The organism is Pontibacter chitinilyticus (genome assembly GCF_039748935.1).
In the GTDB taxonomy this organism is placed as follows: Bacteria; Bacteroidota; Bacteroidia; order Cytophagales; family Hymenobacteraceae; genus Pontibacter; species Pontibacter chitinilyticus.
Genome location: NZ_JBDIZJ010000007.1, coordinates 114,666 through 172,336 on the forward strand (window position 1 = coordinate 114,666; position 57,671 = coordinate 172,336).

The 57,671-nt window shown below is 53.1% G+C and carries 48 protein-coding genes (2 of these 48 cut by a window edge); 17 read left to right on the forward strand and 31 right to left on the reverse strand.

Translation table 11 applies throughout. The features are described 5' to 3' along the window. Positions 1-5,799, forward strand: partial view of an Ig-like domain-containing protein gene (locus ABDW72_RS12400; RefSeq protein ID WP_347158886.1) — the 3' portion only. It extends 1,443 nt beyond the left edge of the window; only the last 5,799 of its 7,242 coding nucleotides appear in the window; the start codon falls outside the window, past its left edge; it ends in the stop codon at positions 5,797-5,799. An 8-nt stretch (positions 5,800-5,807) separates the two neighbouring features. Beyond that, positions 5,808-6,827, forward strand: coding sequence for a PorP/SprF family type IX secretion system membrane protein (locus ABDW72_RS12405; protein ID WP_347158887.1), 1,020 nt, complete (start codon positions 5,808-5,810; stop codon positions 6,825-6,827). Positions 6,828-6,984: 157 nt separating this feature from the next. Here ABDW72_RS12405 and ABDW72_RS12410 read toward each other — a convergent pair whose 3' ends face one another. Both ABDW72_RS12410 and ABDW72_RS12415 read right to left on the reverse strand, forming a co-directional pair. Continuing rightward, on the reverse strand, positions 6,985-7,197 hold the full coding sequence (locus ABDW72_RS12410) for a heavy-metal-associated domain-containing protein (RefSeq protein ID WP_347158888.1): 213 nt from the start codon (positions 7,195-7,197) through the stop codon (positions 6,985-6,987). 42 nt (positions 7,198-7,239) lie between these two features. Next, entirely contained in the window at positions 7,240-9,474 is a 2,235-nt protein-coding gene (locus ABDW72_RS12415) for a heavy metal translocating P-type ATPase (protein ID WP_347158889.1), read from the reverse strand. Between the two features lie 414 nt (positions 9,475-9,888). Here ABDW72_RS12415 and ABDW72_RS12420 point away from each other — a divergent pair, with 414 nt between their 5' ends. Together ABDW72_RS12420 and ABDW72_RS12425 are read left to right on the forward strand one after the other, a co-directional pair. Then, the gene (locus ABDW72_RS12420) at positions 9,889-13,179 is read left to right on the forward strand and encodes a PAS domain S-box protein (RefSeq protein ID WP_347158890.1); all 3,291 of its coding nucleotides are present in this window, start codon (positions 9,889-9,891) and stop codon (positions 13,177-13,179) included. An 8-nt stretch (positions 13,180-13,187) separates the two neighbouring features. Then, on the forward strand, positions 13,188-13,592 hold the full coding sequence (locus ABDW72_RS12425) for a response regulator (protein ID WP_347158891.1): 405 nt from the start codon (positions 13,188-13,190) through the stop codon (positions 13,590-13,592). Positions 13,593-13,647: 55 nt separating this feature from the next. On the opposite strand, the gene ABDW72_RS12430 is transcribed toward ABDW72_RS12425, so the two are convergent. Then, on the reverse strand, positions 13,648-14,223 hold the full coding sequence (locus ABDW72_RS12430; protein WP_347158892.1) for an AraC family transcriptional regulator: 576 nt from the start codon (positions 14,221-14,223) through the stop codon (positions 13,648-13,650). A gap of 437 nt (positions 14,224-14,660) precedes the next feature. Here ABDW72_RS12430 and ABDW72_RS12435 point away from each other — a divergent pair, with 437 nt between their 5' ends. Continuing rightward, a complete protein-coding gene (locus ABDW72_RS12435) occupies positions 14,661-15,053 on the forward strand; it encodes a hypothetical protein (RefSeq protein ID WP_347158893.1) in 393 nt (130 codons plus the stop codon). A gap of 119 nt (positions 15,054-15,172) precedes the next feature. On the opposite strand, the gene ABDW72_RS12440 is transcribed toward ABDW72_RS12435, so the two are convergent. Further along, positions 15,173-15,544 carry a hypothetical protein gene (locus tag ABDW72_RS12440; protein WP_347158894.1) on the reverse strand — a complete coding sequence of 124 codons (372 nt, stop codon included), beginning with the start codon at positions 15,542-15,544 and terminating at the stop codon, positions 15,173-15,175. 319 nt (positions 15,545-15,863) lie between these two features. Between ABDW72_RS12440 and ABDW72_RS12445 the strand changes: the two genes are divergently transcribed. Further along, a complete protein-coding gene (locus ABDW72_RS12445) occupies positions 15,864-16,085 on the forward strand; it encodes a hypothetical protein (RefSeq protein WP_347158895.1) in 222 nt (73 codons plus the stop codon). Positions 16,086-16,106: 21 nt separating this feature from the next. On the opposite strand, the gene ABDW72_RS12450 is transcribed toward ABDW72_RS12445, so the two are convergent. Then, positions 16,107-17,114, reverse strand: coding sequence for an alpha/beta fold hydrolase (locus ABDW72_RS12450; protein WP_347158896.1), 1,008 nt, complete (start codon positions 17,112-17,114; stop codon positions 16,107-16,109). A gap of 262 nt (positions 17,115-17,376) precedes the next feature. Here ABDW72_RS12450 and ABDW72_RS12455 point away from each other — a divergent pair, with 262 nt between their 5' ends. Then, positions 17,377-18,012, forward strand: coding sequence for a hypothetical protein (locus ABDW72_RS12455; RefSeq protein WP_347158897.1), 636 nt, complete (start codon positions 17,377-17,379; stop codon positions 18,010-18,012). A gap of 172 nt (positions 18,013-18,184) precedes the next feature. On the opposite strand, the gene ABDW72_RS12460 is transcribed toward ABDW72_RS12455, so the two are convergent. Further along, complete coding sequence (locus ABDW72_RS12460) at positions 18,185-18,922, reverse strand: porin family protein (protein WP_347158898.1); 738 nt, start codon at positions 18,920-18,922, stop codon at positions 18,185-18,187. Positions 18,923-19,161: 239 nt separating this feature from the next. On the opposite strand from ABDW72_RS12460, the gene ABDW72_RS12465 reads away from it, so the two are divergent. The 3 genes from ABDW72_RS12465 to ABDW72_RS12475 all read left to right on the forward strand — a co-directional run bounded on the left by ABDW72_RS12465 (position 19,162) and on the right by ABDW72_RS12475 (position 21,122). Then, entirely contained in the window at positions 19,162-20,211 is a 1,050-nt protein-coding gene (locus ABDW72_RS12465; protein WP_347158899.1) for a nucleoid-associated protein, read from the forward strand. Positions 20,212-20,321: 110 nt separating this feature from the next. Beyond that, entirely contained in the window at positions 20,322-20,765 is a 444-nt protein-coding gene (locus ABDW72_RS12470; RefSeq protein WP_347158900.1) for a DUF4890 domain-containing protein, read from the forward strand. A gap of 165 nt (positions 20,766-20,930) precedes the next feature. Beyond that, the gene (locus ABDW72_RS12475; protein ID WP_347158901.1) at positions 20,931-21,122 is read left to right on the forward strand and encodes a hypothetical protein; all 192 of its coding nucleotides are present in this window, start codon (positions 20,931-20,933) and stop codon (positions 21,120-21,122) included. Between the two features lie 70 nt (positions 21,123-21,192). Here ABDW72_RS12475 and ABDW72_RS12480 read toward each other — a convergent pair whose 3' ends face one another. The 5 genes from ABDW72_RS12480 to ABDW72_RS12500 all read right to left on the reverse strand — a co-directional run bounded on the left by ABDW72_RS12480 (position 21,193) and on the right by ABDW72_RS12500 (position 28,052). After that, the gene (locus ABDW72_RS12480; RefSeq protein WP_347158902.1) at positions 21,193-21,756 is read right to left on the reverse strand and encodes an HD domain-containing protein; all 564 of its coding nucleotides are present in this window, start codon (positions 21,754-21,756) and stop codon (positions 21,193-21,195) included. A gap of 54 nt (positions 21,757-21,810) precedes the next feature. After that, on the reverse strand, positions 21,811-22,659 hold the full coding sequence (locus ABDW72_RS12485) for a potassium channel family protein (protein ID WP_347158903.1): 849 nt from the start codon (positions 22,657-22,659) through the stop codon (positions 21,811-21,813). A gap of 104 nt (positions 22,660-22,763) precedes the next feature. Then, a complete protein-coding gene (locus ABDW72_RS12490) occupies positions 22,764-23,264 on the reverse strand; it encodes an RlpA-like double-psi beta-barrel domain-containing protein (RefSeq protein WP_347158904.1) in 501 nt (166 codons plus the stop codon). Positions 23,265-23,673: 409 nt separating this feature from the next. Next, positions 23,674-26,850 carry a S41 family peptidase gene (locus ABDW72_RS12495; RefSeq protein ID WP_347158905.1) on the reverse strand — a complete coding sequence of 1,059 codons (3,177 nt, stop codon included), beginning with the start codon at positions 26,848-26,850 and terminating at the stop codon, positions 23,674-23,676. Between the two features lie 377 nt (positions 26,851-27,227). After that, positions 27,228-28,052 carry a rhomboid family intramembrane serine protease gene (locus tag ABDW72_RS12500; protein WP_347158906.1) on the reverse strand — a complete coding sequence of 275 codons (825 nt, stop codon included), beginning with the start codon at positions 28,050-28,052 and terminating at the stop codon, positions 27,228-27,230. Between the two features lie 344 nt (positions 28,053-28,396). On the opposite strand from ABDW72_RS12500, the gene ABDW72_RS12505 reads away from it, so the two are divergent. Then, on the forward strand, positions 28,397-30,238 hold the full coding sequence (locus ABDW72_RS12505) for a glycoside hydrolase family 3 protein (protein WP_347158907.1): 1,842 nt from the start codon (positions 28,397-28,399) through the stop codon (positions 30,236-30,238). 48 nt (positions 30,239-30,286) lie between these two features. Then, a complete protein-coding gene (locus tag ABDW72_RS12510; protein WP_347158908.1) occupies positions 30,287-31,012 on the forward strand; it encodes a DUF6565 domain-containing protein in 726 nt (241 codons plus the stop codon). Positions 31,013-31,093: 81 nt separating this feature from the next. Here the strand turns inward: ABDW72_RS12510 and ABDW72_RS12515 are convergent, their stop codons facing one another. The 8 genes from ABDW72_RS12515 to ABDW72_RS12550 form a co-directional block, all read right to left on the reverse strand. Further along, entirely contained in the window at positions 31,094-31,609 is a 516-nt protein-coding gene (locus tag ABDW72_RS12515; RefSeq protein WP_347158909.1) for an NUDIX domain-containing protein, read from the reverse strand. A gap of 66 nt (positions 31,610-31,675) precedes the next feature. Continuing rightward, positions 31,676-32,695, reverse strand: a complete 1,020-nt coding sequence (locus tag ABDW72_RS12520; protein ID WP_347158910.1) for an SDR family NAD(P)-dependent oxidoreductase — start codon at positions 32,693-32,695, stop codon at positions 31,676-31,678. Positions 32,696-32,784: 89 nt separating this feature from the next. Further along, positions 32,785-33,549 (reverse strand): thrombospondin type 3 repeat-containing protein, encoded by a 765-nt coding sequence (locus tag ABDW72_RS12525; RefSeq protein WP_347158911.1) that lies wholly within the window; start codon positions 33,547-33,549, stop codon positions 32,785-32,787. 173 nt (positions 33,550-33,722) lie between these two features. Beyond that, entirely contained in the window at positions 33,723-34,628 is a 906-nt protein-coding gene (locus tag ABDW72_RS12530) for a M28 family peptidase (RefSeq protein ID WP_347158912.1), read from the reverse strand. A gap of 60 nt (positions 34,629-34,688) precedes the next feature. Then, positions 34,689-34,907 (reverse strand): hypothetical protein, encoded by a 219-nt coding sequence (locus ABDW72_RS12535; protein WP_347158913.1) that lies wholly within the window; start codon positions 34,905-34,907, stop codon positions 34,689-34,691. Between the two features lie 190 nt (positions 34,908-35,097). Then, on the reverse strand, positions 35,098-35,679 hold the full coding sequence (locus ABDW72_RS12540) for a hypothetical protein (RefSeq protein ID WP_347158914.1): 582 nt from the start codon (positions 35,677-35,679) through the stop codon (positions 35,098-35,100). A gap of 8 nt (positions 35,680-35,687) precedes the next feature. Next, positions 35,688-36,401 (reverse strand): head GIN domain-containing protein, encoded by a 714-nt coding sequence (locus tag ABDW72_RS12545; protein WP_347158915.1) that lies wholly within the window; start codon positions 36,399-36,401, stop codon positions 35,688-35,690. A gap of 130 nt (positions 36,402-36,531) precedes the next feature. Further along, positions 36,532-37,431: a M48 family metalloprotease gene (locus tag ABDW72_RS12550; protein ID WP_347158916.1), complete on the reverse strand. Its 900-nt coding sequence runs from the start codon at positions 37,429-37,431 to the stop codon at positions 36,532-36,534. Between the two features lie 390 nt (positions 37,432-37,821). Here ABDW72_RS12550 and ABDW72_RS12555 point away from each other — a divergent pair, with 390 nt between their 5' ends. Then, positions 37,822-39,261 (forward strand): high affinity choline transporter 1, encoded by a 1,440-nt coding sequence (locus ABDW72_RS12555; RefSeq protein WP_347158917.1) that lies wholly within the window; start codon positions 37,822-37,824, stop codon positions 39,259-39,261. Between the two features lies 1 nt (position 39,262). On the opposite strand, the gene ABDW72_RS12560 is transcribed toward ABDW72_RS12555, so the two are convergent. Beyond that, complete coding sequence (locus ABDW72_RS12560) at positions 39,263-39,853, reverse strand: hypothetical protein (protein ID WP_347158918.1); 591 nt, start codon at positions 39,851-39,853, stop codon at positions 39,263-39,265. 459 nt (positions 39,854-40,312) lie between these two features. On the opposite strand from ABDW72_RS12560, the gene ABDW72_RS12565 reads away from it, so the two are divergent. From ABDW72_RS12565 to ABDW72_RS12575, 3 genes are read left to right on the forward strand one after another with little or no spacing between them, the layout of a single operon-like run. Beyond that, the gene (locus ABDW72_RS12565) at positions 40,313-42,103 is read left to right on the forward strand and encodes a thiamine pyrophosphate-requiring protein (protein WP_347158919.1); all 1,791 of its coding nucleotides are present in this window, start codon (positions 40,313-40,315) and stop codon (positions 42,101-42,103) included. After that, positions 42,096-43,232, forward strand: coding sequence for an enolase C-terminal domain-like protein (locus ABDW72_RS12570; protein WP_347158920.1), 1,137 nt, complete (start codon positions 42,096-42,098; stop codon positions 43,230-43,232). Before ABDW72_RS12565 ends, ABDW72_RS12570 begins: the two co-directional genes overlap by 8 nt. Before the next feature lie 17 nt (positions 43,233-43,249). Beyond that, positions 43,250-46,369 carry an FAD-binding and (Fe-S)-binding domain-containing protein gene (locus ABDW72_RS12575; RefSeq protein WP_347158921.1) on the forward strand — a complete coding sequence of 1,040 codons (3,120 nt, stop codon included), beginning with the start codon at positions 43,250-43,252 and terminating at the stop codon, positions 46,367-46,369. Positions 46,370-46,446: 77 nt separating this feature from the next. Here the strand turns inward: ABDW72_RS12575 and ABDW72_RS12580 are convergent, their stop codons facing one another. From ABDW72_RS12580 to ABDW72_RS12620, 9 genes are all read right to left on the reverse strand, one after another. After that, a complete protein-coding gene (locus ABDW72_RS12580; protein WP_347158922.1) occupies positions 46,447-47,187 on the reverse strand; it encodes an SDR family oxidoreductase in 741 nt (246 codons plus the stop codon). An 89-nt stretch (positions 47,188-47,276) separates the two neighbouring features. After that, positions 47,277-48,668: a cytochrome b N-terminal domain-containing protein gene (locus ABDW72_RS12585; RefSeq protein WP_347158923.1), complete on the reverse strand. Its 1,392-nt coding sequence runs from the start codon at positions 48,666-48,668 to the stop codon at positions 47,277-47,279. Between the two features lie 6 nt (positions 48,669-48,674). Continuing rightward, complete coding sequence (locus ABDW72_RS12590) at positions 48,675-49,187, reverse strand: QcrA and Rieske domain-containing protein (protein ID WP_347158924.1); 513 nt, start codon at positions 49,185-49,187, stop codon at positions 48,675-48,677. Next, positions 49,162-49,389 (reverse strand): hypothetical protein, encoded by a 228-nt coding sequence (locus tag ABDW72_RS12595; RefSeq protein WP_347158925.1) that lies wholly within the window; start codon positions 49,387-49,389, stop codon positions 49,162-49,164. Before ABDW72_RS12595 ends, ABDW72_RS12590 begins: the two co-directional genes overlap by 26 nt. Then, positions 49,386-50,285, reverse strand: a complete 900-nt coding sequence (locus tag ABDW72_RS12600) for a cytochrome c oxidase assembly protein (RefSeq protein WP_347158926.1) — start codon at positions 50,283-50,285, stop codon at positions 49,386-49,388. The genes ABDW72_RS12595 and ABDW72_RS12600 overlap by 4 nt, the downstream gene beginning before the upstream one ends. After that, complete coding sequence (locus tag ABDW72_RS12605) at positions 50,282-50,836, reverse strand: cytochrome c oxidase subunit 3 (protein ID WP_347158927.1); 555 nt, start codon at positions 50,834-50,836, stop codon at positions 50,282-50,284. The genes ABDW72_RS12600 and ABDW72_RS12605 overlap by 4 nt, the downstream gene beginning before the upstream one ends. Further along, positions 50,821-52,497 carry a cytochrome c oxidase subunit I gene (ctaD, locus tag ABDW72_RS12610; RefSeq protein WP_347158928.1) on the reverse strand — a complete coding sequence of 559 codons (1,677 nt, stop codon included), beginning with the start codon at positions 52,495-52,497 and terminating at the stop codon, positions 50,821-50,823. Before ctaD ends, ABDW72_RS12605 begins: the two co-directional genes overlap by 16 nt. A gap of 2 nt (positions 52,498-52,499) precedes the next feature. Continuing rightward, positions 52,500-53,465, reverse strand: coding sequence for a cytochrome c oxidase subunit II (gene coxB, locus ABDW72_RS12615; protein ID WP_347158929.1), 966 nt, complete (start codon positions 53,463-53,465; stop codon positions 52,500-52,502). Positions 53,466-54,084: 619 nt separating this feature from the next. Then, positions 54,085-54,297 carry a hypothetical protein gene (locus tag ABDW72_RS12620; RefSeq protein WP_347158930.1) on the reverse strand — a complete coding sequence of 71 codons (213 nt, stop codon included), beginning with the start codon at positions 54,295-54,297 and terminating at the stop codon, positions 54,085-54,087. Positions 54,298-54,698: 401 nt separating this feature from the next. Here ABDW72_RS12620 and ABDW72_RS12625 point away from each other — a divergent pair, with 401 nt between their 5' ends. Continuing rightward, on the forward strand, positions 54,699-55,547 hold the full coding sequence (locus ABDW72_RS12625; protein ID WP_347158931.1) for a phosphatase PAP2 family protein: 849 nt from the start codon (positions 54,699-54,701) through the stop codon (positions 55,545-55,547). Between the two features lie 57 nt (positions 55,548-55,604). Here ABDW72_RS12625 and ABDW72_RS12630 read toward each other — a convergent pair whose 3' ends face one another. Together ABDW72_RS12630 and ABDW72_RS12635 are read right to left on the reverse strand one after the other, a co-directional pair. After that, positions 55,605-56,738, reverse strand: coding sequence for a PQQ-dependent sugar dehydrogenase (locus ABDW72_RS12630; protein ID WP_347158932.1), 1,134 nt, complete (start codon positions 56,736-56,738; stop codon positions 55,605-55,607). A gap of 323 nt (positions 56,739-57,061) precedes the next feature. After that, positions 57,062-57,671: the 3' end of a Tex family protein gene (locus ABDW72_RS12635; RefSeq protein ID WP_347158933.1), read on the reverse strand. 1,652 nt of this gene lie beyond the right edge of the window; only the last 610 of its 2,262 coding nucleotides appear in the window; the start codon falls outside the window, past its right edge; the stop codon is at positions 57,062-57,064.

The following is a 57,671-nucleotide window of genomic DNA, read 5'->3' on the forward strand; positions in this document are numbered from 1 at the left end:
ACCACTGTTGTTATTCAGGAAGCGCCTGTGGCCACTCTTCCGGCGGCAGCTGTTTACTGCGGCCCGCAAACCATTGCTTTCGCAGCAAACAATGCCGCGCATGCGCCGACCTATGATGCGAAGATGGGCACCATCAGCGGCTACCGCTGGCAGGTAACCGGCCCGGCCAACGCGGCGTTTAGAGCTGGCACAGACGCTATCTCCGCCTACCCCACTATTGAGTTTACAGAACCGGGCATGTATACCGTGGCAGTAGTTGCCACCAACGACTGCGGTGATTCAGCACCTGCCACACAGACTATTACCATCAATCCGCTGCCCGAGCTGACCGTCAACTCCCCCTTACCGGCCATCTGTCTGGGCGAGAGCACCACGCTGCAGGCCTCCGGCGCGGATACCTACACTTGGGCACCGGCCACAGGCCTAAGCGCCACCACGGGAGCAACGGTAACAGCCAATCCGACTAAAACTACCACGTATACCATCACAGGAACCAACAGCGCCACCGGCTGCAGCAGTACCACTACGTTCACGGTGGTGGTCAACGCCCCCCCTGTGGTAAAGGCCACGGCCGATGTGGCGGCGATTTGCCTGGGCCAGGGAACGGCCACCCTCACCGCCAGCGGCGCAGACAGCTATACCTGGGCACCGGCAGCGGGTCTGAGCAGCACCAGCGGCGCAAGTATAACCGCCACGCCAACCGAGACCACCACCTATACTGTAACGGGCACCAGCGCAGTCACCGGCTGCACCAGCACTGCCACCGTAACGGTTACCGTAAATCCGCTGCCGGAGGTGAACGCGGGCGAAGACCTCACCGTCTGCAACAAGCCCGTACCCACCCCGCTGGCAGCTAGCCCGGCGGGCGGCATTTGGAGCGGCCCGCACGTAAGCGATAAAGGCATTTTTACGCCTCCCGCTGAAACCGGCACCTACGAACTCACCTATACTTACACGAACGAGAACGGCTGTAACAACTCCGATCAGTTGCTGGTAACGGTAGAGGAAGCGCCGGTGGCCGAGGCTGGCCCAGACCAGGTGGTGTGCCTCAATAGCGGCATTTTTCAGCTGAAGGGCTTACCGGCTGGCGGCACCTGGACGGGGGCGCATGTGGCCGCCGACGGCACCTTTACCCCCTCTGCCGCCGGCACCTTCACGCTCACCTATACCTTTGGCACGGGCAGCTGCGAAACCAGCGACCAGGTGCAGGTAACGGTGAATGCGCTGCCGGAGGCACCTACTGTAGCAGCCACGGACGTCCTTTGCCCCGGCTTTGGCACCTCGCTGCTGGTGAGCAACACGCAGGGCCACATCGCCTGGTATGATGTGCCGTCCGGCGGCAGCCCCATCCATGAGGGCGACACCTTTGACACGCCCGCACTGGACAAAACCACTACATACTATGTAGAGACCACCATTGATGGCGGCTGCACCAGCACCCGCCGCGCCGTTACCGTTACCGTGCATCCGCCCACCCCGGCACCAATTGTGGACCCGGTGCAACTCTGCGGCCCCGGCAGCACCGCCACACTGGTCGCCAACGGCAACGCCACTAAGTATGAGTGGTATGATGTGCCTTCCGGTGGAGAGCCGATCTCCAGCGAAAGAACCTTTACGACCAAGCCGCTGAATGAGAGCAAGACATACTATGTGCAGGCGATTATCAACGGCTGTATCAGTCCACGCACGGAGGCCACAGTAAGCGTGTACCCGGTGCTGACGCAGGGGCCGGTGCAGGAAGTGCCGGTGATTTGCGCCGGACAGCAGCCGGAAACGCTTGTTGGCTCCTCCCCCGACGGCGGCGACGGCACCTATACGTATCAGTGGGAAAGCAGCATCACCAGCGCCACCACCGGCTTCTCGAACATTGTGGGCGCCACAGACGCCAACTATACTTCCGGCGCGCTGAACCGCAACACCTGGTTCCGGCGAACGGTGCGCTCCGCCAGCTGCGTCAGCACCACCGATGCGCTGCTGGTGCAGGTAACGCCTGTTATTTCCAACAACACCATTCAACTGACAGACGAGAACGACATTTGCCAGGGCAGCGAAGGAGGAGAAATTAGCGGCAGCGAACCGAAGGGCGGCAGCGGCACCTATACCTTCCGCTGGGAAATCAGCACGACAGGCGCGGAAGGCGTGTACAGCAACGCGACCGGCAGCAACAGCGGCCAGAGTTACAGCCCCGGCACCCTCACCCAAACCACCTGGTTCCGCCGCGTGGTGGATTCCGGCGTTTGCCAGCAGCACTTCAGCCAGCCTGTACGCATCTTTGTGTACAAGCCCATCGCGCATAACAGCATCAGCGGAGACCAAACCATTTGCTCCGGCTCCTCGCCGCTTGTGCTGGAGGGAACGCAGCCGGAGGAGGGCAACGGCGATTATACGTATGCCTGGGAGATGAGCACCGACCAGGGCGCCACCTATACCTCGGCCACCGGCCAGAACAACGCCATCAGCTACGATCCCGGCCCCCTCACCACCACCACCTGGTTCCGACGCGTGGTGCGCGGCGGCCCCTGCGGCTCCAACACCAGCAATACCGTCATCATCACTGTTAATCCAGTTATCCAAAACAACACCATCACCCGTGTCAGCCCAATTTGCAGCGGCCAGGAGGCACCCACACTAGCAGGTGCGGCGCTGGAGGGCGGCGATGGCACTTATACTTACCAGTGGCTCTACAGCACCGGCGGCGCCAACGGCACCTTCACCGAAGCGCCCGGCACCGCCACAGATGCGACCTATGCGCCGGGCGTGCTCACCCAAACCACCTGGTACAAGCGCGTGGTGCGCTCCGGTGAATGCACCAGCACCTCGCCGGTGGTAGAGGTAACAGTCAACCAGCTGCCGCAGGCCCCGACGGTGCAGCCGGTCACCATCTGCGAGAACACCGCCGCCACGCTGGCCGTGCAGGAGCAAACCGGCACCTACCAGTGGTATACTTCCGCCAATGCCGCCACGCCTGTTTTCACAGGCCGCACCTTCACCACGCCAAACCCGCTTACCCAAACCACCATTTTTTACGTGGAGGCGGTGAACAGCAGCGGCTGCGGCAGCGCCGTGCGCGTGCCGGTGGTAGTAACGGTAAACAAAAACATCAGCCAAAACATACTTACCGCTCCCACGCCGCAGCCGATTTGCGCCGGTCAGACGCCAGGAGCCATCACAGGCTCTCAGCCGCAGAATGGCAACGGCAGCTATACCTATCGCTGGGAGTTCAGCGAAAACGGCGCGGAAGGTGAGTATAAGACCATAGCCGGTGCCACTGACGTAAACTATCAGCCGGGCGCGCTGCGCACCACCACCTGGTTCCGCCGCGTAGTCACCTCTGCCCCTTGCTTCGAGAATTACAGCGAGCCGGTGGCAATTGAGGTAGTGCCTGTTATCAGCGGCAACACCATCAAAACGGCGCAGACACTTTGCTACGGCGACATTCCCGCCACCATTACCGGAGATGCGCCTACTGGCGGCGACGGTAAGTATACGTACCTGTGGGAAAGCAGCACCAATGGCAGCACCTATGCTTCCGCCGCGGGCGACAACACAAGTATAAATTATACAGCCCTTGCCCCACTCACGCAGACCGTATGGTACCGCCGCATCGTTTTCTCCGGCCCCTGCTCCCGCGACGAGAGCGCGCCGGTGAAGGTAACGGTGCAGCCAGAGCTGGTGAACAACACGCTGACGACGCCGGAGCAAACGATTTGCGCCGGGGATGCGCCTGCCCTTATCACGGGCCTGAAGCCGATGGGCGGCGACAATAACCCGCTATACTTGTGGGAGAGCAGCGTCGACGGCAGCACCTATGGCCAGGCCGCAGGCACGCGCACTAACCAGAATTATCAGCCGCAGCCCCTGGAGCATACCACCTGGTTCCGCCGCAAAGTTACCGCCGGGGCCTGCTATACTTACTCCGAGCCAGTAAAAGTGATTGTCAATCCGGTGCTCGAGGCTAACAGCATCACCGAGAGCCAGGAAATCTGCACCGATAACGCCCCTGCTCCGCTGGCGGGCTCCCAACCTAAGGGCGGCGACGGCAGCTATACCTATGTATGGCAATACTCTCAGTCTGGCGCACCCGGCTCTTATAAACCAGTGGCCAGCAACGGCAATGAGCAAAACTATGCACCCGGCATACTAACGAATACCACCTGGTTCCGCCGCGTGGTTACTTCCGGCGCCTGCTCCAGCACCTCCAACGTGGTGAAGATCGAGGTGTCGCCGGCAATTGCGAAGAATACGATTGTGCTGTCGCAAACCATTTATGCCGGTGAAGTTCCCGCACCGCTTACCGGTTCCACGCCCATCGGCGGCAACGGCAACTATACTTATGTATGGGAGATGAGCGAAGATGGCAGCAGCTACACGACTTCCCCTGCGCCTAATACCGGTAAAAACTACGCGCCGCCAGCCCTGAAGAAGGACACCTGGTTCCGCCGCGTGGTCTACTCGGGCGGCTGCAGCAATGCCTCGGCACCTGTTAAAATTACTGTTACCCCGGCCATCGGCACTAACAACATACAGGCCGACCAGGTTATCTGCTACGGCAACCAACCCGCCACCCTCACCGGCACCAAACCGATGGGCGGCGAGGGCGACTATAAATTCTTGTGGCAGTCGAGCACCCAAGGGCCGGAAGCAGGATGGCTAACGGCTACTGGCAGCAGCACCGGGCAGGATTATAGTCCGCGTGCACTGACACAGACCACCTGGTTCCGCCGCATTGCTATCTCCGGCACCAACACGAACACCAGTGTGCCTGTCATGATCACTGTGAAGCCAGCCATGCGCAACAACAAGATCAGCACCAGCCAAACCATCTGCTACAACTCGGCCCCGGCAACGCTGGCAGGATCGGTGCCGACAGGTGGCAGCGGCAGCTATACTTACCTGTGGGAGATGAGTACGGATGGCCCATCGGCTAATTTCAAGACAGCTACGGGTGCCAACAACAGGCAGGATTATACGCCTCCTCCCCTCACCCGCACCAGCTGGTTCAGGCGTGTGGTTTCGTCTGAGTCGTGCGAGGTGCTGGTGAGCGAGCCGGTGCAGGTAACCATCCTGCCGCTGCCTGCCGCACCGGTGGCAACGGACGTTAGCATCTGCTCCGGCAGCACGGCCACCCTCACCGCCACCGGCAAAGGCGGACGCCTGGAGTGGTACGCCAGTGCCGCAGGAGGCACGCCGCTGCAGGTGGGCAGCTCCTATACGACGCCCGTGCTCACCAACTCCACCAGCTACTATGTACAGGAGGTATCGCAGACGTGCGCCGGCGAGCGCACCGAAGTGACTGTTCAGGTATCGGACGCGACAGCCAATGCAGGCGAAGATGTGGCGGTGGTGAAAGGCCGCAGCGTGGAGCTACACGCCAGTGGCGGCGTGTCCTATAGCTGGTCGCCGGCTACAGGGCTGAGCGACCCCAATATAGCCGCCCCGGTGGCAACGCCGGAAGCCACCACTACCTATAAAGTATCGGTGGTGACGGCAGGTGGCTGCACCTTTACGGACGAAGTAATTATTACAGTGCTGCCGTTTGTGGATGTGCCGAACACCTTCACCCCCAACCGCGACGGCATCAATGACACGTGGGAGATTGCCAACATAGACAAGTACCCGCACTGCAAAGTGCAGGTATTTAACCAATGGGGTAATATGGTGTTCAGTTCTGATGGGTATGGCGAGAAATGGGACGGACGCTACCAAGGCAAAGAGCTGCCCATCGCCACTTATTACTATGTCATTCACCTGGATAAAAACGAAAAGCCGCTGGCCGGCAGCATCACCATTGTTCGATAATGAAGCTTATGTATAAACTTTTAGCTTTCGCTTTTGCTCTTCTGCTGGCTATGCAGGCGCTGGCCCAGCAGAAGCCCCAGTACTCGCAGTACACGCTCAACAACTACCTCCTGAACCCCGCCCTCAGCGGCATAGAAGACTATGCTGACCTGCGGCTAGGTACCCGGCAGCAATGGTCGGGCCTGGAGGGGGCGCCGGAATCTTACTACCTGACCTTGCAAATGCCGATACACAAGGACATAGTGCCCTCTTACCGTGGCCGGAGGACGGGCGAAGTAGCCAAGGAAGCTTCTACCAAGCATGCAAACGTATACCGCCGTGTGCGCCCGCACCATGGCATTGGGTTAACGGCCATGTCCACACAGACGGGGCCGCTGAAACGGGGCAGCTTCAGTGGCAGCTATGCCTACCACCTGCCTGTTACGCGCACCACACGCATTGCGGCAGGTGTAGCGCCGGGCTTGGTGCAGTATAGCCTGGATCCGTCGTATGTAAAAACCGCCAACAGCAACGACCCGGCTATTATGGACGGGCGCATTAATGAGGTAAAGTTTGACCTGACGATGGGACTCTGGCTCTACTCGCAAAGCTATTACATTGGTTTTTCGGGCGCGCAGCTGGTGCCCAGCAAACGCCAGTACCTGGACACCGGCACACTGGAAGATAACGAGGGCAAGCTGCAGAAACACTACTTTGCCACTGCCGGCTACCGCGTCGATCTGACACCTGAATTTTCTGTCATTCCATCGGTAATGGTAAAGCTGGCGCAGCCCAGCCCCACCTCCATCGATGCTAACGTAAAAGCCATTTATGCCAACCGCGTCTGGGCAGGGGTATCCTACCGCCACAAAGAATCTGTTTCGGCAATGGCCGGCATTAACATCAGCCCTTTACTGGACGTTTCTTATTCTTATGATGCCACCAGCACCTCGCCTCTGGGCGTTGCCAATGCCGGCAGCCACGAGGTGGTTATAGGATTCAAGCTGCGCAACACCCAGAAAGTGATCTGCCCGGTGTGGGCCTGGTAGCGGATTATTGTTGAAGACGACCAAATTAGTAAATAAAAAAGGGAGATGCTGCAACAGCATCTCCCTTTTTTATTTACTGGCTAAACAACCGCTAGTAACACGTACAGGCAAACAACCCTTCTGATATTCCATTAGCTAGCTGTGCGGCTTGAATCGCTTAGCTGATCTTTTCAGCTTTAAAACCGGCTTTCTCAACAGTGTTTTTGATCGTATTCGCGTCCAGCGAATCAGTTGTTACCTCCAGCACTTTGTCAGGGTTATTGGTATCTACCTGCCAGTTTTCTACACCTTCCAGCTTGTTGAGGTGTGGTGTTACGGCTTTCACGCAGCCGCCGCAATTAATAGTGGTTTTAAATTTATACGTTTTCATACTTTACATTTTTACTTCATTAAACATCTGTTTTCATCTTACTTATATGTTCCTACCCCGCAAGCGCAGGCTGTTGGCCACAACAGACACAGAACTGAAAGCCATGGCAGCACCGGCAATCATAGGGCTTAACAAGAAACCGGTGAACGGGTATAGCACACCGGCTGCTACCGGTATACAAATCAGGTTATAGAAAAAGGCCCAGAACAGGTTTTGCCGGATCGTTTGCACGGTGGCACGCGACAGGCGCACCGCAGCGGCTACCTGTGTCAGGTCCGACCGCATCAGCGTAATGCCAGCCACCTCCATAGCCACATCTGTTCCCTGCCCCATCGCAATGCTGATGTCGGCACTAGCCAGCGCCTGCGCATCGTTTATACCGTCGCCGACCATGGCAACGGTTTTGCCTTCTGCCTGCAGTTGCTTTACGATGCTAGCTTTATCCTGGGGCAGCAGCCCTGCCTCGTAATGCGCTACGCCTACCTGCCGGGCCACAGCGGCAGCCGTTTGCGTATTGTCGCCGGTGAGCATATAAACCTCCAGGCCAGCTTCCTGCATCACTTTGATGCCTTCAGCTGCCGTTGGTTTAATCGGATCGCTGACGGCGAAAACTGCCAGCGCCTGCGTTGCATCGGCAAAGAAGATCACGGTTTTGGCGTCTTCCTGCAACTTTGTAGCGGCCTTTTGCAATGTGTCTGGTACCCGTACCTGCTGTTCCTGCAACAGCTTTTCATTTCCGGAAAAATACTGTTTGTCGTTATACTTAGCTTCAACGCCAAGGCCGGTCAGGCTGCTAAAATAGTCTGGTTGCACGGCTTGCCTGCCTGCTTCTTTGTAGTAAGTATAAACGGCCTGTGCAACCGGGTGCTCTGACTGTGCTTCCATTGAAAAGAAAAGCGTTTCCAGGTGCTCTTTCGCTGTGACATCCTCCGCCCAAACCACATCCGTAACAGAGGGTTTACCTAACGTAATCGTCCCTGTTTTATCCAGAATAACGGTGTTCACGTGCTGCGCGCGCTCCAGACTCTCGGCATCTTTGATCAGAATCCCTTGTTCGGCACCACGGCCTACGCCCACCATAATTGCAGTTGGCGTTGCCAAGCCCAGGGCACAGGGGCAGGCGATTACCAGCACCGAGATCATGGACAGCAGCGCCTCGGTCAGGTGAGCCTGCCCGCCAAGTATAAGCCAGGCAGCGAACGTGAGCAGCGCAATACCCAGCACAACGGGCACAAAGATGCTGGCGATCTTATCTACTAATTTCTGCACAGGCGCTTTGCTGCCCTGCGCCTCCTGCACCAGTTTGATGATGTGGGCCAGCATGGTTTCGCCGCCGGTTTTCTCCGCCAGCAATTGCAGGCTGCCCTTCTGGTTGATGGTACCGGCATAGAGTTTATCGCCCGGCTGTTTCTGCACAGGCAGCGGCTCGCCGCTCAGCATGCTTTCATCCACATAGGTACTGCCGGTCACCACCTCGCCATCTACCGGCACGCGCTCACCTGGCAACAGCACCACCCGGTCGCCCACCTGTACTTCTTCTACCTTTATTTCCAGCTCGTTGCCGCCCCGCAAAATGCGCACGGTTTTCGGTTGCAGGCCCATGAGCTTTTTAATGGCGGCAGAGCTCCGGTCCTTCGCGCCCTCCTCCAGGTACTTGCCAAGCAGTATAAACGCGATCACCACAGCCACGGCCTCATAGTATACATGCGGCATCAGGCCACGGCTTAGGAAGAACTGCGGGTAAACCGTGTTGAATACGCTAAACAAAAACGCGATGCCGGTGCTGAGCGCCACCAGCGTATCCATGTTTGCCCGACCGTTTTTAAGCTGCGACCAGGCACCGGTAAAGAAGCGCTGGCCCGCCCACAACAATACTGGCGCTGTGAGGACCAGCATGGCCCAGTTGCCCCAGGTAAAGGTATCATGAAAGAACATGCCGAGCAGAAACACAGGGAACGCCAGAATACCTGCTACCAGCGTCTTGCGCTTCAGGATGGTCAGTGCTTTTGCCTGCCGCTCCTCCAGTTCCTCCTGCGTTTTATTGTCTATCAGCAGATCGAAGCCGATCTCATGCACTGTATCGCGCAGCAGCACCGGGCTTACCTGATTAGGTACATAAGCTACCTGCACTGTTTTAGCTGCAAAGTTTACGTTTGCCTCCTGCACGCCTTCTGTCGCGCGCAGCATACTTTCGATGCTGCTGGCACAAGAGGCGCAACTCATGCCCTCTACCGGAAAGGTTTGCTTGGTTATTTTAGGAGCTGTTATAGTTGCCATCTGCTTATATGTCTTGAATCTTATAGTACAAATGTACGGATAGACAAGGGCTGCTGTGTTACACAAAACGCAGGAAGGTTTACATATTTTAGCCTGCTAATGCTAACAGTACATCTATACTTATTAAGTCATAATTTGTATTATATAAATATTAGCTTGACTTATATTACACATTGCTAATTTTTGCATATTTAAATATTTCTTACCCCATTAAATTTTAACACAAATATTTTGTTCATATCCGCCTAAATTAAGAAATTGAATATCTATATTAAAGTTAATATATATTTAGACTTTTCTTAGAGACAAGTTTTACAACCAGTTGCACCCGAATCTCCTTCTCAGCCTTATTTTGAATTAGCCGTAATGGGACAAAATGCGCTAACACAAAGTACCAAAAGCCATAAGCAAACGATGCGTCGGCTGACAGTTGCTTTCCTTGGTCTGCTCATGCTGCTGGTAGTAGTATGTGTGTTTCTATACCTGCAAGCTACCCGCCTGCAACAGGACTACAGTACAACGGTGCTGCGGGACCATAAGCGGTTGGAACTGGTTAACCGATTGTACAGTAACAAGGAGCTAAAGCAAAACCTGCTGCGGCTGTACCAGGATGCAACGGATACATCTACAAAAGACAAGCTGCGCCGGGATTTTAAGCAGGCCCGGAACGCCAATGCCGCAACCCTGCGGGAGCTATCAACTTACCTGAATACAACCAAGCAGGCTATACTAGCAGATTCGCTGCTGCAGCAACACCAGCGCTATACCATTTATACCGACAGTTTACTGGCCTTAAGCGAGCTGCACCGGCCAGCGGAGGCACAGGCCTATACCAGGCACTACCTGGTCCCGTTCTACCACCGGCACCAGGCGAACCTGCTCAAGTTGGGCAATGCAGTTTCAACTTCTTCCGAACGAACGAGCACCGGCGTAGTCGCTATGTTCTCTTCTATTGTATCCCGGTGTGCCATATTGCTACTCATTGCCATTGCCGTAGCTATCTGGGTGACTTTTACTTTGAACAAGGTATTTCGCTACTTAAACCGCGAAAACAACATCCTTAACGCCGAAGTAATGGAGCGGAAGCAGTTGCAACATGCGCTGCTCGAAAGCCAGCAGCAGTTGAAGCGTATTTTCAACAGCAACCCTGTGCCTATGTGGGTGTATGACCAGCATTCGCTTAAGTTTATGCAGGTAAATCAGGCAGCAGTGCAGGAGTATGGGTATTCGCGTGAGGAGTTTCTGCAGATGACCTTACAGGACATTCGGGCAGAAACCGAAACCGCCGCTTTTTTGCAGCGGATGCAAACGATTGATAAAAGTGCTGATGGGTCCAGCAAAGGGTTTCGGCACCAGCGCAAAGATGGCTCCCAATTTATAGTGGAATTGCGGTCGCATGCGTTACCCGAGCAGGATGACCTGTATCCTCGGTTAGTGGTGGCTGTGAACGTGCAGGAACGCGAGCAGGCCATTACGGACCTCCAGAAAAGTGAGCAACAACTGCGCGAGATCAGTTCCAGTATTCCTGGGGCGGTGTACCAGTTCCTGATTGATGCGGAGCAGCAAATCAGCTTTCCCTTCGTCAGCGACGGCATTAAGGACCTGTATGGCGTAACGCCGGCAGATGTATATACCTCACCGCAAGCACTTTACCGCCATATCCATCCTGAAGACCAGGAGCTCATTAGAAGTACCACAGCCACAGCCAGCAGCACTATTACGCCTTGGCTGGTAGAGTATAGGATGTGGCAGCCGGAGCGCAGCACCTGGAAGTGGGTTCGCGGCCACGGCTTACCTACCGCAAAGCAGGATGGCACCATCTTGTTCAATGGTACTCTGATAGATATTACGGAGCAGAAGGAAGCCCAGGAAAAACTGTTGCAAAGTGAGGCGAACCTGCGTGCTCTGCTCAACAGCTCGCCGCAAGCCATTTTCCTGCTCGATAAAAATTTAGAAGTGCTGTCTTATAACGCGGTGGCCGCAGCCGATGTGAAGCGCTGCCTGCTGAAAAGATTGCGCAGAGGCCAGTGTATACTTGATTTTGTGGATGCGCAGCTGCGGCAGCAAGTGCTAGACAATCACAGCAAAGCCATGCAGGGGCACGCAACTTTATACGAAGCCGGCATGGGCGCTTACTGGCATGAAGTGGCTTTCAGGCCGGTGCTGGCAGCAGACAACAGCGTGCTGGCAGTTGCCCTGACCATCCATAATATATCAGAGCAGAAAAACGCCATCGCCACCATTAAACAAAGCGAAGCCCAACTGGCCCGTGCGCAGCAGCTGGCACAACTGGGCAACTGGGAGTATGACATTCAAAAAGACCTGCTGACCTGGTCGGATGGCGTGTATGCAATCTTTAAAGTAAGCCGCGACTCGTTTGTGCCTTCGCTCCATAGTATAAAGCAGTTCGCACATCCCGATGCCCGCGAGCACCTGATCAAGAAGTATAGCAAAGCGGTGCGCCAGAAATCTGGCTTAGCGCTAGACCACCATGTGATACTGGCGGATGGCTCTGAGCGCTTTTTACACGAAGTGGGGGAAGTGATCTGCGATGAAGACGGCGTGCCAGTGAAACTCTCCGGCTCGGTGCAGGACATTACAGAACGCGTACAGGTAGCACGGGAAGCCACAGAGGCAAAAAACCTGCTGCAGTCTACCTTGGAAAACATACCGGAAATTATCTTCTCCACCAATCCTAGCCTGCAGCTTACGTATGTGAGCCCGCAGTGCCGGGAAATTACCGGCTATACGGAGCAGGAGTTCGTAGAAAAGCAGCACCTTTGGGACGAGCTCCTGCTGCCCGAGGACAGAAGGTACGTAGTGCGCAACCTGCTCCCTTCCCTGTTTGCCGGTAACCGCCAGCAGTATGAAAGCCGGATTATTACCAAATCAGGTGAAACCCGGTGGCTGCTGCTCCGGCTCTCGCCTCTGCTGGATGAAACGGGCAAGCTACAGCGTATCGATGGGTCGGCTTCGGATATCACCAACGATAAGGCGGAAGAGGTGAAACGCAACGAACTGACAGAACAGCTCCTGAACCAGAACCAGAACCTGCAGCAATTTGCGTATATCGTTTCGCATAACCTGCGGGCTCCCATCGCCAACATACTTGGCCTAACTTCTATTTACAACAGCGCCCAGCCCGAAGCCCCCGTGAACCAGCGGGTAGTAGACAAGCTGATCAAATCGGCCCAGCTGCTCGACTCCACCATTCGAGATCTGAACGAGATCCTGACCATGCGCAGCCAGCTACAGCAGGAGCAGGAAGAAGTTTGCCTGGAAGAAATACTGCAACTGGTGCTCGAAAGCATGCCCGAAGTGAAGGCTGCCGCGGAGATCAGGTACAATTTTGAGGCTGCTCAACGCATTTCTACGGTTCGGAGTTATATGCAAAGCATTATAACTAATTTAATATCAAACGCTTACAAATACAAAGCATCAGACAGAAAATTGCATTTAACATTAAACACTTCCAAACATAGTAACTATATTTGCCTCAGCGTTTCAGACAATGGATTAGGCCTTGACCTGCCGCGCCTGAAAGACAAAATGTTTGGGTTATACAAGCGGTTTCATCCTAACATAGAGGGGCGCGGGCTTGGCTTGCATTTGGTAAAAACACAGGCTGAATTGCTCAATGGCAAAGTAGAAGTGGAGAGCCAGCTAGGCGTAGGAACAACGTTTAACATATATTTTAGAGGTTGAGTGTAGCAATGAGTATACTGCGGAAAGTAGTTATTGTAGATGATGATGAAGTGAACAACTTTGTCTGTGAGAGCATCATTAAAAGCCAGCAGTTTGCAGAGGAAGTATGTAGTTTTGAGAATGCGGAAGACGCAATTAACTTTCTAAAGAAGTCGGCCGAAGATTGTGCCGAAAAATTCCCGGAGCTTATCTTCCTGGACATCAATATGCCAGGCATGGATGGCTGGTCTTTTATAGAAGAATACAGGCAATTGCCGGAAGAACTGACACAACGCTGTAACCTTTTTATGCTTTCGTCCGCCGTTGACCGGAAGGACATACAGTATGCCAGAAGTCACCATGAGGTAAAGGAGTTCTTTTCAAAGCCGCTTTCGCCAGAGATTCTGGACCTGATAAAAGAAGAATTTATTTAGTATCAAATACTTCCAAAACGGGAGCAACAGCTACTGCGCCCTGTGTGGGAGAAAGCTATTGTACCTGGTCCAGCGGTTTGCGGAGCAGGGCCGTATCTTTTTTATAAGCAGATGGCGTGAGCCCCGTTACCTGCTTGAATTGCCCTGATAAGTGCGCCACGCTGCTATACCCTAACTGATAGGCAATCTGGCTCAGGGTAAGCTCATCATAGGCTAGCAACTCCTTCGCCCGTTCTATTTTTTGGAGCACTACGTACCGGGCAATGGTGATTCCCTCTTCTGCCGAAAACAGGCTGCTCAGGAAGTTATAATCTTTGTTGAGCGTATTTGCCAGGTAATCAGAAATATTAATGTGCAGGTCCTCCAGCTTGCCTGAACGGATCAGGCTGATGAGGGCAATCTTAATCTGTTCCGCTATTTCTGTCCGCTTGCTATCCAGCAGTTCAAAACCGTCAGTAGTCAGGGCTTGCCGAATTTGATCTAGTTCGGCCTCTGTTGGCTGGCGCAACAAATGAGCCTCGCCCAACTGCACGGTCGCAATCGGCAGCCGGAGCTGTTCTAGTTCCTCCGTTACCACTTTAATGCAGCGCGGACACACCATGTTCCGGATATGCAAGGTATAGTTCGACATGTTGTCACGTTATGTATGAGGTAGCAATTTATACTTTAACAAAATAATTTCCGCATTAGTTAACATAGAATCACCCTCCTTTCTTTTGTACGGTTCTGCTTAAGCCTGCCGTAGCCTGCAGACTGCACTTCACGTCATTACCCCTTTTCTCCATCCTTTCAGCCCTATTTTGCGCTTATACAATAATTGTTACTTTCTAATATTTTATATAACACCACAATAAGTATAAAACTGCTATTTGTAGCCATACCAGCACTTTAACTCACAGTCTAAACTTTGATAGGATAATAGTAATTTAAACAATATCAATAATGTATAAATTTAGAACAACATTATTATATAAAGGGCGTATTAGCCATCAATGAATAATATAGCTAAATCTTAATTTAACAACTAACCTCTACCGTTCACGCGGAAACCTTACACCTTTATACCTTATGAAAAGAATTTTACTCGTTACAATGATCTGGTTTATGGCGGCAGGCGCTTCATTTGCTCAGGATGCACCCAAATTATCCGCAGAAGCAGAAAAGGAATGCACTGACATTACCCGAACGATGGCAAATGCTTTACACCTGAACGAATTAGGCTATATTAAACTGAAGGCGCTGAACCGGGAACGCTATACCGCAACCCTTGCCCTTATGCAAGCCTATAAAAACGATCAGCAGCAGTTAACGGAGAAACTGCAGGCAGTTGCAAGCACTTATGAGCAGCAAATACTCTCCTTCCTCAATGAGAAACAACTGCAGGCGTATGCAACGTATAAAGTCGAGGTGAACGCCAGCAGCAGGTTTGTAGCTTTTACGCAGGAAAATACGAAACCATAATGTGGCAAGATAATAAAGGCCAACTGTAGAAGTAGGCCTTTATTGCACGCCTCAACATTATAAAAGCAGGGCTTGCCGTTACTGGAAAGCCCTGCTTTTAAGCTTTTTAGACCCTATACCTACCTGCGGCTGTAATCTGCATCGTCAGGCTCTTTTTCATCGTCGCCAAAAGGCTGGTTTCCCCGGCGTATGCCGTTCACTTTGTCATCCATCTCGGTATCGCTGCCCTCGTATTCAAAGCCAGGGCCCTGTGCAAAAGACTCAATGCTCTCGCTGTTGTTGTCGCCATAGCCTGTTGTTTCGTTTCCGCCGATATGCAGGTTCTGCAACTTGTCTTTCTGACCAGGCCGTTCTGTTATTCCTCCCGGTCCCATGTTGCGTTTCGCGGAAGGGTCAGGATGGTTATCGTTCGATACACGCTCGTTGTAATCGCTGTTTACGTTATCTGGTCTATCAGTTATCTTCGCTTTATCTTCTTCTCTCGTGCTCATGATGCTTCAGTTTAAGTATGATTTGTTATACGCGCTCCTTTCCGGCATGTTCAAACACCAGACGCAGGCGCAGTTCTTACCCAATTAACAAGCGCAAGGCCGGTTTGTTAAATAATTGGCTGATGAGGCAAATAAAGGCTAGCAGATATATTGCCAGCCTTAAGGAATAAGAAGGTCCAGGCGCTGGCAGCATCTAAAAGCACCGGGTGAGATACTACTATAGCGGCTGGTTCTGTTATCTTTGCAAAATTTTCAGGTAAACACGGCACCTCCGCACCCGAAATTGTGTTGCCATTTGATTAACCAGTTAAAGCCCACTATGAACTTTTCCAAAATATACGACCCGCGGGAGATGAATTCTTATCAGTTTGTGGCTGCTACAGGTTTGGTGATGACGCTGGTAGCGCACCTCATACTTTTCCTGCTGGGCAAGCACATCCGCAACTTTGAGGCTTTATACTTGTGCTGGGCCGTGTTCTTTACGCTGGGTACTGTGGCAAACTTCAGGAGCAAACCTAACGATCACCACCATCACCATTAAGCAGCGCTGCCCAGGTGCGCTTTACTTCAGAAAGTTGAGCAGCACCCGGTGAAATTTCTGTGTTGCCTCCAAGTGCGGGATGTGCCCGATATTATCCAGCTCCACCAGTTTGGCGTTCGGAATAGCCGCTGCTGTTTTCTTCCCTAACTCCTCGTATTGGCCGTGCTGCTGCACTACCGCTTTGTCTTTTATGTAGCCTTTACCCACAATGGTTCTGTCGGCTTTGCCTACCACCACCAGCGTCGGCACCTGCAGTTTCGCAAATTCATACACCACCGGCTGCTGGTAGATCATGGCATACGTTAGCGCTGAAGCCATAGCGACCTTTGGATAATCCGGGCTTTGGAGCTGTGCAGCCGGCACCTGCACCCACTCCTCGTAGGAAGGCTTCCACGAAGTATAGTAGCCATGGTGATAATTGCGCATCGACGATTCGGTCCTGTTCAACTCTGTCTGATACAGCTCGTCCACGGTTTTGAAGGGCACAAAGAGGCGGTAATCCTCCAAACCGATCGGATCTTCGAGCACCAGTTTCTGCGTCATCTCCTGATACATCAGAGCAAAGCGTGTGGCCACCATGCCGCCCATAGAGTGCCCCACCACCATCACCTGCTTCACGCCCAGGTGCTGCAGTAATGCCTGCGTGTTTTGCGCCAACTGGTGAAAGTTATAGTAGATAGCCGGTTTGTCAGATTTGCCAAAGCCGATCTGGTCCGGCACGACTACCCGAAAGCCATTCTCCACCAGAAACCTGATCGTCTGTTCCCAATACGCACCCAGAAAGTTCTTGCCATGCAAGAGCATGACTGTCTGCGGATGCTGCACTTTGCTGGCGGGCGCTACATCCATATAGGCCATTTTATACGTCTGGCCTTCTACCTGCACCGCGAAATACTTTACTTCAAACGGATACTTATACCCACTAAGCGTGGCATCATAGGTTGTTTTCTGTTGGGCCTGCAGGTGCAGGGGCACCAACAAGGCCAAGCACAGTATAAGCTTAATTGCGCATCTGAACTCCCTTATCATAGTCTTTTTACAAAGTATAAATAACGACTATGGTTTACTACGAAGTCTGGTAGATGGTTTAAAATGAAAGCTCCACAGCATGGCAGTAACACAATAAAATATTTCAGATAATTATTGTATAACAAGTCGAATAATATGCAATTTACTATATATTTACACCGTGTTTGCACGCCTGTGTCTCTTCTTTCAAACGGTTGAAAGACAGCGGTTACATCCTGTTCAGAGCTATCTTACATCCATATTGAAAACCAACATTTAGCCCATGAAAAAACTTTTACTTTTTGCCCTTGTCTGCCTCACCCTGGTGAGCTGCGGACCACAGATTTACCAGGCGCCTTCGTTTAAAACAGAAAGCGCCAACCACAAAGTGGTAGCCATTCTGCCGTTTGATGTTACCATTGAATCCAGACGCCTGCCGAAGGGTGTAACCGCGGACATGGTACAGGACCAGCAGCGTGACTACGGCTACGGTATCCAAAGCGACGTATACGGTTACCTGCTCCGCGAAATGAGCAAAAACCGTTATACCGTTACCTTTCAGGATGTTAGCAAAACGAACGCCATTCTAAACGATGCAGGCCTGGCGTACGGCGACCTTCGGCTGAAATCAAAAGAAGAGATCTGCGAACTGCTGGGTGTTGATGCTGTTGTCTCCGGCCAGGCAACCATGTCCAAACCTATGTCGGATGGTGCCGCCATTGCCGTAGGGCTGCTGGTGGGTGCCTGGGGATCTACCAACACCATTAACACGACCATTACGATTCATGAAGGCCGCAAAGGTGATCTGATGTGGAAGTATGACTACGTGGCTTCCGGCTCCATAGGAAGCAGCCGGCAATCGCTGACAAATGCATTGATGCGCAATTCTTCCAAAAAATTCCCTTACAAAAGATCATAATTTATACTTTAAGATAGCTATTCCTGCTGCTCCGCTGAACAAGCAGCCAGAAAACAAAAAGCCTCGTCAACCCACTCTGGACGCCGAGGCTTTTTGTTTTGAGGAGGGAAAAAAAAGACCGGCCCACAGGAGCAGACCGGCCTTCAATTGACCAAACAATTAACACAAACCGTTAGAACGTGTAGCCTAAAGAGGCTTTCACCACACGGTTATAGGTATCAAAGCTGCCGTTGGCATCCACCGTGCTCAGGCCATAGTCGTAACCGGCACTAACGTTAAAGCCGTTCGTGAAGCGGTAACCAAGTCCACCAGTTACAGCCACATCCACCTGGCGAAAGCCGCTGTTCATATTCCATTCTTTGTTCAGGGCGTTAAAGCCCAGCGCACCCGCCTCTGCCTTTACTTTGTTAGAAACCAGGTATGACACCTGCGGACCGGCAAAGATGTTGAAGCCTTCGCCCACGTATACCCGCGCCAGCACCGGCAGATCGATGTATTCTGCTTTGTTCGTGATGGTGACATTGGTGTTCAGGAAGTCTACCGCTTCGATAGGCACCTTGCCTGTAAGCTTCGTACCTTTTTGTGAATACTGCAGCCCCGGCTCAATTTCAAAGCCCTGGATAACCGGTATGGTTACGTAACCGCCGATATGGAAACCTTCCCGCATTTGTTTTTTCACAGAGCCGTCAGTTACGTCCAGCAGGTCCTGTGCACTGTTCATGGTCTCTCCTTCCCACTGCGCCAGGTTGCCGCCGGCCCTAATGCCGAAGCGCACCGGGCTGGCTTGCGTGTTACTTCTGTTATGATATACCCGTACATTGTTGCCATACTTGGTTTGTCGCTGCTGCGCGTTCACCTTGGTAGCCAACAGGCCCAATACAATGGCGATAAGTAAAAATATCTTCTTCATGATTTCTGTCCTTTAGATAATTAAAACCAAACTAGAAGCTGCGCTGCTTTAAACAGATAGATAGAAAAACCGTGCCAGATTCTTTTCCTATTCCTACACACTCTTCCTCTTTACATCGCAAGCACCTAACAACCAAGTAAATAAAATTTACAGGACGTATTTAGCCGCTTTCTGCAAGTATAGATTTACATTTTGGAAGCACATAAATCCTTACCTTTGCCCCGCACAAAACAAGCAAGATGAACGAGAAAATGCAGGTACGCCTAAAGAAGGTAGCCGTACACCGGGTAGGCAATAAAGCGAAGGAGGAAGGCGTAGTGATCGCAAAGGAACTGGTAGACCTGCGCGACGAGGCATTGTCTGATTTACTGCTGCAGTATTTTCTGTCGCCGTTTAAGCAGGAGGAGTTTTTCCGTTTCACCCATACCTCGGATCTGGCCCTGAACGAGATGTTTGCTTATGCGGCCCTCATCTTCACTGAGCCGGAAAAATTCTATGAATATTCGATTCACATCCTGCATCACCTATATGAGCAGTCGGACCACCCAAAGGTGAAGAGCGGCGAATTGTACGTGGTATACTTCAGTGGCTGTGTGATGGCAGATGCTGTGGTAGATGCGATCGGCATCTTTAAATCCGAAAACAAAGACACCTTTCTTACTTTTCAGGATGCGGATGACGACTTGAACGTGAACTACCATTTTGGTGTGAACCTGAAGAGCGTAGACAAAGGCTGCATGATCTTTAATGTGGAGGCCGAAAATGGTTTCCGGGTAAAGATGGTGGACGCCAACAGTTCCGATGCGGTATTCTGGAAAGAGGATTTCCTGAACGTGACGGAGCTGAAGGATACGAACTTTAACACAAAAGCGGTTTTGAACCTGTGCAAAGATTTTTCGGAAGAGGTATTTGCCAAAACAGACAGTAAAAAGGCCCAGGTAGAGTTCATCAGCCGTTCTGTGGATTATTTTTCTAAGAGCGAAATGTTTGACCTGGAGGAGTTCACGAGCAGCGTAATCGATGAGCCTGAGACGAAGGAGCGCTTTAAAGATTACAGCCAGGCCTTTGCCGAAGAGCGTGACATCGAGGGCTTCACAGACTTTGCCATCAACAAAAATACCGTGCGTAATATGAAGCGCAAGTTCCGCAACTTCATCAAGCTGGATACGCAGATCGAAATCAAGTTCAACGGCCACAACCCTGAGCAGAGCGAGCAATTTGTGGAGCGCGGCTTCGATAAGGAGCGCAACATGCACTTCTACAAAGTATACTTTTACAGCGAGAGCTAACGTTTATCACCCGAAACTATACACGCAGCGCCACTGTTAGAGAAATTTGCATCCAAGTATAAACCAGGAACGATAATTGTTTCTGAAACTCAAGCAACAAACATCAGGACATGAAAAAAGTAGTCTTTGCTATACTTATTGCCTTTACTGCTACTGCCTCTTTCGCACAGACCAGCAGCACACAACAGCCCCCAGCCAAAGCGGCAACACAGCCGGCTTCTTCCATTGCGCAGCGGGCAGATGCGATTACGGCCAGCATGGTCCGGAACCTGCGCCTGGCACCCGAGCAGGAAGCCAAGCTGCGTGCTGTGAACCTGACAAGTATGCAAAATGCCGAGGTCGCCAAACAGAAGTATAAAAATAACCCGCGCCGGATGGTGGCCCAGATGGACATCATCAGCGAAACCCGGCTGTCGCAAATAAAGGATATATTAACGCCATTGCAGTTTCAGCAATACCAGCAACGCCGCGAAGAAAAAATGGGCGTACCGCAGGAAGCCCAAAGCAACCCTGAAGCACGGCAGCGCAGCCCGCTAAACCAGGAGAGTTACTAACAGAAAAGCATGGCCGGGGCCATGCTTTTCTGCTTTAGAACGGTGTGCTCCTACCTGCTCTTTCACAATGTAACTACCCGTTATGAAAATAGCTTCAGAAAAGAGCAGGCAAAGCACATTTGCCGTTTCGCATGGTTTTATACCTTTGCAGGAAATGATCACACCATGCGTATCAGAAAAAAAGTAAAAGCAACGCTTCCGCAGCAAGGCTCCCGCTTTGCCGCTTTAGACCAGTTTGTAAAAGCCGCTGAAAAAGAAAACTGGACCGAGCAGGAGATCCAGTTTGTAATAAACGAAGTGGTAGAAGCCCGCAATGACAAGGAGGCTTTCGATGTGCTCCGCGACTATAGTATGTAACTGCACAAAGATCAACTCTCCGGAAAATTGAAGTTCAACTGTTCCTCTACGATGTATTGTACTTGTGCTTTTATGACTGGGAGCTTGCCTGTGGCTGTAACTGCAACTCTGCCTGGTGCTGTTGCAGCACTTGTATGATAAAGGCAATGTGCTCCTGCATGTCTACGCCAAATAGCTCAGCCCCGATGCGCACTTCGTCCCGATCTACGGAGGCGGCAAAGCTTTTCTGATTCAGCTTCTTCAGTACTGATTTCACCTCTAATCCTTCCAGCCGCTGAGGCCGCACCTGGGCGCAGGCCACAATAAATCCAGTCAGCTCATCGCAGGCCAGCAGCGCTTTATCCAGCAGCGAGTCATACGCAACGCCCCAGTGGGTATAGTGCGCCGAGATGGCATGTGCCACCTCCTCCTCTCCCCGCTCGCAAAGCAGGTTTACAATTACGTGCGGGTGCTGCTCCGGGTAAGCCTCGTAATCAGCGTCGTGTAGCAGGCCGGCAATAGCCCATTCATTTTCATCTGTTCCCAGCTTGCGGGCATAGGCTTCCATCACCAGTTCCACGGTGCGCGCATGGCGCAGCAGGCTGTCGCCGGTGGTCATGCTGCGTAGTATTTTCCGGGCTTCTTCTCGTGTCATAACTTATCGTTTTCTTCCCTTAAAAATAGCCAAAGTCCGCCTGTCGTCAAAACTTTATACTTGCGGTGGAGGTCTGTTTTCGGGGGGCGTGTTAACGGGTGGCAGCTGTTGCAACACAGCCTGCAGTTCAGCCCGAAGCATTTTGATTTCCTGCTCCAGGGCGCTTACCTGCTTGGCACCTACAATTTCTGCGTCCTTGCTTTCTGCATCACGCCCAATAAAGAACGTGGCCAGCGTTGCCGTAAAATAGCCGAATACGGCAAAACCATAGAGCGCCAGCAGCAGGCACAGCATGCGTCCTTCTGCTGTCACCGGGAAGTAATCGCTTCCAATAGAGGTGAGCAGCATCACTGTCCACCAAAGGGCGTCGCCATAAGTTTTAAGCCCCTGCTCGTTTTCAAAAGCATACATGCCTGCTGCGCCGGCAGTGGTTACGACCAGCGTCAGGCCCATCATGTAGCCAAAGGCCCGGCGCTGCATGGCTTTGCCCAGGCTGCGCATGCCCCGGTTGATGGAGCCGATCACTTTTACCAGCCGCAAGCCCCGCACTGCCCGTACCGAGCGCATGACCCGGAAAAGGCGTGTTACGCGGAACAAGCGCAGAGCGGGTACTGCCAGCGAAATGATCGTGAGCACGTTTTTGCGCAGAAACACTAATTTCTGCGGTGCCAGCACGAACTTCAGAATAAAATCAAGGATAAAGGCAATCCAGATAAAGGAGCTGCAAAACTGCAGCAAGGGGCTCAGGCCCCAGATTAGCTCTACCACCAGCAGTACCAGCCAAATGAAGCCAAGTACCACCATGGGGCCTTCCAGTACATTTTCTATCCGGTTTAGTAGCTTGTTGCGCTCCCGGTTTAGTTGCTGCCGGATCACTTCCTGATGCGGATGTTTTTTTGCCATACCTGTTATGCTCGCTTACGGGCAGTCCGCCACCTGGCAGAAGTCCCTCCGTTGCAGTAGGTACGGCTTAACGGACAGTTCGTTTGGCAACGATCAATACCTAGCTATAGCTTAGCGATTTGCACATTATCCCAGAATCCCATCACACGGTCCTTAGGGCCTACCAGAATGTCGATTCGGTTGCGGATGCGTTGGTTCATCAGGTCGCGTACAACATACACCCCATCCAGTTCATCGGAGATGCCGGTTACCCACAGCGAATCGCCGTAGCTGATCTCACCGCCCCAACGGCTGTGTAAATCGCGTGAAACAGCAATCCAGCGCTGCTTTTTAGGGTTCCGCTTGTTGATGTGAGAGCCGTCGGCGGTCGTGTACGGCGTAGAGTCAGTTTGATTGGGCACCGGAAAGTAAACAGAAGCTGAAACAGTGAGCGTTTCAGGGGTGGGCTCAGTTTGTATCGTTGGTTTGCTGGTATCCTGTGGCGGCCAGTGGTAAGCTACTTTTTCGATTTTCGGTGCGGGGGACTCTGCATTTACTTGGGTAAACTCGTCAGCGAAAGCCACCAGAACAGATAGCACCGCTGCCAGTATTTTGTACCTAAACATAAGAAATCCATTTCGTGAAACATCGATTTTAAAACAATAACCCGCTTTAACGATGTAACTTTAGAATGGTTTTATTTAACCGGCTATTAAGGAGTTAAGGCAACATTTGACCCTAAACACCAACCTTATAATTATTCATATATTTAATAAAACTTTATTTTAGTAGTCTAATACTTTAATCCAATTAAAATTATCCAATTAGAAGCAATATATATCCTAAACACGTTTACCAGCGTTCTGTTTTGAGCAACTTGCAAGGGTATGTGGATTTATTGAGGTGTTAACTGTACAGCTCACACCTATAGACAATATAGCGGCCCAAGTGTGCTTCAAGCCATAGAAATGCTTATAAACAACAGCGGGTCCGGCTAAGTTAGCCGGACCCGCTGTTGTTTATAAGCCTTATCTTTTACCGCCGTGTTTGCTGCGTGATCAGGATCTCTTGTACGGCACGCTCCAGTTGCGGGTCTTTGTTCTCTAGCCGGTCTTTAAAGGTCGTTTTGATGTAAATATCCGGTGTAACACCCGTCTTTTCTATGTCCTTTCCATCCAGGGTATAGCACCCCCACGAAGGCAGGCGGTAAAAAGACCCATCCACCAGTGACTTACCGGACGTGAAGATGATCCAGCGGTACGTATCTGTGCCAATGATTTTGCCGAGTCCCAGTTGCTTGAAACCCGAAGCAGCCATCTCGCCATCACTTAGCGTTTGCTCGTTTACCAGCAGCACGATCTGTCCGGCCGAGGGCGTAAAGTTAGGTTGGCTGGTAAGGGCGCCGCCACGATACTTCCACTGCAAATAAGGCTTTTGTGCCAGGAAACGCAAAACATCATCGTGCACGTTGCCGCCGGTGTTGTAGCGCAGGTCCAGAATAAGTGCATCGCGCTGGTAAGCTTCAGACGTCATCTCGATCAGGAAATGCTCCAGATCCTGGGTGCCCATGGCTTTCATGTGCACGTATGCAATCTTTTTACCTGAAGCCTCATCCACATACTTCTGGTTGTTTTCCACCCATTCATCGTAAAGCTCCGTGCGCTCGTTGCCATAGATCTCGGGATGCACTTTCACGCTAAACTCCTTCCCATTCCGTGTAAAAGTCAGCTCCATTTCCTCCAGCAACGAGGGCTTAACAAAGTATGCCTCACGGTTCTGCTGCGGATCTACCGGGTGTCCGTCTACCTTCACCAGCACATCACCTGGCAGCACATTACTACCGGCAGCAGCCACAGGTCCTTTGGCCACAACCTCTCTGACCTGGTACGGCTTATCTTCCTCAAACAAAAGGCCGGTAGCCAGCGAACGGGTTTTATAGTATGACTTCTCCTCATTCCCATTGGAGGTAAAGCCCATGTGCGAGGAGTTCAGTTCGCCCAGCAGGTCGTTGAGCAGCACCCGCAGGTCGGTCCGGTTGTTAAGGTAAGGCAACAGCTTAGCATACTCCTCCCGCTTCTTTTTCCAGTCTACGCCATGGAAGTTCTCGTCATAATAGTTCTCTTCCATGCCGGCCCATACTTCATAAAACATCTGGTTAAACTCGTCCTTCAGGTTCTTCCGGAAAGTATGAGAGATATCTATCTTTTCAGTTTTATTGTTGTCCAGGTTCAGCGTATAGAGGTTGCCTTTTACGAGCAGGTAATTGCTGCCGTCGGCTGTGGCAAAATCCACGGTTCCGGCCTCTGCCCCGGCAATTTTTTCAGTTTTTGGGTCTTCAAAGGGGCTGGTAGTATAAGTATACAGGTTACCCTTGCCGTCTACATGGTCTGAGGCGAAGAGCAAGATAGTCTTATCGTCCTTCTGCAGCACATAAGGGCTTCCCTGGCTACCAAAGTTTTCCGCTACCTGCTCCCAGCGGTACTGCAGGTCAGTCAGGTCCAGCGTAATTAAGGGCTGCTGTGTTTTCGGCTCCTCCTTTTTCTTCTTTTCTTTTTTGCCTTTGCTGTCTTTCGGTTCTTCAGCTTTCGGCTCGTCTTTAAACAGCGCATCATACTTGTCGGAGCGATAAGGCTCGTCGAGTTTATGCAGGGCCAGGCGGTAAATGTCCGGGTCCTTCATGCCATAGGGGTAGCTCGGGCTGGTGCGGTCGGTTGTAAAGTAGATGTACTTTCCATCCGGCGACCAGAACGGATCGGTTTCGGTAACACCGGTGTTGGTGAGGTTGTAGGTTTTGTCGCTGCTGAGTTGGTGGATGAATATGTCCTGCTCAAAATTGCGGTAGGCGGTAAATACCACGTACTGCCCGTCCGGCGAAAAGGAAGGGCGAGCATTTTGCAAGGCCCAGAACTCGTCCTGCAGCAATGTTTTCGTTTCAAGGGTATGTAGGTCAATAAGCTTCAGCTGGTTGCGGCCGCTGTAGTATACGCCCTGGTTCCCGTCTTTGCTCAGTACCAGCAGGCGGTTATTCTGCTGCTCGTTGGTCAGTTGCTTTTCCGGTGAGCTGCCGTCCGCGGCCTGCACAAACCAGTTGTAGTAGCCATTCACCGTCTGGCTGTAAAGCACGCGTTTGTTATCGGGTAACCACTTTACTTCCCGCACGCTCTCGGCAGAGCGGGTAGGCAGCTGGTGCACAAACTTTCCCTTTATATCCGACACAAACAGCCGCCCTCTTGACACAAACGCCAGTTTTTTATTATCGGCAGCGACAGCAAAGTCTGTTATATTACCGGCTACTTCAAAGTCTTTCTCTTTCTCCAGGGTGTTGTTACTGAAGGCGCTGACCGGCACCTGCTGCGCTTTGCCGGAGGCCACATCATAGGTATACAGTTGGTAGTCCTTCTCGAACACCACTTTTTCGCCGTTGGCGCTTACCTGCGGCCACTTCACAGAGGTGCCGAAGCTGGTGAGCTGCGTCTTTTTCCCGTCTTTGAATGTATAGAGGTTATACTCGCCATTCGCTTCATCCGACACAAAGTATAAGTTTCCCTTGCTGTCGATGGTTACCCAAAAGTCTTTGCCCTCATAGGTGGTGTAGTGCTTGTACTCGCCGGTTTTCAGGTTGTAAGATTGCACATCCGGGTTGTAGGCGCCTTTGTAGCCTTTGCGCTGTACAAACAATTTGCTCTCCCAGCTCTCATCAAAAAAGATCTCACCAGTGCCGGGGCGCTCGATCACGTTATGCACCGTCTGAAAATAGTGCGGAAACAGGCGCTCTGGCGTACCCCCTTCACGATTTACTTTAAAAGAAGCATAGCGGTTGTAGCGGTCAGAGGTGAAGTAGATTGATTTAGAATCCCAGCTCCAGGAGTCTACCTCATCGGCCGCTTCGTGGTAGGTGAGTTGCTTGACAGCGCCGCCTCCTACCGGCATCACATACACATCTTCGTTGCCATACTGCGAAGCCGTGAAAGCAACCCACTTGCCATCAGGCGATACGCGCGGGTGCGTTTCATTTCCGTCCATAGCCGTGAGCCGGGTGGCAGTACCGCCGCTGGTTGCTACCTGCCACAGGTCGCCTTCGTAGCTGAAGACAATGGTTTTGGCATCGGGCGTAAGGCTGGGCGTAGATGCAAAATAGACTGATTGTTGCTGTGCAAAGGCAGCAGTAGCACTCACACCTAACAACAGTGTGAGAAGAGTGTTCTTGATCATCAGGAAAGAAATGCTTTTGAAGTATTTAAGTAAGGCAATGTTCCTGGTAAATACAAATTATAACAGCCGGAAGGCATACTTTAATTTAATATTTCCCGGAAGTTCCTGCCTGCTTCCTGCTACTTCTAATCTGGTCTGGTTCTCTCCAACAAGTATAAACTCCTGTCTGAATTTGCTTGCTGCATCAGCCACTGCACTATTATAAGTATAAAGTGCCGTTAAAGCCCGTTGCTGGCAGCGTTTGCATTTATACTTGTAAAGCGGCGTTGCTGGTGAGGGAGAAAGATAGGCCTTGAGCTACCGGACTAAGGCCTGATCAAACTACCATCATACTCGCAAACAGCGCAACACTTAAAGAAGCCTCTCATGCTTCCGGCTTATTGCCTGCCCAAGCTCCGCCGCCACTTAGGCGCTCCGGCTGCCGGTTTAGGCGGCACTGATAAAGCACCTGTAGCGGTATCGTACCGGTAAGTATGGACAGCTTGTTTCGGGGCTGCAGTTATTGTATAACTTACCTGCAGGTGGTGGTAGTGCGGGCCAATGGTACTGCTCACATGGCGTTGCGCTACATCTGGAGCAACAGGAGCCGGAAGTGGTGGCGCTTCTCCTGCCTGTCCGTTACCGTAAGCAACTGCTGCTACCAATCCGGCAAGTATACCAGCAATGTGCCCCTCCCAGGAAATGCGTTCCTCCGTAGGAAAAAGGCCGTAAAAAAGGCCGCTATACAGAAAAAGCACTGCCAGCGAGATAGCCATTGCCCCGCGGTTGCGCCGCAGCAAGCCATTGAACAGGAGGTACCCCGCCATGCCGTACACCACGCCACTAGCCCCAATGTGGTAGTTCTGGCGCCCGATGAACCATGTCAGCACGCCGCTGAGCAGGTAGATGAGCAACAGCACACGTCCGGCTACAGGCCGGTGCATGTACAAGATAAAGCCACTCAGTAGCACCAGCGGAAAGGAATTGGAAAGCAGGTGCGCCAGCCCGTCGTGGATGAGTGGAGACGTGAACACCCCAACCAATCCGAAGAAGTTGCGCGGCAGCACGCCCAACCACACCAGGTTGGCATGCGTGAGGTACGTGAGCAGGCTGATGAGCCATAACAGGGCGACAAACAGTATGCCGGGCAAAAAGCTATAGGCAAACAGGTCGTTCTCCTCCGTTATCGTGTCCTGGTAATAATCTGCTGTGCTCCGTGCCATGTGTTCTGTTTGTAGCGTGCTGCTGTACAGTGTGCCGGTCAGCACTTAAACCGCTGCCAAATATACGATTTTAGGCCCGATTGCAGTCAGTGATCCCGGCAGGGCCGCAGCCGGAAGAGGTATTTTTAATGAACAAAAACAATACCTGATCACTTATCATACTACAGGGCTTGCACGCAGGGCCGGAACTGTTTGTGCTGTTGTAGCATGCATGTATACTTCCTGAAACAAATGGCAGCGGAACTACTATAAGGATACGTTCACCGGCCAGCGGCAACACAGCAGCAGGTGCTGCCGGCCAGATGCCATCATACCAAAGCACATAACGAGGCGTTAATTTACATATGCTCACAACCCCATTTAGCCACACCCTTCGTTTACTGGGATGCCTGCTACTGTTACTGAGTACGCTTTTATCAGCGTGCGAAGGGACCGATGCACACAAGCAGAAACAGCCTCTGCACCCGGAAGCGGCAGTTGCACCGGTAAAGCGGGAACCCTACGTTCGGCCGGCCAGCATCCTGGCGGCGCTCAACAATCCCTCTTCCGCCTGGGCAGATTCCGTGTTCAACACCCTTTCGCCTGATGAGCGCATTGCGCAACTGATAGTGATCGAAGCGTTCTCTGACCAGGGGCCTGCGTACGAAGCCGACGTAATGCGCCTGATCAAGCAGTATAAAGTAGGTGGCATCATCTTTTTTCAGGGCGGACCGGTGCGGCAGGCGCGGCTTACGAACTGCTACCAGGCTGCTGCCAAAGTACCCCTTATGATTGCCATGGATGCAGAAACAGGCATTGGGATGCGCCTCGACAGTACCGTACAATACCCCTTCCAGCAGATGTTGGGCGCCATAGAAGACAATGGCCTGATCTATAACATTGGCGCCCAGGTGGCGCATGAGTTCAAGCGCTTGGGCATGCACGTCAATTTTGCACCGGTAGCCGATATTAACAATAACCCTAACAACCCGATCATCAGCTACCGCTCTTTTGGCGAGAACCGGCTGGACGTGACAGCCAAGAGCCTGGCTTACATGCTGGGCATGCAGGAGAACGGCATCATAGCAACTGCCAAACACTTTCCTGGCCACGGCGACACCGATGTGGACTCTCACTACGATCTACCTGTCATTCCCTTTGACCGGCACCGCCTGGACTCGCTTGAACTATACCCATTCCGGGAGCTTATTAAGTATGGCGTAGGAGGTATCATGGTTGCGCATATGCACATTCCGCAACTCGACTCTACCGAGCATCTTCCCTCTACCCTCTCCAGCCCTATTGTAACAGGCCTGCTGCGAAAGGAACTAGGCTTTGAAGGCCTGATCTTCACCGATGCGATGGTGATGAAAGGCGTGACAAAGTATTTTGAGCCCGGTGTGGCAGAAGCACGTGCCCTGATGGCGGGCAATGATGTGCTGGAGCGCCTGAACAGCGTACCGAGAGCTATCGGAGCCATTCGTGAGGCCATTAACCGGGGGGCGCTGTCTCAGAGAAGCATCGACCGCCGCTGCAAACGTGTGCTGGCAGCCAAGCAATGGCTGGGACTGGACAAGTACAAGCCCATCGACCTGCAGCACCTGTACGAAGACCTGAACACGCCCGCTGCCGACAGTACCAACCGCGCTGTGGCTGAAGCGGCTCTTACGCTGCTCCGCAACGAGAAGCACCTGCTACCTGTGCGCAAGCGCCGCAAACTCCGTATTGCCACTGTGTCGTTTGGCGCCTGGCGGCCTACAGTATATCAGCGGAAAATAAGCAAGCGCATTGCCACAAAAGACTTCGTGATCAAGCGCAAAGCCGATAAAAAGGAAACGGCGAAACTATGGAAAAAGCTGCAGAAGTTTGACCTGGTGGTGGTTGGCTTGTATGGCCCCAGCATCCGGCCCAGCAACAACATGGGCTACTCACCCGAAACCAAGCAACTGGTCTCCAAACTGGCCACTTCCAACAAAGCAATCATCACGCTTTTCGATAATGCGTATGCAATAAACCAGTTTCCCGATATTGGTAAAAGTGCGGTGCTGATCGTGGCGTACCAGCCGCACTACCATGCCCAGGAAGCCGCTGCCAAGTTGCTCTTTGGCAAAATCCCGGCACGGGGCAAGTTACCGGTTTCGGTGAACGAGCAGTTTGGCTACGGTGATGGCATCAGCAAGGACAAACCGCTTATTGCCGGGCCTTAAAGTATCCTGAACGTGTGCTTTTCGTAATACAAGCCAAAACGTATACTTATGAAGTGCTTCTATCCGATTTTACGCTATACGGCAGCCCTTTGCTTCTGCCTCGCCCTTTACAGTTGTGAGGGCCGCCGGCCAGTGGAAGGCACCGAGGCGGTAAAGCAGACGGACGACACCGCCCCGGTTATCGCCGATGAACCAGACACAGCCCGGGTGATCAAGACAGGCAATACCGCTGATGAAGAGGTGGAGGAGTTTCGCGCCTGGCTTAACCAGCAGGCCAGCAGAGGCGATACTGCCATCCGGAAAGAGTGGCCCGAAGTACGCCAGCAGCTGCGCCAAAAAAATGCGCAGCTGGAGGAAAAATTCGACAGCTTATCTGAAAAAGGCAAAGCGGAGTTCCGGAACCTGCAGAAGAACTACAACAGCTGGGAAGCCCGCCAGGAGCGCCGCCAGCAACAGCCGCTGGATGCGCAACGGATAACCCAATGGAAAAAACAACTACTGGGCGAGTACAGCGATATAGAAGATATTTCTGCGGCTACGGCCCGCGAGGCCTACCTTACCTTTATGGGCACTGTGCGTACCAAACGTAAAACCTGGACAGACGACGACTGGGATTATGTGGACCATGTGTATAGCCAGTTAAACCAGCGCCGCCGCCAGATCGAGAGCGGCATATCAACCGGCGATAACATCAAAATACGCACCCTGCAGGCAGAATACCTGGCGCTGGAAGGCAGTGCCGACACCAAAAGTATACTGCGCGGCGTGCAATAAAACAACCTTGTTTTAAAGTATAAAAGCTGACTAGTAGGTCAGCTTTTATACTTTAAAATCACATCAAACCAGCGTTGCTTCTCACTTTTGCTGCAGCTGCACCCATTGTTGCGCAATAATGGTTTTGGCATCTGGTGTTTCGAGTTGCACCAGTTCGGCGGCCGAATACCGGAGCACTTCAATGTGCTCGTGCTCGTCTTTCTTGCCCCCGCCTGCTGTATTTTGTTCCGATACTTCAGCATAGTACAACGTCACCTTTTCAGTGGTGCCGCCGGGCGAGGAATAAAAGGTGTGCAGGTGCTGCAGGGTATCGGTCTTGTAGCCTGTTTCTTCTTCTATCTCGCGGGTTATACTTTGTTCCGGCTTTTCGCCATCGTCCACCATACCCGCTACCACTTCCACAAATTCCGACTCCGGCCCGATACGATATTGCTTGGTAAGAATATACTCCTGCCTTTTAGTATCATACACCAGGGCTGCCACCGCATTGCCGCGGTCAAACTGCTCGCGGGTAAAGGTCTGTCCTTCCTGCTCTACGGTTAGCTTATAAATTTTAAAATAGCCATCATAGGCTTTCTCTCTGTTCTTGATCTTCATGTTAGTGTGCTTCAGCTTAACCAGGGCAAGCTGCTGTATTCGTGTAAGTGTAAATATCCTGTTCCTTTATAATTCGTTGTTGCGCTGTGCCGCCTGCTGCGTGCGCTCCGTTAACGGCGACATCGACAGGCGAGACTCGCTTTCAGAACCTGTAGCTCTTTCCTGTCCAATTCCGCCCGCGCCGGGCAGCAGCTTGTTCACCAGCGCGAAAATATCCGTCATCAGGCCGGGCGCTACGCCGTGCAGCAAGGCACCCGCTTTGGCTGGCAGCGTGGTAGTTACCTCTGCATCGCCGTGGCGAAAGGCATCCAGTATCTTTTCGGCGGTAGCTTCGGCGCTCATCGCTGTCAGGCGGCTGGAGTCTATTATCTTGAAAAGCGCATACTCTTCCTTGTTATGTCCTTTTATAATGGTGTGGCGCGGGCTGCCGGTTACAATCAGTCCGGGCGTGGCCGTGGTTACGCTGATGCCATACTGCTGCAGCTCCGACCGCAGCCCTTCCGATAGGGCTCGGAGAGCGAATTTGCTGGCGCAGTACGGCAGCAGGTGCGGCACGCTGAGCTTACCACCGATAGAGGAAATGTTGAGAATACGTCCGCCCCGAGCCCGCAAATTGGGCAGCACTGCCAGTGTGGTGTACAGCGGCCCCCAGAAGTGGGTGCGCATGGCTTCTTCAAACTCCAGGGTGGTCATCTCTGTAACCGGTCCCGCCTGAATAACGCCGGCATTGTTGATCAGCACGTCGATGGGGCCGAACTCGTTCTGCACGTGGGCGATCATGTCCTGCACCTGCTGCTCGTCCTTGACATCGCACTGCCGTACCAGCACGTCTGCTCCTTTTCCGGCCAGTTCCTGGCGGGCTTCCTCCAGTTGGCGCTCGTTGCGGGAGCACAGTACCAGCCGGGCGCCCTCTTGGGCCAACTGCCGCGCCATTACCAGCCCCAGCCCGCGGGCGCCTCCCGTAATCAGCACGACGCGGCCTTTAAAATTATATGCGTTTAGAGAGCGGCTGATGGTGCGGGCTGCCAATAAGGCCCCGGCTCCGGCTGCCAGCCACCAGAGTGTTTTCTTCTCGCTTGTTTCCATGTTGCAGATCTTTTCGTTCCGGCTTTCTCAGCCGCCGGTTACATGTACGTCCAGATGCGGCAGTAGTTAAAGTGCAACAGCCAGCCGGTTTAGTGGCTGGCTTCTTTTTGAGAAAAAATACGGTTTGCCACGGCAGGCGTATACAGAAAGCGGAGCAACACAACGCCATACCCGTCGCGCTGCTTGCTGCCGGAAGCACTGCCAGCCATGTTGTCGAGGTAGTCTGTGTTGGTGAGATAGTACAGAAATTCAGGTGTCAGGCTCAGCTCATCGGTAAAGCGGAGCCGCACACCGCCGCCAAGAGGCATGACGGCAGCTACAGCCGGATAATCGCGGGCCGGAGCATACGTAGTTTGTGCCGTATTCAGCTTCCCCTGCCCCGGAAAAGAAGTGGCAGTGTACGAAATGAGCCCAATACCCGCTGTGAGGTATGGCACCATAAAACGCTTGCGCGACGAGCGGTAATTGCCACTCCCGACGTAACTATCCAGCAGGTTGAACTGTATTTTCCCGCTCACCTCCAGCACATCGGTCTGGAAAGAAACGTTCAGCGGATGCTCTGGGGCGCTTTCGCTGGCACCCAGGCGTACGTAGCCAACAGTGGCACCAATCCCCCACTGCGACGATAACTTGTATAAGGCGCCCATACTTACGGCCGGACCTATCCGGTTACAGCCCCACCCGCTGCAGATCGTACTGCGGGCAGCGCCTATTCCGCCGCCTACCTGCAGCACAAGTCCCCGCTCCGGCACCTTGCTAGTCTCTGTCTTTTTCAGAAACTGCGCCTGCACAACCTGGGGCACAAGTATAAAAGAAGCAAAAAGCAGAAGACAAGTATAAAAAAAACGGCGCATGAATAGCTGTTTTAAAGATCAAAAGCCGGCCGCCAGCGCAGCCGCTTCACCGGGCTGTAACACCTGCGTGCCGTTTGCTCAAAAGATGGCTATACTTTGAAGTCTTAAATTCTGTAACAATAATTTATAAAATCACCTACCTCCCAGCACAGATCATACTATACAAGTATACCTTACCTGGATTTCGGCAGGTTGGCATCCATCAGCTTCACAAAATCGATCACGAGCGAGGCAGCATCCGGATAAAAGCTTTTGTTGACATACTGGTATTCATCGGATGGCTGGTGGTAATGAGGGTGATCTTCCACACCAAAATAGATGTATGGGATCTGCTTTTTAAAGAAGGCGTATTGGTCTGATTGGTTGGTCCAGTCGTCGTGCTGCTGCTCGGGGCGGTCGTGGCCCAGCAGGATCTTAGCGTTTGGCCGTGGCTTTAGCTGCTCTAAGTAAGGTTTTAACTGCGGGTTGTTGTAGGCGCCGCTGGCGTACAGTTCACCCTTGTCGTTAATGCTGAGCATGTCCATGTTCACATCAAGCAGGATATTGGACAAGGGCACAGGTGGTTTTTCTACAAAGGCTTTGGCACCCTGCAGGCCCTGCTCCTCACCATCCAGCGCTGCAAAAATGAGGGTATGCTCCGGTTGGTATTTCTTAAAATAAGTAGCCGCAGCCAACAACGCACCTACACCGGAGGCGTTATCGTCGGCCCCATTGTAGATCTCCCCATTGCGGGTGCCCACATGGTCGTAGTGCGCCGTGATCACAACGGCTTTGCCCGATTTGCCGGGAATATAGCCGATCAGATTAGTGGCCTGCTCTACCACCAGCCCCTTGTTCTCAAAACGGAAATGCTGTTCAAAGTCTTTTCCGAATGGCTTTAATCCGATGGCTTTAAACCGGCTTTTGATGTAGGCTTGTGCCATGTGGTTGCCTTTGCTACCACTCAAACGGCCACCCATTGAGTCGGCGGAGAGCACCTTGATGTCGTGCAGCAGCGTTTGCTTGTCCAGAACAGTGCTCTGCGAATAGCCCAGTAGTGGCAGGGCAAGCAAAAGAGAAAAGGCGAAAGTCTTTTTCATGATTTGTTAAAACGCTAAAGTAGCACAAGCCGCTGTATCGGCCAAAAACATTGTTACTGATTATGCCCGAGCCGGCCAGGGTATCCAGCTCTTGCGGCGCACCGCCGCAGGCTTTTTATACTTCTGCGGCTGGTCCTTCTCCGGGCTGCTGTCCGGACTTGGCTTAGAACCGGTGTGCTGCTCCCAAAGTTGTGCGGCACGCACCCATCCGCTTTTCAACGATGTCCGGGCCGCATTTGTATTTACGGGTACGTGCTGCTGAAAGAAGGCGATGTTCATCCTGGTGTTATTTAAGGGTGATCAGTTTGGAATATGCTTTATACCTCAAAAGCAAGCAGCGTGCCGCACTAGCTTACTTGCGGCAAATTTATAGGTATACTCCAGCTGATTTCAGCATTTGGCCGCCAACATTTCCGCAACAAAAGAGCCAGGCTGTAGCAGCCTGGCTCTTGTATAAAGTATATGCCTGTTACTGTTTGATGTTGATGAAAGCGGGCAGTTCGAAGGGGCCTACGGATGTTTGGATCGTGGGCTTTATCTGCAACGTGATCGGTGGCCGCTTCTCCTTATCGCTGTTGAGCAACGTAGTCAGGCGCAGCAGGCTGTTCAGATCGGGATTGCCGTTTTCCTCCACCAGTTTTAGCGGCGTGGTTACGGTAATGGTGTTCAAGCCATTTTTCAGCTGCACCGGCTCCTGCACAATGCCGCTGACCGCCTGTTGGTTGTCTACCAGCAGTTGCCACTTCAGCTGTGTCACAGTCATGGTGCGGTCCTCGTTGCCTTCACCCAGGTCCACGTTCAGCGCCAGGGTAGATTTGGCATTAAGATCGTTGCTGGAAAAGGCGTTGAAAAGCGTGGCGGCCTCACCGAAAGAGAAATCCTCAGCTCCTTTTTTATCCAGCAGGTTGATCCCGTTTACCCGCACCTCGTCTATACTTTTTAAACTGTAATCTGCGTCTTTAAAGGCTTCAACATCGTTTTTGGTACTGCAGGCAAAGCCAAACAGCACGAGCGCCAGTAGCAACGCATACTTTTTATAGGTTATGGTCATAGTTCAGTTTACTTCTTAATCACTTTGCCGGACCCCGAAATATCGGCGTTTACGGTAGGGTTTCCCTGGTAATACACACGGCCGCTGCCGCTGATATTTACGTCCAGCACATCAGACGTGGTTACTTCAGCGTTCCCCGATCCTGAAACGTCCACCTCGGTCGTTTTAGTTTGAAGCCCGAAAGCGCGCAGGTTCCCCGATCCGGAAATTGCAATATCCTGGTCCTGCGCGGTGCCCGACAGGTTAATAGCGCCAGAGCCACTGATACGGGCAGTTACCTGGTTGGCCGCAACAGGGCCTGTCAGTTCGCCGGAACCAGAAACCCGCGCCTGAAAGTTGTCGGCATCAAACGTATCCTGCCAGCTCATCAACCCGGAACCGCTTACTTCAGCATAGTCCAAGTCAGGCAGGGTGATGTATACTTCCACGGTCTTGTGCTTGCGCAGGCAGCGGTCAAATTCAATGTGCCAGATGCCATCATCTACATCCGTTTCCAACTCATCCAGGATGTTTGCCTGTCCTTTTACTTCCACTTTTTGTGTCGGGCCGCGCTCCACGTATACTTTCGTGCTGCCGTTTACCTCCACCCCGTGGAAAGCGTCCAATTGCAGCGTCCGTGTTTCCACGTCGCCTACTCCTTTTAAACAGATGCCCTCTTCATCGCAGGAGCTTAAAACTGCGCCAGCCAACAGCAGGGCAGCAGGGAATTGTAATAATCTCATAGTTTTATAGGTATAGGTTGATAGATCGCGGAAGCAAGATAGCAAAAGTAGCCCGAGAGCGCTAAAAGCAACGGCCATCTCCGCTTAAAAAAAACAAAGATGGCCGCCAAATCATACTGTCAGTAGGTGCTTAGGTAAAGTGACCTACCCGCTCTCCCTGGCGGTTTACTACCTCGCCATGGGCGGTTACAAACAAGGGCTGGTAATCGGTTTCGAGGTAATAAGGGTAATCATCGTTGCCGGTCTTGCCCATCTGCCCGATTACCTCCACTCCTTCTTCGGATACGTGCACGAGTTGCAGCTTTTTAGTAAGGTAAAACTGCTCCTCAGGGGCTGCGCTAAAGTATACTTGTGTGAGCACATCGGCACGGCTTAACCCTGCTAAACGCCGGCTAACCTGCTGCGGCGCACGCTGAACAGGCCGTGTGGCAATGGCGCGGCTGTCGGGCTGCGGGCTATTTGCGCTGGCCAGCAACTGCTCGTTGGCATTGCGCCAGCCTTTGCTAATCGCCGCTAGACGATAGCTCCGGCCCGGGTGCGTGCTTGAGTTATCCTCCTCCGACATCAGGTTGATAGCTGCCTGCGCATCGGCCAGGCTGGCCCCCAACTTGCGGAGCACAAAACCAGAGAACTCATCCGCCTCCAGCTCATCGGGTACGTTACTGCCGCCACCTTTCAGCGTGTGGCCGTTCAGGTGATGGCCTATTTCGTGGGCAAGTATGCTCACGCCAGCCCAGTCGGTGTGCACAGCATTGTTGATGGCGTTCAGGAAATCTTCATTATACAGGATGTAGCGCTGGCCGTTGTAGATAACAGCCGCTGCATTGTCGATGTCGGCGGGCTGAAGTTTAAAGCGCGGTTTCAGGCCTACCACGTTGATGATCTCCTGCACAATGTCGCGGGCACCGGTAGTTGGTGCTGGTGCCACAGCTATAGCGGCTTTGCTGGCCGGCGTAGCTGTGGCAACCTGACCTGCGAGCAACAGCAGTACCAGGCCCAGCACAAAAGTAAGTTTTTGGTATTTCAGCATAGGAAAGTTTTAGTATGGGTAAAGCAACGTGTATATACAACGATATGCCAGACGCTGCCTGTATATTCTTGTCTGCAAGTTTTTTGCCAGAATTTACATCTCCGCCTGAAAACCTGCTGTTCCTTTTAAAGAGCTCTTGCCCCGCCGCTCAAAATGCCGCTGGTAAAGCCCTGTTATACTTGCCTGGCCCTGTATGGATAAGCAGTGAAAGTATCCCTGGCTGGCTGCTCAAGTACAAATTGCGGCTCTAGGATAATTTTCCTGCGCTGGCAGCCTCTGCCCAACGTGCAGAAGCTGTTGTTTGCCAGGCGAATAATTTTTCTGGAATAAAGCTTTCAGTAGCAACCCTTACCGTTCTGCTCCTTATTTTAGCAGCAAAACCCGAACCGGATGCTTGTTTTCTTTATCCTGCTCTACCTGGTAGCCAACATGGGCGTGGGCTACTGGGCCTCCCGCCGCGTGCACAGCACCTCCGATTTTCTGCTGGCCGGCCGCCAGTTGCCGTTTTATATTTCCACCGCTGTGGTGTTTGCCACCTGGTTTGGCTCCGAAACACTACTAGGTGCTTCGTCGGAGTTCGCTGCACACGGGCTCTTGGGCGTGATCGAAGACCCGTTTGGGGCAGCGCTGTGCCTGGTGCTGGTAGGGCTGTTCTTTGCTAAAAAGCTCTACCGCATGAACCTGCTCACCATGGGCGATTACTACCGCGTGCGCTACAACCGAACAACAGAACTGCTGGCCGCTTTTTTCATGGTGATCTCCTACTTTGGCTGGGTGGCGGCGCAAATGGTGGCCCTCGGCATAGTGATGAACCAAATCTTTGGCACCTCGCTACCAGTGGGCATCCTGTGCGGCAGCCTGCTGGTTATTGGCTATACTTACCTGGGCGGCATGTGGTCGGTGTCCATCACCGATTTTGTGCAGACCATTATGATCATTGGCGGCCTGATCTTTATAGTAGCAGACCTGTTATGGCAAGTACCACTGGCCAAAGTAACGGCAGGTCTGCCGGCAGACTTTTTCCGGTTTGTGCCACAGGAGCACGACGCGACCACCTGGCTCAACTATGCCGGCCTTTGGATCACAATTGGCCTGGGCTCCATTCCGCAGCAGGACGTTTTTCAGCGGGTGATGTCGGCACGCTCAGAGCGGGTGGCGGTGTTTTCATCCATAGCGGCCGGCTTTTTATACTTAACCGTCGCGCTCATGCCGTTGGTGATCGCTCTTTATGCCAGAGCGCTGCACCCGGACCTGCTGCAGCAGGACGCGCAATTGCTGGTGCCCGGCCTCATCCTGCAATCCTCCTCGCTCTGGATAAAAGTATTGTTTTTCGGAGCCTTGCTCTCGGCCATTATTAGTACCGCGAGCGGGGCCATATTGGCTCCGGCCTCCATTCTGAGCGAGAACATGCTGCGCCCGCTGTTGCCCCGCCTGACGGATGCCAAACTGCTGCGCCTCTCGCGGTTGAGCGTGCTGGTCGTGGCAGCCATTAGCCTGGCCATGGCGCTGTCGAGCAGCAACATTTATGAGCTGGTGAGTGAGTCGTCGGCGCTGAGTCTGGTAAGTTTGTTTGTACCGCTGGTAGCAGGCATGTTCTGGCGCAGGACAAATTCTGCCGCTGCCATTGCCTCGATGCTGGCAGGTATGGGGGCGTGGCTGTGGGCCCTGCATCTGGATACCCTGGTTAACCCGATGCTGTATGGCCTGGCAGCAAGTATTCTTGGTTTGCTGGTGGCGCTTCCTTTCGGCCCGAATGCAGCCAAGCGTACGCAACCACTGCAGGAAAGCAGGCTGCCGGAAAGTATAACTTCAGGTAAGCACGCCAGCTAAGTTACCCTTTGCCAGGTTTCGCGACCGTAATAAACTGCGGCACCTCCACTTCTCCTACCGGCGTCGCAACAGTTGGTTTTATCCGTAAGGTCAGGTTCCGGCGGAGGTCCTGTTTTTTGGCCAGCAGCGTCATCAGCTTCGATAAGCCTTCATAGTTGCGGATTCCCATCGGCTCTGCCAGCAGCACATTGGTGTTTACCGGAAGCTTGTTGAGTCCTTCGTGCAACTGCATTGGCTGCTGAATAGTACCTTGCAGCGTTTCACTGTTGTCCACCAGCAGTTGCCATTGCAGTTTGGTGATGGTCATGCTTCGCGCTTCGCCTGTGTCGGGTAACTGCACATGCAGGTATAAAGTGGTGGAGGCCTTCAGGGTATTATCAGAAAGAGACGCCAGCAAACTATCGCCTTGGCGGGTGGTAAAATCGTTGGAATTGCGCTTCTGCATCACATCAATGCCGTTGAGCTTCACATCCTGCACTTGCTGCAGGCTATACCTGGCCTCAGTAAATGCTTTTAAATCGCTGGCCTGCTTGCACCCAAACACCAGTAAGGCTAGCAGTATCGCATAAAAAACAGGTTTCTTCATCTTCATTTCCGCTTCGCTTCACCTCTTTCACAAGCAAATTATACACCAGTTATACTTCCTTTATACTTACCAGGTGGCCTGTGTAGTATAAACTTATTCATGCAGATCGACAAGGTATAGCGCAGCCGCGAGCAAACGTTCTTTTACAGTTTTCGCGCCTGTCTGCCGCACCGTTCGGCTACACCCGACCATACTTATCTTCTCATCCTATCAGAGGTCAAAGCAGCTATTGCGTCCCTTCCGGCACGCTCCATCCGGTGCAATTTTCTTCCGGTTTAAAGTACTGTTAAGCAGCCTACATCTACGTCAATCCGGCGCTATACAGCTGTAACCCTGAAAAACAAAAAATCAGAAACCATAGCTATCTGACTTCGTTGTATTTAATAGAGGTTTGCTGCTGCTGATGAAGCTTGGTGGCCGCGATGCCTCATAAGTACATGTTTTTAACCTAAAAAAAGTAAAACTATGAGCGAACAAGTTGGTGACTTTATGATCGGGCGCATCAGAGAATGGGGGATCACCCGCATTTTCGGTTTCCCGGGAGATGGTATAAACGGCCTGATGGGGGCGCTGCGTAGAGCACAAGACCAGGTAGATTTCATACAGGTGCGCCACGAGGAAATGGCAGCTTTTATGGCCTGTGCCCACGCGAAGTTCACCGGTGAGGTGGGCGTATGTATGGCCACCTCGGGGCCGGGCGCCATTCACCTGCTGAACGGATTGTACGATGCTAAAAAGGACCACCAGCCGGTTGTTGCCATTGTCGGGCAGCAGGCGCGGATGGCCCTCGGCGGCGATTACCAGCAGGAAGTAGACCTCATCTCGCTTTATAAAGATGTCGCCAATGAGTACGTGCATATGATCACGGTGCCGGAGCAGGCGCGGCAGGTGGTAGACCGGGCTATCCGGATTGCCAAAGCAAAGCGTTGCGTTACCTGCATTATTGTACCCAACGACGTGCAGGAACTGGACGCCGTGGAGAAGCCGCCCCGCAAGCACGGCAGTGTACACACGGGTGTAGGCCATGCCCTGACCAATGTGGTGCCGCCGATGGAGGCGCTGCAGCAGGCGGCCAACGTGTTGAACGAAGGTAAAAAAGTATCGATTCTGATCGGGGCAGGTGCTTTGGGTGCTGCTGAAGAAGTAAAACAGGTAGCCGATATACTAGGCGCCGGTGTGGCCAAGGCCCTGCTCGGCAAAGCCGCTCTCGATGATCGCCTGCCCTACGTAACCGGCTCCATCGGACTGCTGGGAACTGAGCCGAGCTGGGAGATGATGACTGAATGCGATACGCTCTTTATGATCGGCAGCAGCTTTCCGTACTCAGAGTTCCTGCCCAAAGAAGACCAGGCGCGCGGCGTGCAGATAGACATTGACGGCCGCATGCTCAGCCTCCGCTACCCTATGGAGGTAAACCTTTTAGGCGATACCAAAGCCACTTTGCAGGCCCTCATCCCGCTGCTGCAGCGCAAGGAAGACCGCACCTGGCGCGAGAAGATTGAGAAAGACGTGCACGACTGGTGGGAAGTGATTGAGGCCCGCGCGAAAAACGAAGCCAACCCGATCAACCCGCAACTGGTATTCTCCGAGTTGTCGCCGCGCCTGCCGGAGAACTGCATCATCACCTCCGATTCCGGCTCCTGCGCCAACTGGTTTGCCCGTAACCTGAAGATTCGGGAAGGTATGATGGCGTCGCTGTCCGGCAACCTGGCAACCATGTGCCCCGGCGTGCCTTATGCTATTGCTGCCAAATTCGCTTTTCCGAACCGGGTAGCTATTGCGCTGGTCGGCGACGGCGCTATGCAGATGCTTGGCGTAAACGGCCTGATCACCATTGCTAAATACTGGAAACGCTGGAGCAATCCGCAGCTGATCATCATGGTGCTCAAGAACCTCGACCTGAACCAGGTAACCTGGGAGCAGCGCGTAATGGTGGGCGACCCCGAGTTTACAACCTCGCAGGATGTGCCGGACTTCCCGTACGCAGCTTATGCTGAGATGCTGGGGCTGAAAGGCGTGAAAGTAGAAAAGCCGGAAGACGTAGGCAGCGGCTGGGATGCCGCACTGGCAGCCGACCGCCCGACCATATTGGAAGTACACACCGATCCAAATGTTCCGACCCTGCCGCCGCACATCACCTTTAACCAGATGGTGAAATTCAGCAAAATGCTCGTGAAAGGCGATCCGCATGAGGTTGGTATTATCAAGCAGACATTTAAAGACTTGGTAGAAGAAGTATTACCGCACAATGGCTAAGGCGAAAGCAACAGCAACTGCTTCAAGTAAGTCAACCGGCCCGGATACCATACAGCAGCTAAACGTCTCCGCCTACACCGTTCCGACAGATTATCCCGAATCAGACGGAACCCTGCAATGGGACAGCACCACGATGGTATTGGTGGAACTGGAGGCAATGGGGAAAAAAGGCATTGGCTATACCTACGCCAATGCCTCCCTTACTTCCTTTGTTGCCAAAACGCTCCAGCCGCATGTGCTCGGCCAGCACCCGCTGGACATTCCAAAGATATGGGAAGCTTTGCTGGTGGCTATTCGCAACGAGGGCAGCTGTGGGATGGCCATGATGGCCGTCTCGGCGGTGGATAATGCGCTGTGGGATCTGAAAGCAAAAATCCTGAACCTCCCGCTGGCCCGCCTCCTGGGTATGGCCCGGTCTGAAGCGCTGCTCTACGGCAGCGGCGGCTTTACCTCCTACCCGATCGACAAACTACAAAAGCAGCTCGGCAACTGGGCAGAACAAGGCTTTCAGCACGTCAAAATGAAGATCGGCCGCGATGCCGAAGCGGACATCAAACGCGTAAAAGCTGCCCGCCAAAGTATAGGTGCGGGCGTGCAGCTTTTTGTAGATGCCAATGGTGCTTACGATGCCAAAACCGCTCTAAAACAGGCAGAAGCATTTGCCGGTGAGGGCGTTACCTGGTTTGAGGAACCGGTTTCGTCTGATAACCTGGAGGGGCTGCACTTTATCCGGGAGCATATGCCGCCTGCTATACAAGTGGCCGCTGGTGAGTATGGCTACAACAGCAGCTACTTTGCTCAAATGCTGAAAAACCAGGCTGTAGATGTACTGCAGGCCGATGCGACCCGCTGCGGTGGTATTACCGGCTTTTTAAAGGCCGGCTACCTCTGCGAGGCCTACCACCTCCCCTTTTCCTTCCACTGCGCCCCGGCACTGCACCTGCAGCCCAGCCTGGCGCTAAACTCCTTCTACATCGGGGAGTATTTCTACGACCACGCCCGCATTGAGCACCTGTTTTTTGACGGTGCACCCAAACCACAAAACGGAACGTTTAGCCCTGACCTTTCCCGGCCCGGCCTGGGGTTGGAATTCAGGCATAAAGACGCAGCAAAGTATAAAGTGATCTAACTGATAAAACATGAAAAATGATGCCCAAAGAAACACATACAGCACCCGAAGATAAACTAAAAACAGCTGCTAAAATCGATATTGCTGTGTTGAAAGCAGCGTTAGAGGCAAAAGTAAGCGGCGAAGTGCGCTTTGATAACGGTAGCCGTGCCCTTTACGCGACCGATGCCTCTAACTACCGCCAGTTGCCCATCGGCGTGGTATTGCCTAAAACCGAAGAAGACATCCGGCAAACGGTTGCCATCTGTCATAAGTATAAAGTGCCTGTTTTGTCGCGGGGTGGCGGCACCAGCCTGGCGGGTCAGGGCACCAACGTGGCCGTGGTGATGGACATGAGCAAGTACTATAACCAGATTCTAGAAATTGACGCAGCTAAAAAGCTGGCGCGGGTGCAGCCGGGCATTGTGCTGGATGAGGTACGCAACCAAACGCAGAAGTATGGCCTGACCTTCGGCCCCGACCCTGCTACCCACAACCATTGCGCTATTGGCGGCATGATGGGCAACAACTCCTGCGGCGTGCACTCGGTCATGGCCTCGCTGGAAGGCAATGGCGCCCGCACCTCCGATAACATGGAGCGCATCAAAGTGCTTACCTACGATGGCCTGGTGCTGGACGTGGGCCCCACCAGCGAAGACAAACTGGAGCAGATCATTCAGGAAGGTGGCCGCAAAGGCGAGATTTACCGCAAGCTGCGCGACCTCCGCGACAAGTATGCCGACAAGATCCGGGAGAAGTTTCCGAATATCCCGCGCCGCGTGTCGGGCTACAACCTGGATGAACTGTTGCCTGAAAACGGGTTTAACGTTGCACGGGCGTTGATCGGCACCGAGAGCACCTGCGTGGTATACCTGGAGGCTACCCTGCAGCTTATTCCCAACCCTAATAACCGGGCACTGGTGGTGTTGGGCTATCCGAACGTGGAGAGCGCCGGCCATGCAGCCCCTGAGATTATCAAACACAAACCCATTGCCTTGGAGGGGATGGACGAGCGGCTGATCGACTACATGCGCAACCGGGGCCTGGATATCAACGACCTTTCGTTGCTGCCCAAAGGGCATGGCTGGCTGCTGGTAGAGTTTGGCGGCGACTCGCAGGAAGATGCTGATAACAAAGGCAAGGCGCTGATGGAGTTCCTCAAAAAGCAGGACAACCCGCCTACCATGAGCTTGTTTGATGACCGGGCGCAGGAATTAAAGCTGTGGGAAGTACGTGAAGCAGGCCTCGGCGCTACCGCCTTCGTGTCGTTTATGGATGATACCTGGCCCGGCTGGGAAGACTCCTCCGTGCCACCCGAAAAAGTAGGCGACTACCTCAAAAGTCTGCGGGAGCTGTTCGATAAGTATGACTATCACGGCGCGCTTTATGGCCACTTTGGTCAGGGCTGCATCCACTGCCGCATCGACTTTGACCTCACTTCACAGCCCGGCATCGACAAGTATAAGCGCTTCACCGAAGAGGCAGCCCACATGGTGGTGAACTATGGCGGCTCCCTTTCCGGAGAGCACGGCGACGGACAAGCCCGCGCCGACCTGCTGGAAATCATGTATGGCAAAGAGCTGGTGCAGGCTTTTAACGAGTTTAAGGCGATCTGGGACCCGGAATGGAAAATGAATCCTGGCAAAGTGGTAAAGCCCAACGACCAGCGTGCCAACCTGCGCCTGGGTGCTGACTATGACCCGGCAGAACCAAAAACGCACTTCCAGTTCCCCAACGACGAGGGACGCTTTTCGCGGGCGGTGCTCCGCTGCGTGGGCGTGGGCCAGTGCCGGCGCCACGAGGGCGGCACCATGTGCCCGAGCTATATGGTGACGCGCGAGGAGAAAAATGCCACCCGCGGCCGTGCTCACCTGCTGTTCGAGATGCTGCAGGGCGAAGAGATTGACGATGGTTGGAAAAGTGAAAGCGTAAAAGATGCCCTGGACCTGTGCCTGGCCTGCAAAGGCTGCAAAGGCGACTGCCCCGTGCACGTGGACATGGCCACCTATAAATCAGAATTCCTGTCGCACTACTATGAGGGCCGCCTGCGTCCCCGCTCCGCCTACGCCTTCGGGTGGATCTATTGGTGGTCGCGGCTGGCTTCTAAAATGCCGGAGGTAGTGAACTTCCTCACGCAGAACCCCATCACGGGCAGTATCGCCAAGCTGCTGGCGGGCGTGTCGCAGAAACGGCAGATTCCGAAATTTGCGGAATATACTTTCCGCGACTGGTACACGGCTAATCACCAGGAAAACAAGAATAAACCACGGGTTATACTATGGGCCGACACGTTCAACAACTTCTTTAAACCCGAAACATTGGTGGCGGGCAAGGAAGTGCTGGAAGCGGCCGGCTACAACGTGGTAGTGCCCGAGCAAATGCTCTGCTGCGGCCGCCCCTTGTATGACTTCGGGATGTTGAACACCGCCAAAGAACTGCTGCTGGATATACTGGAGGCCCTGCGCGAAGACATCCGCAACGGCACACCGGTGGTGGGGCTGGAGCCCAGCTGTACCTCTGTTTTCCGGGACGAGCTCTGCAACCTGTTCCCGGCCGATGAAGACGCCAAACGCCTGAAAAAGCAAACGTTCACGCTGGCTGAGTTCCTGGAGCAAAAAGCGACAGACTTTGAAGTGCCGGAGCTAAAGAAGCCGGCCATGGTGCACGGGCACTGCCATCATAAGTCGATCATGCGGATGAAGGAGGAAGACAAGCTGCTCCACAACATGAAGCTGGATTACCAGATGCTGGACTCTGGTTGCTGCGGTATGGCGGGCTATTTTGGCTATGAAGCAGGCCAACACTACGAAGTAGGCTTAGCCGCCGGCGAGCGCGTGCTGCTGCCGGCGGTACGCAATGCCGGCAAGGAAACGCTGATCGTAGCGGATGGCTTCAGCTGCCGGGAGCAGATAGAGCAGGGCACTGACCGCAAAGGCATGCACCTGGCTCAGGTGCTGCAGATGGCGCTGCGGGAGCAGCAAAGCCCGAATAGCCGCGTACACGACTTCCCGGAGAGAAAGTATGTGGACGGCATGCAGCTGCAGGCGCCGCCCGAGGTAAAAACAAAGCGCATCGCTGTGGCAGCGTGCTTAAGCTTCCTTGTTTCGGCCGCGGCCCTGGTGATGGACTACCTCAAAGACAGCGAACCGTTGCTGTAAAACCATACCTGAAACTAAAAAGGGGCAGCTGATACGTTCAGCTGCCCCTTTTTTCTGCCTTTATATTTTTCTAATGCCTAAAAGCGGCTATTCATTTGCTCGAAGATAGCATCTATTTCTTCGCGGGAGGCGGTGCGGTTTGTGTTGGAGGAGCCAAAGCCAATCTCCTGCTCTCCGTTGGCAATGCCTTCAATCATGGCGTCGGCAAACGCATTTAGCGGGGCGCCAAAAGTATGCAGGCCGGCGCCGCCCAAATCAGTATTCACGGCAGGCGGCACTATTTCAATCACTTTTATACTTGTTTTCTTTAGTTGATACCGCAGCGACATGGTAAAAGAGTGCATGAATGCTTTGGTTGCGCTGTAAATGGCGGCAAAAGAACCGGGCACAAAGGCCAGTCCTGAGGTCACGTTCATAATATAAGCCGTTGGCTGCTGCTTGAGTAACGGCAGCAACAGGGCCGACAAGTGAACAGGAGCCTCCACATTAATAGCGATCTCCTGCTGGTGCTCCGCCCACTCCTCCCCGATCTCGGCCACTTGCACGCGGCGCTGTATGCCGGCATTATTAATGAGCACGTTCAGGTTCGGAAACTCCTGCTCCAGCCACTTGGCCAGCGCCACCCGCTCCGAGGCCTGCGCCACATCGCACACCCGCGTGTGCAGTTGGGGATGCTTTTGCTGCGCCTCGTTGAGCTTATCTTCCCGCCTGCCGCAAATAATTACCTCGCTGCCTGCCTTTAAAAACCGCTCCGCCAGCGCCAGCCCTATGCCTGATGCGCCACCGGTCACTAAGATGGTATTTCCTGCTAAATTCATTTCACTCAAGTTTATACTTTAATACTTCCCGAAAGCAGCATGCAAACTACTGCCCCGGCTGGTTTCAGAATTACTTCTTCTCTTTTCCTTTACTGCTGTGCTTTCAGATAGGCTACCAGCGCGTGCAGTTCGTCGTTTGTCAGCATACCGCCATAGGCCGGCATGTCGTCGCCGCCATTCACGATCTGTATCATCAGCTGCTGTTCGGTCCAGTTGCGGCCTACGTTGCTCAGGTTGGGGCCGGTGATGCCGCCTTCGCCATCTATACGGTGGCAGTACTGGCAGCCTTTCTGGTAAAACAGATGCATGCCATGTGCTAAAACCGGGTCCTTGGGTTCAGGCTTCAGCTGAGCAATGGGCGTCGTTTCAAACTTTGGCGACCAGGGGGCTTTAAATCCAATCGTTAATAAACTAACCATAAAGATGGCCACGCACACGACAATAACCACCGCCCAGGGCCGCCGTTTGGGGCTGCGCTCGCCTTTGTTGGAGAGCAGCGGCAAAGCAAACAGCGCCCCGATCGTTAAAAGCGGCCCGATAAAGATGACGTACGATTCAATGTTTGGCGGCATCAGGGCAAACAGGGCAAAGATGGGCAGCATGTACCAGTCGGGTGCCGGGGTAGTGTGCACCAGGGTAGGATCGGGTGGCTGCGTGAGCTCCGGCGGCCCATAAATGACCGCCAGGGCCACAATCACCAAAATCACGGCCGCACCAAAAATGGTGTCGCGCCAGGCAGCATCCGGCCAGAAAGGGCGTCCTACTTTGTCGAGCATGTTCTGATACCATTGGCGGTAGGTTTTCGGGTCTACCAGGCGGCCCGCTTTGGGTGGCTCCGAGATGCCGTTGCGCAGTACCTGCTGCAGGTGGAAGCCCACAAACAGAAAGATCAGCCCCGGAAAAATAAACACGTGGAAGGCAAAGAAGCGGCTCAGCGACTGTGCCCCCAGCGTATCGCCCCCAATCAGGAGGCGGGCCAGCGTGGTGCCGATCAGCGGGACGCGCCCCAATTGCTCTGCCGCCACCACCGCCGACCATACGCCATTGGAGTCCCAGCGGAGCAGCTGTCCTGTAAAGCCCATCGTGACGGTAAAGAGCAGCAGGAACACGCCACTGATCCAGCTCATCTCGCGCGGATATTTATACGAGGCCGTGATGTAAACGCGCACCATGTGCACACCCACCAGCAGGATCATACCTGAGGCACCGAAATAATGGATGCCCCGAAGCACGTTGCCCATGGTGGCCTGGTTGGTAATAAACTGCAGCGATTGAAAGGCCTCTTCGGAAGAAGGCTGATAGAGGAGCGCCAGGCCGATACCCGTAACTACCTGCAGCATGAAACAGAAAAGGGTGGCACTGCCAAACACATAACTCCATTTGGCATTGGGCGGCACCGGGTGCTTGAGTACCGGCAGGATGGTATCGGAAAAGCCAGTGCGGTCGTCGAGCCAGTGGCCTATCTTTTTTAGGTTACCCATAAGCAGTTAAGCGCTGATATTGGTGAGCGGTAGCGGGGCCGTGCGGATCTGCACCTGGCCTTTTTTTACCCGTACGGCATACTGTACCAGGCTCTTGGGGGGAGGGCCAGCCGCTACGGTACCGTCTTTGTAGTACACGCCGCCGTGGCAGGGGCACATAAACAGCTCGGCACTTTTCTCCCAGCGCACGGGGCAACCCAGGTGCGTGCAGTTTACGGAGAAAGCTATAAATTCCGTTTCCGAGTCACGCCGCAGCCAGGCCGCCGAGTGGGCCGTTACACCCGCCCAGGCCTCTGGGTTCGGATTTTCATAGGTCACTAAGTTCGTGGACTCTACGGCAAAGTCGCTGAGCGCTCCCACGTTCCGCCAGGTTTGCCGCGCTTTCCCCACCAAGGGCGAGAACAGGGCACCGATAACCGGGATGCCCGCTGCCGCTGCCGCCAGACTAGCGGCGCCTAAACTTAGTTTCATCAAAAAACGACGGCGGCTTTCTTCAGCGCCTGTTTCTTTTTGCTTCATATCGTAGTATGTTTATCCAGCCGGTTAAGGCGATAACGGTGATGATGAACCCGGCCAGACTGATGATCCAGCCGGCTAAGATGCCCCAGCTCAGGAAAACGAGTCCCAGTGCCAGGAAAAACGGATAGTACGTGGGTTTGGGAAGCTCTTGTGGCTGCGCCTTCACCCACTTCTGCGGCGCTTGCTGTTGCTGCTGATTCATACGTTCTCTCCTTCCAGGTTATAGGTACTGCGCTGCCACGGCCGCTGCCCCTCTTTGGCTGTGAGCCAGGTATGGAGCAGGTAAAGGGAGCCGCTCAGGTAAATAAAGCAGCAGGGTACCCACATGATCAGGCCTGCCGCCTGTTGGTCTGCTTCGGTGGTGATGCCCCAGCCATTGCGGATCTGGCTGGCAAAGCCGAAGGGATCAATGCTCAGGTAGTGGTGATAGATGCCCAGTGGCGCAAAGGTGATGAGCAGGCCCAGCAGCGAGCAGCCCACGCAGGCCGTAAACAAGTATACTACCCCCACCAGCGGATTGATCCGCTGCTCCGGCAAGGGCCCCAGTAGCGGCCAGGCAAACAGCATACCCGCCAGCAACAGACTGCCCACGTGCAGCACGGGCACCATACTAAACGCAGTTGCCTGCGTCGCCGGAAAGGCCGTATCAAACACGGCCGGTATATGCCAGAACCACATCACACCAATGCCACAAAGCCAGCCCAGCCACGGCCAGTGCGAGAGCACCTCGGATATACCTGTCATTGCGCGTCCGGCCTTTGCACCTGGCTGTTGCGGCAGGCCCAGCACCAACAGGGGCGCACATAGCAATAGCAAAACAATATGGCCGACCATGTGCGCGCTGAACAGGTAGTGCATCGCCAGGAAGTGCAGCGGCGAGGATTGCACCAGCAGCATCAAAATCAATCCGGCAAAGTATAGGCCGGCTCCTTTTTGCCACTTGCCTCCCGACAGCAGGAAGTATAACCCGCTAATCGCAATAAAGAGCAGCAACACGCCCGGATCCAGCAGCCAGTTGCCCCAGATGCTGCCGGCCGCCGTAGCCGCCCCGCAAAGCGGAATGCCAGCAAATGAGGTAGTTAACAACAGTTCTTTCATAGCAGTACCCTTGGTAAAATGTATACGACCGTAAACACCACCGCCCACACCACATCTACAAAATGCCAGTAAATGCCTACGGTGCTGATCACGGTAGAGTCCGGCTCGTCAAAATCGCCGGCAGCAGCTAGCTTTAGCACAACACCTAAAATCACCAGGCCAAGGAGCACGTGCAGCCCATGAAAACCGGTGAGGGTATAAAAGCTGGTGCCAAACGTGTTTTTGCTGATGGTGAGGTGCTCGTGCAGCAGGCTCCAGTATTCTTTGCCCTGCCCAAAGAGGAAGATCACACCCAGCGCAATCGTGGCAAACAGCCAACCCTTCAGCCGCTTTATTTCTCGTTTTTTATAGTTCTTCTCCGCACGCCAGAAGGTGAAGCTGCTCGCAAAAAGCAGCAGCGAAAAAATGCCGGTCGATTTCAAATTCAGCATTTGCCAGGCCTGGCTGTCGTAGCCCGGTTCAAAAGCAAAGTATACAAAGCCAAAGATCAGCGACAGGAAGAAAATTGCCTCCGTGCCAATCACCAGAAACATCATCAGTCTATTTTCCATGGGTCGTCTTTTAATTGCCAGTTCGGGTCTTCCTGCTTCAGGTCGCGCAGGGGCCGGAAGCTTTTGATGGGCGGCACTTCCTCAAAATTCTGTAGCTGCGGTGGCGAGGTGGTCATCCATTCCAGGGTATAGGCATTCCAGGGATCGTCCGGTGCTTGCTTTCCGCTCTTAATGGCTTTATAGATGATGTATCCTAAGTATAAAACCGAGAAGCCCATCAGGAAAGCCCCCACCGTGGAGAGCATGTTCATCCAGGTATAGTTCGGCAAGTCCGGGTACGTATAGACGCGCCGCGGCATACCAATCGTGCCTAAGGCGTGTTGGATGAGGAAAGTGGCGTTGAAGCCAATCACAAAAAGCCAGAAGAAAATTTTGCCCTGCTTCTCAGGAATCATGCGGCCGCTCATCTTCGGAAACCAATAAAACAGGCCGGACAGCAGCCCAAATAAACTGCCGCCCACAAACACATAGTGCAGGTGCGCCACCACGTAGTAGGTATCCGTCAGCTGCCAGTCGATGGGCACAATGGCAAAGGAAACGCCACTCAGGCCGCCAATGGTGAACTCCACCAGAAAAGCACAGGCAAATAGCATGGCCGTAGTAAAGCGCAAAGAGCCGCCCCACATGGTACCCAGCCAGTTAAAGATCTTCACACCCGTCGGGATGCCGATGAGCAAGCTACTGGCCGAGAAAAATCCGTAGACGGTGAGGCCCAGCCCGGTAGCGAACATGTGGTGAATCCACACGCCAAAAGCCAGCAGCGCAATGGCCACACCGGAGCCCACCACAAAAGCATAGCCAAAGATCGGCTTGCGCGAAAATACCTGGAACACCTCTGATAGCACGCCAAAAGCGGGCAGGATGAGAATGTATACTTCTGGGTGGCCAAACAGCCAGAACAGGTGCTGCCACAACAGCGAAGAAGCGCCTCCGATGTTATCAAAAAAGTGCGCCTGCAGCTGCCGGTCGAGTAGCAGCATGGCTAGCGCCGCATTCAGCGAGGGGAAAGAGGCCAGCACCAAGAACGAGTTGATGAGCACCATCCACACGAAAACAGGTAGTTTGCGCAGCCCCATACCCGGCACCCGCATTTTCAGGATCGTGACCGCTAAATTAACAGACGTGCTTACCGTGCCGGTGCCGGCCAGCAGCAGGCCAATGCAGTAATAGTCGATGCCAGGGCTGGGAGAATAAGGCCGTTGGTTGAGCGGGGCATAATTGAACCAGCCGGCATCGGGGGCACCCCCTGCAAAAAAGCTGAAGTAAAGCAGGAAACCACCAAACAGCGCGATCCAGAAGCTGAAGGCGTTGAGACGCGGAAACGCCATGTCGTTGGCCCCGATCATCAGCGGCGTGAGGTACACAGAAAAACCAAGTATAGCCGGCGTTGCCACCAAGAAGATCATGGTGGTGCCGTGCATCGTGAAGATCTGGTTGTACATCTCCGGGCTGAGCAGGTCGTTACGGGGCACAGCCAGTTGCACGCGCATCAGCAGCGCACCCAAACCACCCAGCAGCAAAAAGAACAGCGCCATCCACAGGTACATGATCCCGATCTGCTTATGGTCAACGGAGGAAATCCACTGCAGCAGTCCCTGGCTATCTTCCAGCTCTACGCCGGGTAGGGCGGTTTCCGGTTCCGGTATGCGTAGTTTTCCCATACTTATTTTAATCCTGAGATGTAGGCCACAAGGGCGTTGATAGAATCCTGTTCAAAAATGAAGCGCGGCATATGCGCTCCCGGCTTCACGGCCTGCGGGTTGGTAAGCCACTCCCGCAGGTTGTCCGGCGTGGTAGGCATCATACCAGCCAACATGACCGGGCGACTGGCAAAGTGCGTGAGGTCGGGGCCGGCCTGTCCCTGCGCCACTGTGCCGCGAATGGCGTGGCAGTTGCCGCAGGTAGCACGGTTAAAAATGGCTTTGCCTCGTAAGGCTACGGCACTGGTTGGCTCCTGCGCCGGCTGGTCTTTTTGCTGTAGCCACAGCTGGTAATCGTCCCAATTCTGGGCGACCACCCGGATGCGCATCCAGGCGTGTTGTTCGCCACAAAATTCGCTGCAGGCGCCTTCGTATATGCCTGGCTTGTTTATATTGAGCCACAGGTGTGTCTTTTTACCGGGCATCATATCCATCTTTGGACCCAGCTCCGGTACCCACCAGTCGTGGATGACATCGGAGGAGGAAAACTGCAGCAGCACCCGCTTGTTAACCGGCACATGTATGACGTTTGCTGTGATGGCCCCGGTGCCCGGATAGCTGGCTTCCCACCACCATTGGTGCCCCGTTACCACCACATCGGGCTGCTCAATTTCTGCGGCCGGATGCACTTCCTGCATCACGTTAATTGTATAGATAAAAAAGCCGGTTACCATCAGAAAAGGAACTCCGATCATCGCGGCTTCTACTTTCCTGTTATTTCCTACCTGTTTGGGCTCCGGGTCGCCGGGTTTCGCTTTAAACTTGATAACAACATAGATCAGCAGGACTGTAACCACCAGCAGGATAAAGCCGGCCGCAACTAGAAACCAGTTTGTGAGAGTAGTGATGTGCTGTGCCTCGGTGGAGGCAGCGCTGAAGATGGAAAGGGGTAAGAAAATAGAATCAAAATGTAGAAGACCTGTCGTCATGCGGGCTTTTGCTTTCTTACTTATTCGCGTTCTGCGGTGTTAGGAGGACAGGCTGCCGCTCTTAAAGTCCGGTGCTGCTCCTGCTGCTGCAGTGTCTGCTTATTTTACCAAGCTGCCAGATAAAGGTTGTAAAATGAATGGCATTTCGCTTAAAAGTAATGTAGTGACTTCCTGAAGCCTTTGTTTTGTATCCCTGCTAAGTATAAGGGCATGAATCGCTGTAATAGGAAGCCGTTTATAGTCCTGCTGAGAAACACAACTGAGAAGCGATAACAACTGGGGAGAACTTATGCGACAGAATAAGGTGGAGGATAATACTGCTTATACCCTTAATGGGGCTATACTAAAAATCTATCGTGCGGGTGGATGATGGAGTGAAGCTGTCTACAGACTTGTGCAGCAAACGTAAAGGAAGGCGATGTGTGGATGCATTCGCGGCTACGGGTATATTATGCTGTAGCCTTTCAATTGATAGCCAAGCTATACCTGCGGATGAAGTATTCTATGCTTCTATGGTTTACAAAAACTGCAGCTGTTCCGCTTTTCACTTTGTTTGCAGCGGTCCAGCCGGGCGTGGCGCCTTCCCGATTTGCGCAACTGCATGTATATCGGGAGTATGCTACTGTTTAGTCAGAGCCAGGGCATTGCTTTTTGCCTGCCTGCTTTCAGTTGCCTCTGCTGTTCCCATAGAAGCTATTTTGCTTAACTTCTCGCCTTCAGCGCTATGCGCCATTGCGTTGCTATCGGACCGGTAAATCAGGTGCTTGTTAAAGTCTGTGAAAGCCATGCCGACTGCCACAACCACTAAAATGAGTAGTCTTTTTTTCATCATCTCTTTGTAAGCATAGCAAATATAATATATTATATTTTATCTATACAAGACGAAAGGAAAATTCTTCTCCCTATACTACAATCCTGCTCCTGAATAAAAGAATTGAACTGTCTGTTAGCACCTTGTGTTGCTCTCGTGCACCGCTTGCACCAGAATCTGACGGCTTGTGCAGAGACAACGCTCCGTATACTTGGAAGCAAGTTTATACCTGACCTAGGTTGCTCTGCGCCTATCTGCCCGATATAGTATCTTTGTGTTTGCTGAAAATATCATAAACTTAAACCGCATGCTTTTAAAGGAGCTTTTTATTCTTTAACTTTTCTTACCGCAAGTGTAGTAGCTTTTAGCTGCTTAACCTGTGTTACTTCAACTTTACGCAAACTGATTTTTAGCTCGTTTCCATGAAGTATATTTTTGTTGCCTGGCTCCTTGTATTTCAGCTGCGGGCAAACGCGCAGGTAGTTGAAGCTGTCCCGGATTCTGCTGCCCCCAGCACAACGGCCCCTTTTGTAGCCGCGCCTTTACAGGCTGTTCCTTACGGCCCGTTTGCTAACAAGTCTGTGCGGCCTTTTATGCACAAAGCAGCCCTTGTGGCAGTAGGTGCGGGCGTCTGGACCGCTACATTTGCGCTGGTAGATGAGCCGCTGCAGCAATTCTCTCAAAGTCATCAGTGCGCTGTGGCCGATGCCATTTCCAAGGTCGTGGAGCCGCTAGGGCATTCGGCTTATCTGACGCCTGTGGCGGTGGCAGCACTGGCCGGGGGCCTTGTATTAAAAGATCAGAAGCTGGAAAAACTAGGTGCTGTATCCCTTGGCAGCATCCTGGTCAGCGCCGGCGTTACGAGCACACTCAAAGATACTTTCCACCGGCACAGGCCCAGCTCCACCACTGAGAACCACCTCTTCGACGGCCCCATTACCGAACAGGAAAATAAGTCTTTGCCTTCAGCGCATACAACGGCAGCTTTTGCTATGGCCACCTCGCTTGCTACAGTGTACAGCGACCGGCAGTATGTTGCCCCCATTGCCTATGGCGTGGCTACGCTTGTCGGCATGTCCCGCATCAACGACAATGCCCATTGGGCCACGGATGTGATGGCGGGCGCTGCCATAGGTTATCTGTCAGCTAAAGGTGTGAATTACCTGTATGATATTGTAGATCAGAAAATGACTACCCGGCGACAACGCCTTTTACTCACACCGCAGTTAAGTCTCCGGTCCGGCAGCCTCAACGCTACGCTTATCTTTTAACAGCAGCGCAGCCTTAGTAGAGGCTGCGCTGCTGTTAAAATGGAAAGTGCTTCAACACTACTTTCCGGCTAAGCGGTATATCTTTCCTTCGCTGCCATACTGCAGCACCAGCAGTTCCCCGTTCTGGTCGATACCAAAAGATGAGATTGGAAAGTCCGTTGTCAGCAACAGGGTGTTCTGCACCTCTTTCCCGTTCTTATCAAAAGCAAGTGCCCATACTTTGCCGCTTACATAATCGGCGTAAATATACTTGCCCTGCAGCGCTGATATGCTTTTGCCCCGGTATACATAGCCGCCCGTTACCGATGATCCCTGCGCATGCGTGTACTCGTGCACGGGCAATAGCAGCCCTGTCTGGTCGCAGTTTTTGGATGGTTCATAGCAGGCGGTTCCTTCCATAATGTGCCACCCATAATTTCCTCCTTTCCGGATCAGGTCTACTTCTTCTATTTCATCCTGCCCCACATCACCTGCCCACAGCATACCCGTTTTAGAGTCAAAACTTAGCTTCCAGGGGTTTCGCATGCCATAGGCGTAAATCTCTTCTTTAAAGCCCTGCTTGTTGTTAACAAAAGGGTTATCTGCCGGGATGCCATACTTGCGGCTGCCGGAGGTCTTGTTCACGTCTATCCGTAAAATTTTACCAAGCAGTTTGGTGCGATCCTGGGCATTGTTGTGCGGGTCGCCGCCACTGCCGCCATCGCCAACGCCGATGTACAAATAGCCGTCCGGCCCGAAAGCTATTTTGCCCCCGTTGTGGTTGCTGTACGGCTGTTCGTAGGTCAGTAGTACCACTTCACTAGACGGGTCTACGGCTGTGGAACTCCCCGGCTTGGCCGTAAACCGCGAAATACGGGTGTGCAGTGGTTTACCGGCGGTATAGTTCACATAAAAATAGCCGTTCTTCTGGAAGTCCGGGTGAAAGGCAAGCCCCAGCAGCCCCCGTTCGCCTCCTGCTACCACCCTGTCTTTGATATCGAGAAAGAGCGCTTTGCTGCTATTTTTCAGCTTGTAAATCTGTCCTTCCTGGGCAATCAGGTACGGATGCGTGCCTTCGGAGACCAGTTCGGTCATATTGTTAAACTCCTGTCCGTCAAAAGCTTCTTTTAAAGTATATTGTGCCTGCGCCATGCACGCCTGCAGCAGCAGGAAAAAGGCAATAAAAAGGCAGTGGAGGGATCGTTTTATCATGCTATGCGGAGTTTTTAGTAGTGAATTTATACTTGCTGCTAGCTGCACCCGGCGAGCTGCATTTCAGCTACTTATACGGCAGCAGCCTGTTTTCTTCCATAAAATACAGTTTAGTATGGCAGATGTTCAGAACAAGGCTTTGAAAGACAGCTGAAATGCTGTGGAGCTGCTTGCTAAGTGTGCTTGCAATTGTGCGCTCCGCTACTGCCTAGATGCTGTGTAGTTTGCCGCCTTTAAAGCGTGCACCCGCGGCTTACCTATACCTTGCGCCAACAAAAAAGGCAGCCGATACCCGGCTGCCTTTTTATTCTACTTCTAATAGCTTACTTAAACATTCCTTTTAGTTTGGCCAGCTTTGCCTGAAAATCATCCAGCGGTTCTTCTTCTTTTCCTTTGCGGTCACCTTTCGCGTTGCGGTTACCACCTCCGGCCGGCTTGGCAGCAGCAGGGTCGCCTTTCATGCTCAGCGAGATGCGCTTGCGGCTCTCGTCTACCTCCAGCACCGTCACCTCTACCTTCTGCCCCACTTTTACCACTTCATGCGGATTGCTCACGAAGCGGTCTGATAAATGGCTCACATGTACCAGGCCGTCCTGGTGAACGCCGAGGTCCACGAAGGCACCGAAGGCCGTAATGTTGGTAATGATGCCCGGCAGCTTCATACCAGCACGCAGGTCTTTGATCTCGTTCACACCTTCGGTAAAGCTGAAAGCTTCAAACGTCTGGCGCGGGTCGCGGCCCGGCTTGGCCAGTTCGCTCACGATATCCTGCAGCGTCGGCAGACCTACTGTTTCTGTGACATACTTTTTCAGGTTGATCTGCTTGCGCAACTCGTCCTTCTGCATCAGGTCCTGCACGCTTACGCCTAGGTCACTGGCCATCTGCTCCACGATCGGGTAGCTTTCGGGGTGCACCGCGGAGGCATCGAGCGGG

Bases quoted from the DNA above. Each gene is read 5' to 3' on its own strand.
- ABDW72_RS12575 (WP_347158921.1), top strand. From the start codon at position 43,250: ATGATGCCCAAAGAAACACATACAGCACCCGAAGATAAACTAAAAACA.
- ABDW72_RS12630 (WP_347158932.1), bottom strand. From the start codon at position 56,738: ATGATAAAACGATCCCTCCACTGCCTTTTTATTGCCTTTTTCCTGCTG.
- ABDW72_RS12490 (WP_347158904.1), bottom strand. From the start codon at position 23,264: ATGTTTAGGTACAAAATACTGGCAGCGGTGCTATCTGTTCTGGTGGCT.
- ABDW72_RS12415 (WP_347158889.1), bottom strand. From the start codon at position 9,474: ATGGCAACTATAACAGCTCCTAAAATAACCAAGCAAACCTTTCCGGTA.
- ABDW72_RS12480 (WP_347158902.1), bottom strand. From the start codon at position 21,756: ATGACACGAGAAGAAGCCCGGAAAATACTACGCAGCATGACCACCGGC.
- ABDW72_RS12440 (WP_347158894.1), bottom strand. From the start codon at position 15,544: ATGAGCACGAGAGAAGAAGATAAAGCGAAGATAACTGATAGACCAGAT.
- ABDW72_RS12405 (WP_347158887.1), top strand. From the start codon at position 5,808: ATGTATAAACTTTTAGCTTTCGCTTTTGCTCTTCTGCTGGCTATGCAG.
- ABDW72_RS12445 (WP_347158895.1), top strand. From the start codon at position 15,864: ATGAACTTTTCCAAAATATACGACCCGCGGGAGATGAATTCTTATCAG.
- ABDW72_RS12475 (WP_347158901.1), top strand. From the start codon at position 20,931: ATGCGTATCAGAAAAAAAGTAAAAGCAACGCTTCCGCAGCAAGGCTCC.
- ABDW72_RS12525 (WP_347158911.1), bottom strand. From the start codon at position 33,549: ATGCGCCGTTTTTTTTATACTTGTCTTCTGCTTTTTGCTTCTTTTATA.
- ABDW72_RS12470 (WP_347158900.1), top strand. From the start codon at position 20,322: ATGAAAAAAGTAGTCTTTGCTATACTTATTGCCTTTACTGCTACTGCC.
- ABDW72_RS12420 (WP_347158890.1), top strand. From the start codon at position 9,889: ATGCGTCGGCTGACAGTTGCTTTCCTTGGTCTGCTCATGCTGCTGGTA.
- ABDW72_RS12560 (WP_347158918.1), bottom strand. From the start codon at position 39,853: ATGAAGATGAAGAAACCTGTTTTTTATGCGATACTGCTAGCCTTACTG.
- coxB (WP_347158929.1), bottom strand. From the start codon at position 53,465: ATGACGACAGGTCTTCTACATTTTGATTCTATTTTCTTACCCCTTTCC.
- ABDW72_RS12505 (WP_347158907.1), top strand. From the start codon at position 28,397: ATGCTCACAACCCCATTTAGCCACACCCTTCGTTTACTGGGATGCCTG.
- ABDW72_RS12545 (WP_347158915.1), bottom strand. From the start codon at position 36,401: ATGAGATTATTACAATTCCCTGCTGCCCTGCTGTTGGCTGGCGCAGTT.
- ABDW72_RS12500 (WP_347158906.1), bottom strand. From the start codon at position 28,052: ATGGCACGGAGCACAGCAGATTATTACCAGGACACGATAACGGAGGAG.
- ABDW72_RS12410 (WP_347158888.1), bottom strand. From the start codon at position 7,197: ATGAAAACGTATAAATTTAAAACCACTATTAATTGCGGCGGCTGCGTG.
- ABDW72_RS12450 (WP_347158896.1), bottom strand. From the start codon at position 17,114: ATGATAAGGGAGTTCAGATGCGCAATTAAGCTTATACTGTGCTTGGCC.
- ABDW72_RS12590 (WP_347158924.1), bottom strand. From the start codon at position 49,187: ATGAAGCAAAAAGAAACAGGCGCTGAAGAAAGCCGCCGTCGTTTTTTG.
- ABDW72_RS12585 (WP_347158923.1), bottom strand. From the start codon at position 48,668: ATGGGTAACCTAAAAAAGATAGGCCACTGGCTCGACGACCGCACTGGC.
- ABDW72_RS12535 (WP_347158913.1), bottom strand. From the start codon at position 34,907: ATGAACATCGCCTTCTTTCAGCAGCACGTACCCGTAAATACAAATGCG.
- ABDW72_RS12455 (WP_347158897.1), top strand. From the start codon at position 17,377: ATGAAAAAACTTTTACTTTTTGCCCTTGTCTGCCTCACCCTGGTGAGC.
- ABDW72_RS12555 (WP_347158917.1), top strand. From the start codon at position 37,822: ATGCTTGTTTTCTTTATCCTGCTCTACCTGGTAGCCAACATGGGCGTG.
- ABDW72_RS12520 (WP_347158910.1), bottom strand. From the start codon at position 32,695: ATGGAAACAAGCGAGAAGAAAACACTCTGGTGGCTGGCAGCCGGAGCC.
- ABDW72_RS12495 (WP_347158905.1), bottom strand. From the start codon at position 26,850: ATGATCAAGAACACTCTTCTCACACTGTTGTTAGGTGTGAGTGCTACT.
- ABDW72_RS12595 (WP_347158925.1), bottom strand. From the start codon at position 49,389: ATGAATCAGCAGCAACAGCAAGCGCCGCAGAAGTGGGTGAAGGCGCAG.
- ABDW72_RS12515 (WP_347158909.1), bottom strand. From the start codon at position 31,609: ATGAAGATCAAGAACAGAGAGAAAGCCTATGATGGCTATTTTAAAATT.
- ABDW72_RS12485 (WP_347158903.1), bottom strand. From the start codon at position 22,659: ATGGCAAAAAAACATCCGCATCAGGAAGTGATCCGGCAGCAACTAAAC.
- ABDW72_RS12430 (WP_347158892.1), bottom strand. From the start codon at position 14,223: ATGTCGAACTATACCTTGCATATCCGGAACATGGTGTGTCCGCGCTGC.
- ABDW72_RS12600 (WP_347158926.1), bottom strand. From the start codon at position 50,285: ATGAAAGAACTGTTGTTAACTACCTCATTTGCTGGCATTCCGCTTTGC.
- ABDW72_RS12425 (WP_347158891.1), top strand. From the start codon at position 13,188: ATGAGTATACTGCGGAAAGTAGTTATTGTAGATGATGATGAAGTGAAC.
- ABDW72_RS12465 (WP_347158899.1), top strand. From the start codon at position 19,162: ATGAACGAGAAAATGCAGGTACGCCTAAAGAAGGTAGCCGTACACCGG.
- ABDW72_RS12605 (WP_347158927.1), bottom strand. From the start codon at position 50,836: ATGGAAAATAGACTGATGATGTTTCTGGTGATTGGCACGGAGGCAATT.
- ABDW72_RS12550 (WP_347158916.1), bottom strand. From the start codon at position 37,431: ATGCTGAAATACCAAAAACTTACTTTTGTGCTGGGCCTGGTACTGCTG.
- ABDW72_RS12435 (WP_347158893.1), top strand. From the start codon at position 14,661: ATGAAAAGAATTTTACTCGTTACAATGATCTGGTTTATGGCGGCAGGC.
- ABDW72_RS12580 (WP_347158922.1), bottom strand. From the start codon at position 47,187: ATGAATTTAGCAGGAAATACCATCTTAGTGACCGGTGGCGCATCAGGC.
- ABDW72_RS12510 (WP_347158908.1), top strand. From the start codon at position 30,287: ATGAAGTGCTTCTATCCGATTTTACGCTATACGGCAGCCCTTTGCTTC.
- ABDW72_RS12460 (WP_347158898.1), bottom strand. From the start codon at position 18,922: ATGAAGAAGATATTTTTACTTATCGCCATTGTATTGGGCCTGTTGGCT.
- ABDW72_RS12540 (WP_347158914.1), bottom strand. From the start codon at position 35,679: ATGACCATAACCTATAAAAAGTATGCGTTGCTACTGGCGCTCGTGCTG.
- ABDW72_RS12625 (WP_347158931.1), top strand. From the start codon at position 54,699: ATGAAGTATATTTTTGTTGCCTGGCTCCTTGTATTTCAGCTGCGGGCA.
- ABDW72_RS12620 (WP_347158930.1), bottom strand. From the start codon at position 54,297: ATGATGAAAAAAAGACTACTCATTTTAGTGGTTGTGGCAGTCGGCATG.
- ABDW72_RS12565 (WP_347158919.1), top strand. From the start codon at position 40,313: ATGAGCGAACAAGTTGGTGACTTTATGATCGGGCGCATCAGAGAATGG.
- ABDW72_RS12530 (WP_347158912.1), bottom strand. From the start codon at position 34,628: ATGAAAAAGACTTTCGCCTTTTCTCTTTTGCTTGCCCTGCCACTACTG.
- ABDW72_RS12570 (WP_347158920.1), top strand. From the start codon at position 42,096: ATGGCTAAGGCGAAAGCAACAGCAACTGCTTCAAGTAAGTCAACCGGC.
- ctaD (WP_347158928.1), bottom strand. From the start codon at position 52,497: ATGGGAAAACTACGCATACCGGAACCGGAAACCGCCCTACCCGGCGTA.